The organism is Kribbella hippodromi, assembly GCF_039531045.1.
In the GTDB taxonomy this organism is placed as follows: domain Bacteria; phylum Actinomycetota; class Actinomycetes; order Propionibacteriales; family Kribbellaceae; genus Kribbella; species Kribbella hippodromi.
In genome coordinates this window covers 314,187-366,262 of the sequence record NZ_BAAAPH010000001.1, presented here as the reverse complement: position 1 = coordinate 366,262, position 52,076 = coordinate 314,187, and the positions used below count along the sequence as shown (strand labels likewise).

Below are 52,076 nucleotides of genomic sequence, written 5' to 3'. Positions count from 1 at the left end.
CAACACCATGCACCTCCCGCGCAGGCGCCGCACCCGCACCATGCACCTCCCTCCCCGGCGCCGCACCCGCACCATGCACCTCCCTCCCCGGCACCGCACCCGCACCATGCACCTCCCGCGCAGGCGCCGCGTCATGCGCCGGCACCGCGCCACCACCTACCTGCCTCGCCGGCATCGCGCCGGCTCCACCGACCTCCCTCGCCGGCGCCGGGTTCGCCCCGGCGTCGTGGTTCGGGTGGGGATCGCCGATTACCAGGGCGATGTTCTGGTGGCCGTGGTTGATCAGGTGAGCTACGCCTCGGCGGGCGCCCTCGCGGTAGGCCGGGCGGATTGAGCTGATGGTCGGTAGTACGCGGTTGATTGCGACTGCCGGCACCTCGGCGGCGCTCAGATCGGGGTCGGCGGTGGGCGCGACCAGCACCAGTCCGCTCACCTGCCGGGTCAGCAGCTCCGCGATCTTCGCCCGTTCGGTCTCCGGATCGCCGTCCGCGCTCGTCTGCAGCACCACGTACCCGCGCGCCGCGGCTTCCTTGTCGATCGCCTTCGCGAGTTCCGCGAACAACGGGTTCCCGCCATCGGGCGTGATCAGCCCGAACGTCCGCGTCGTACCCATCCGCAGCGCCCGGGCGGTCGCGTTCGGCCGGTATCCGAGGACGCGGATCGCGGTCAGCACCCGATCCCGCGTCTCCGGCGCGACCTTGCGCGGCCCTTCGTTCACCACATAACTGACCACGGCAGTACTCACCCCGGCGTACGCCGCCACGTCGTTGCGGGTGACCGGTTCCTTCGGCATGCAGTGATGGTACGACGGTTGACCGCCCTGGAAAGCGGTTGCTAGCGTCTTGATCTACACGAGTAGAAGGAGTCCGCCGTGACCAGACGCTACGCAGTCGCCGGAACCGGATCGCGGGCGCAGTCGTACGTTCGCGCGATCTCGGAGCGCCCCGAGGAAGCACAACTCGTCGCCCTGCTCGACCCGAACCCGGGCCGGCTCGCCTACCACCAGCGGTTCGTCGCGAGCCTCGGCCTGCCCGCGCAGCCCGAGTACGGCGCGGACGACCTGGAGCGGATGGTCAAAGAGCAGTCCGTCGACCGGGTGGTGGTGACCAGCCCGGACTACACCCACGCCGACGTGGTGTCGCGACTGCTGCGCGCGGGCGCCGACGTGATCGTCGAGAAGCCGCTGACGATCGACGCGGACGGTACGCGCCGGATCGTCGACGCGATGAACGAATCCGGCAAGTCCGTCGTCGTCACCTTCAACTACCGCTACTCCCCGCGGAACAGCGCACTCCGGCAGCTCATCCAGGACGGTGAGATCGGGCAAGTGACCAGCGTCGAGTTCCAGTGGGTGCTCGACACCCGGCACGGCGCGGACTACTTCCGCCGCTGGCACCGCGAGAAGCAGAACTCCGGCGGCCTGCTGATCCACAAGGCGTCCCATCATTTCGACCTGGTGAACTGGTGGATCGCGTCGTCACCACGGCGGGTGTTCGCGTCCGGCGGACTGGCCTTCTACGGCTCCGACAACGCCGCAGCACGCGGTCTCGGCGAGCGCCCGGCCCGCGGTACGGTCGATGGATCGGCCAACGACCCGTGGCTGCTCGACCTGCGTACCGACGACACCTACCGGCAGCTCTACTACGAGAGCGAGCAGTACGACGGGTACCTGCGCGACCAGGACGTGTTCGGTCCGGGGATCACGATCGAGGACAACATGTCGGTGATCGCCGAGTACGCGAATGGCGCGCGACTGAGCTACTCGCTGAACGCGCACTCGCCGTGGGAGGGCTACCGGGTGTCGGTCAACGGCACCCTCGGCCGCGCCGAACTCGAAGTGGTCGAACGGGCCGCGGTGGTCGACGACCAAATCGACCCGAGCTACCCGTCCGGCCGGGTGATTGCCGGTGACGTCCGGGCGAATGGCGAACGGCTGGTCCTGCAGAAGCACTGGGCGACCGCGGTCGAGGTCGAGATCCCGCGTGGCGAAGGTGGTCATGGTGGTGGGGACCGCTTGATCTACAACGATCTCTTCCAGGGCCCGGGCGACGACCCGCTGGCGCGCGCGGCCGACGTACACGACGGCGTCCGCGCGGTAGCGGTCGGCATCGCCGCCAACGAGTCCCTCACCACCGGCCAGCCCATCAACATCGCCGACCTCAACCTCGGCGGCTGGTCCGCCTAGCACCTACCCCAACGCCCCCCAAACCGGTTTGGGGCGACCCATCCACCCAAATCGGGCGGCCGAACTCCCCAGACCCCACGGACATCCGCCCCAAACCGGTTTGGGGCGGGTTGTGGGCGCGGGCGGCGCGAGGGGGTTGGGTTGTGGGCTACCAGCTCGCCGGCTGACCCGGGCGGTGGGTGCCGAAGGTCCATTCGTAGCCTTCGGGGTCCGCCACCCGGCAGCGGTAGTTGCCCCACTCGGACAGTTCCGGTTTCCACACCGGCTCGGCACCGGCCGCGGTCGCCCGCGCGTACGTCGCGTCCACCTCGTCCTCGGTTTCCAGCGCGACGTACATCCCGTGGCCGACGCTGTCGCCCTTGCGGGTAGGGCGGTCGTACTGCTGCTCGTCGGTGAAACACGTGAACGCCATCCCGCCGTACCGCATCTCGGCATGCAGGACGCCGCCCTTGTCGTCCGGAACCTCCATGGTCGTCTCGAAACCGAAAGCGCGCTCCAGCCAGCGCAGTGCGGCGGTGGCGTCGCGGTAGGCGAAATACGCGTGCAGGGAAGCTGTTGTGGTCATGGGTCCAGCATCACCGCAGTAGCGGACACAAGATGGCCGCTACTGAGCTCGGGCGGTGCGTTGGCGGCGGAACCAGACGAGTAGGGCGATGCAGGGCAGGACGAGACCGCCGATGCCGAGTACGAAGAAGTCCCACTCGGCGCCGATGCGGTCCACCAGCCAGGCGAAGTTCTGCCCGAAGAACCCGGTGACGAAGGTCAGCGGCAGGAACACGGTGGCGAGAATCGTCAGCTGTTCGATCGTCGCGTTCTGCCGCACGCTGACCTTGGTCTGCTCGACGCCGATCACCGCCATGTTCGCTTCGAGCACCGTGGCGAGCAGATCGCGCTGCGCGGCAACCTCCTCGTTCACCAGGACGAGATGGTCGTGGACATCGCGGAAGTACGGCAGCAAGGCGGTGTCACGGGCATCGCGTTCGAGCGTCGTCAGTACGGCGAGCAGCGGATGCACCGCGCGGTAGAAATCGGTCACCTCGCGGCGCAGGAAGTAGATCCGCTCGGTCGGCGCGACCGATCCGGCGAAGACCGTACGCTCCACCTCCTCGATGTCACGCTCCAGCTCGGCGACGACCGGGCCGTACCCGTCCACGACCTGATCGAGGATCGCCCAAAGCACCGAGCTCGTACCGCACTCCAGGAGTTCGGGGCGCTGCTCCAGCCGGATCCGGGCCCCGTGCAGATCGCTCGCGACCCCTTGACGGACGGTGATCACGAAGGATGGCCCGAGGAAGACGCTCACCTCGCCGAAATCCACTTCCTCGCGGGCGTCGTCGTACCGGGCGGTGCGCAGGATGACCAGGCGAACGTCCCCTTCGTACGGCTCGACCTTCGGCCGGAGGTGGAACGTCTGCGCATCCTCGACTGCCAGCTCGTGCAGCCCGAAACTCTCCCTGACCTGGGTCAGTTCTTCCGCGGTCGGCTCGTACATCCCCAGCCAGACGAAGCCGCCGGCCCGGCAGCTCGCGGCGGCGTCCGCGACCGACATCGCCTCGACGTGCTGGCGGCGACCGTCCCGGTAGTAAGCGCAGTCGATGATCATGGTGACCTCCTGCTCCGATCGTCGTCCTCGCGGGCGCCGGGGCAATAGTGGCGGCACGGAAAGCGGCGATGAACAGGCGGAGTTCCTGGCCGGGTTCCTGGCCGGGTTCCTGTCCAGGGCCTGAGAAATGCGGGTTGAGTTCCTGGTCCGGTCCGGATGCGTCGATGAGGATGAAGGCATGGAGCTCCCAGTCGTGCTGATGCCAGGACCGATGAACGCCGCCGTCGCCGCCGGGCTGGACGGTCACTGCGAGCTGATCCGGCTCTGGGAGGAGCCCGACCCCGATGGCGTACTCGCGCGGCGCCGCGACGAGATCGTCGCCATCGCGGCCGGCGGCACGGTGATCGACGGGGCGTACCTGGATCGGCTGCCCGCGGTCCGGCTGATCGCCAGCTTCGGCGTCGGGTACGACCGGATCGATGCGGCGGCAGCGGCTGAGCGTGGCGTGGTGGTGACCAATACGCCTGGCGTGCTGGACGACGAGGTCGCGGACACGGCGATGGGGCTGCTGCTGATGACGGTTCGCGAGCTGTCTCGCGCGGAGCGGTACCTGCGCGACGGCAAGTGGGCCGACGGGACGCCGTACCCGCTGACGCCCGCCACCCTGCACGGCCGGCGGATGGGCATCCTCGGGCTCGGCCGGATCGGGCAGGCGATCGCCGACCGGGTGAAACCGTTCGGTGTCTCGGTCGCGTATCACAACCGCAGCCAGAAGGACGTCGAGTACGAGTACTACCCGTCGCTGCTTGAGCTGGCCGCCGATGTAGACATTCTGATGATTGTCATCCCGGGCGGGGACAGTACGCGCCACCTGGTCAACGCCGAGGTCCTGAAAGCACTCGGGCCGGACGGCATCGTCATCAACGTCGCCCGCGGCACGGTCATCGACGAACAGGCGCTGGTCGACGCGCTCCGTACGAACACGATCCTCTCCGCCGGCCTGGACGTCTTCGAACACGAACCGAAGGTCCACCCCGACCTACTGACCCTCCCCAACGCGGTCCTGCTCCCCCACGTCGGCTCCGCCACCCAACCCACCCGAACCGCCATGGCCAACCTCGTAGCAGACAACCTCCGCCACTACCTGACCAAGGGCACCCCCCTCACCCCCGTCCCCGAATCCAGCCCGCTGCTTGCTTAGCGGGTCAGCGGGATCTCGTCGGTGAGGTTGTTCAGTTTTTCGGGGTTGCGGACGGCGTAGAAGCCGGTGATCTGGTTGTTGTCGACGTGGAGGACGGTGACGGTGTCGATTTCGCCGGCGAAGCGGAGGATCATGGCGGGCTGGCCGTTGATCTGGGTGGATTCGAGGGTGCCTTCGGCCATTCGGGGGATGGCGAGGGCCAGCAGGCGGGCCACCTTGTCGGCGCCGACGACCGGGCGGGGCAGCGCCTGGACGACGCCGCCGCCGTCGCCGAGGAAGACGACGTCCGGCGCGAGCATGTCGACCAGGCCTTGCAGGTCACCGGTGTTGACCGCGCGCTGGAACGCCTCCAGCGCACCGCGGGTCTGATCGGCCGACACCACCCCGCGCGGGCGCCGGGCCGCGACGTGCGAGCGGGCCCGGTGCGCGATCTGCCGTACCGCGTCCGGCTTCTTGTCGATCGCCGCCGCGATCTCGTCGTACTCGAGGCCGAAGACCTCCCGGAGGACGAAAACGGCGCGTTCGGTCGGCTTGAGCGTCTCCAGGACGAGCATCATCGCCATCGACACACTGTCGGCGAGCTCGACGTCCTCGGCCACGTCCGGCGTGGTCAGCAGCGGCTCGGGCAGCCACGGGCCGACGTACGACTCCTTCCGGCGCCCGAGCGTACGCAACCGCTGCAGCGCCTGCCGGCTGGCGATCCGGACCAGGTACGCGCGCTGGTCCTGCACCGTGTCCAGGTCGACGCCCACCCAGCGCAACCACGTCTCCTGCAGGACGTCCTCGGCGTCCGCGGCCGAGCCCAGCAGCTCGTACGCGACCGTGAACAACAGGTTGCGATGGGCAACGAACGCTTCGGTGGCTCGATCGGTACCGGTCATGGCTGGCTCCTCGTGCACGCGGGTGTCAGCACAAGACACCGCCCGCCCGGATTTTGTGACATCTCGTCCGGTATGGCGCTCGTCACGTCCGGTACCGGTCACAGCGGCCCGGCCGGCGGCATCTCGTGGTCATCCAGTAGATCCCAAGAATGAGGACGATGATGATTGAACCCCGGATCGACATCATGAAGAACGAGTTCGGCGCCAAGCTGGCGAAGCGGTTGTTCGCGGTGCACGGTCTGCTGCAGCAGGCCAGCCTGTCGCACCGTACGCAGAACCTGGTGATGCTCCGCGCCAGCCAGATCAACGGCTGCGGCAACTGCATCGACATCCACGCCAAGGAGGCGGCCGCGGAGGGCGACACGAGTACGCGGATCAACCTCGTCGCGGGGTGGCGGCACTCGACCGTCTTCACCGAGGAAGAGCAGGCGGCGCTGGCGCTGACCGAAGAGGCCACCCGGCTGGCGGACGCGTCCGAGGGCGTCAGCGACGAGACCTGGGCGCGCGCCGCGAAGTACTACGACGAGGACCAGCTGGTCGCCCTGGTCACGCTGATCGCGATGATCAACGCGACGAACCGGATGGCGGTCACGCTCAATCAGCTCGGCGGCTCGTACGAGCCCGGGCTGATCGAGGCGACGATCAACAAGTAAGTGCGCGTTGGGCAGCCGGCGCGTACGCCCGTACGCGCCGGCTGGTGGTTTGTTTCGCGGATCAGCCCGCGATGTTGACCATCCAGTTGATGCCGAACTTGTCGGTGAGCATGCCGAACTCGTCGCCCCACATCTGCTTCTCCAGCGGCACCGTGACCTTGCCGCCGTCGGAGAGCTTCTGGTAGTAATCGCGCAACTCCGAGCCGTCACCACTGAGGCTGATTGCGATGTTCTCACCCGGGTTGTACGGCATCCCCTGCGGCGTGTCGGCCGCCATCAGGGTGAAACCGCTCGGTGTCTCGAGCTGAGCATGCATCAGTTTGTCGTCGTCGTCCGGCCCGTGCCCCGTGCCGAACTCCTTGAAGGTGTTCGAAGACACCTCACCGCCGAAAACCCCCTGATAAAACTCCATCGCCGCACGCGCGTCACCATCGAACTGAATGTACGGATTGAGCCGGGATGCCATTGGTTGATCCTTCCCCCAACCGGCCGCGCCCGGTGGCACGGCACCCACTTCGCACCCTAGACCCGCCTACGGACAACCCGCGACCATCAATTGGATTGCAGCCGACCGCTAGGGTCGCGGGATGCAGCTACGACATATCACTGTTGATGCCGGGGACCCGTTCGCGTTGGCCGAGTTCTGGAGTGGGGTGACCGGGTGGCCGGTGGCTGACGGGGACGTGCCTGGGGATGACGAGGTGCTGGTGGTGGCGCCGGCGCCGGTTCCTGGGTTGCTCTTCATCAAGGTGCCCGAGGGAAAGAGCGTGAAGAACCGCGTACACCTCGACTGGGGCCCGACCGAACGCACCCGCGACGCCGAGGTCGACCGCATCCTGTCCCTCGGCGGCACCATCCACGAAGACCACCGCACCCCCGACGGCCGCGGCTGGGTCACCATGAAAGACCCCGAATCCAACGAATTCTGCGTAGAACGCAGCGAATCCGAACGCACCAACTGACGTTCAGGCGGTTGACTCGGCTTCAGCTGGTTAGTTCGCGAGTGCGGAGTGTAGCGGGTTTTGGCATGGGCCGGAATCTATCGCGGGTTTGTGTCTTCGGGGATGCTGGGGAGAGGCGAGTGCAACCTGCTGGGGGCGGTGTGCATCTAGAGGTTGGGACTCGGATGCAGCAGTTGGAGGGTCCCGTGGCGTCATGTCTTTTGGGTAGGCATTCAGGCGGACGGTGAGGGGGCGACATGTTGCACCAGGTGCGGGGCGCGGCTGAGCGGGATCGGCCGGCGGCTGCTCGCGGATCGTTCGGTGCGTCGCTGGCCGCGATCGTCGTCTCGTTGCTGGTGCTCGGCCTGGTCGGTGCCGGGTTCGTCGTCCTCGAACCACGGACCACCAACGCGGACACGACCGCCGACGGCAACGGTTCGTACAGCGTCGCCACCAAGGGCCCCGGCCGGTACGGTTCGGGCACGCTCGGCTCCTGGCAGAACCTGATCCGCCGGATCACCCCCGAAGACCAGATCCGGGACGTACTCACGTTCGACGGGATCTTCATGTTCGGCGACAGCATCGCCGTGCAGGACAGTTCGGCGCTGGAGCGGATGCTCGCGAACCGTACCGGCGACTCGATCGCCTTCCACGACTGGTCCGGGCAGCCGACGTCCGCCGCGGTCGACGCTCTCGAACAGTGGTCACGCGACTACGGCCTGCCGCGCCGCATCGTGATGGCAGTCGGTACGAACGACATCTTCGACCCGCCGGCGTTCGCGGCGCAGGTGGAGCGCGCGCTACGGATCGCCGGGCCGGACCGGACGGTGTACTGGGTGAACGTGTACGCGAGCCGCACCAAGCAACCGGCGGCCGTCCGGCAAGCGGATCTGGCGAACAGCGCCTGGATCAACCAGCAGCTCGACGAAGCCGCCGCCCGGCACCCGAACCTGAAGATCATCCGCTGGTCCGAGTTCCTCACCTCGCAGCAGGATCGCCCGGCCAGCTACCTGCGCGACGGCGTACACACCAGCGAACCGCTCGGCGGCAGCGCCCGCAACGAACTCATCACCCAAGCGATCGAAGCGCCGGGCCTCAGCAGCTGACCCGGCTTCACGGCACCCCCTTCCGGTACAGCTGGTGCTGCCCTTCCGGGCAATCCAGAAGTGAAGTGGGGGCTCCTTGCAACTTTCTCTCCACTTCGGACCGTCCTACAAGGCAGAGGGAAAGACCCAGGACCACCGGCATTAGATGCCGGAAGCAACCTTCGGACGCGCGGGCACACTCCAGCTGACCACGACTCGGGGGAGCGGTCCGCCTCGATTCAGGTCTAGGCCGGAACAGGCATGCCCAATTGCATGCGGTGAGGACACACGATGCCCGCGAGACATCTGCGTACGAACAGCACGCCCGCGCGACTCGCCGTCGCCCTGCTCGGCACCGCTGGCGTACTGGCCGCCGCACTGATCGTCCCGTGGAGCGGTTCGACCCCCGAGGCAGCGCCGGACCCGACCCTCGAGCACACCGCCGAACCACCGACCGCCCCGCCGGCACCGGCCGGCACGAACACTTACACCTGCCCCGCCTACAGCGGCATCGACCGCCCGAACCCGGTCGCGAACCTGCAGCAGGACACGTACGCCTGGGGCACCACACCACCCACCAAGATCGGCGACGGCACCGGCAACATCAACTGGCGGGTGAACCCGGACAATAACCCCAGCTGGTACATGTGGCTGCACTCGCTGCGTTGGCTCGGCCAAGGAATCAACGCCGGCGCGAAGGGCGATCGCGCCGCCCTGCAGCGGGTCAGCGCGATCGCGCGGGACTGGGTCGACGACAACCCGTACTCGTGGAAGTCCGACGTCGGCGCGTACGAGTCGACGATGCACCGCACCAACGTACTGATCTGCCTCCGCCAGGCCGTGCTGTCCGGGTTGCACGTCGGCCGGCTTCCACTCACGTACGCGTGGCTGGACAAGACCTTGCTGGATCACGCGCAGTTCCTGCAGACGAACTGGAGCGGTGACTGGAACCACGGCACCGACGAGAGCCTGGCGCTGTTCGGCATCGGCTGCACGCTGGGGCGCGCGGACCTGAAGCAGCTCGCGACGAGCCGGTTGACCAGCGCGATCAAGACCTCGATCGACACGCAAGGAACGACGAACGAGCAGTCGACCGCGTACGCGCAGTTCAACTATGCACTGTGGGGAAGGGCAATCGACGTACTCCGGAAGTGCGGCGCCGACCCGGGGACGACGATCATGGCGCGCCGCCGGGAGCTGGCGAAATGGCTCGCGCTGGCCACCAACTCGCTCGGAAATCTTCCCCAACTCGGCGACTCCGAGGTGGTTCGAACGGTCCCGGTGACCGGGACGGTGCTCGAGTACGCCGGCACGCTCGGCAAGCAAGGCATCCGGCCGACGCAGCGGATCGGGATCTTCGACGGCGGGTACGTGTTCGGGCGTACGGGATGGGGTGAGACGCGGGCGTTCACGCAGGAGTCGACGTACAGCATCCGGTTCGGGCCGGCGCAGAAGCTCCATGGGCACAACGACCACACCTCCGTCACGTACACCTCGCGCGGGCGGGACATCCTGATCGACGGTGGGCACGCCGGGTACAAGATGGACGCCTGGCGATCGTGGGCCAAAGGCCAGTTCGCGCACAATGTGATGGCGGTGCAGTCGGCGAAGGGGCATCCGGAAACCAAGCTGGTACGGTCCGCGATCAAGCCGACGTCGGAGTTCTACGAGCTGCGGGATTCGCCGGGTACGGGGATCGACCGTACGCGCGGCGTGCTGATGCTGAAAGATCCCGATGTGATGGTGGTGCTGGATCGGGGTACGTCGGAAGCGGATGAGAACTACTCGACGTTGTGGCACTTGCCGGCCGATCAGAAGGTGGTTGTCAACGGCAGTGATTCGGCGGTGGCGCGTGCAGCCGGCGATGCGGTGAAGACGACGTTGCTGCAGATCCCGTTCCAGCAGGAGACGACGCCGATCGAGGTGGTCAGTGGGCAACAGGATCCTGTGCAGGGATGGCATTACCAGACGATCGATCGGCGGCTGGCGTCTCCGGTGGTGAAGTTCAACCGGGCTGGGCGGAGCGCGAGCATCTTGTCGGCGATCGTGCCTTCGCGGAGCAATGCGGTTGTTTCGTACACGACGTCGCGGCAGGGTTCGCAGCTCGTCGTGAACCTGAAGGTGGACGGCCTGACCACGGTGATCGGCGTCGCCGAGGACGGGACCATGCGGCGGATCAAGTAGCCGGGCCCACCGGTTTCCAGTCAGCGGGCGGGTCTTCGCCGACCCGGCCGTCGACGGCTTCGCGGATCAGGTCGGCGTGGCCGGTGTGGCGGCCGTACTCCTCGATCAGGTCGCAGACGAGCCGGCGGAGACTCGGATGCCGCCCGTCCGGCCAGCTGATGTGCGCCGGTTGATCCAGGCCGCCGTCCGCGATCGCCGCGGCCAGGGTCGCCCGGGAACGCGCGACCGCGCCGTCCCAGAGCGCGTACAGCTCAGCCGGCGTGTTCTCGGCCGCCGACTCGAACTCCCAGTCGTTGTCGTCCCGCCACCCGTTCTCCGACCACGGCCCACTCATCGGCAGCCCGCGGAACTTGACGTCGAACATGTAGTCCTCGTTCGCCGCAAGGTGCTTCATCAACCCACCGAGCGTGATCGACGACGCCCCGATCCGTACGTTCAACCCGTCCGCGTCCAGCTCGTCCACCTTGAACCGGAACGTCGTCCGCAACCGGTCCAACGCCCCCACCAGCTGCTCAGCCTCACTCCCCGCCAACGGCGGCTCCCACCACGGGGACACCCACTCGCTTTCACTCATACCAACACGCTAACCCCGATTCCGGACGCTCCCCTTCCGGAATACTTGGCCCATGGCCGACCTCCAGCAGTACGCCGGCGTACTCGCGCACCACGCGAACCGGATCGCACTCATCCGCGAACGCTACGAGGAATGGAACACCCCGCCCTACTGGAGCCCACCCAGCGGCGCCGTAGAACCCGGCGAAACCCCATCCGCCGGCGCCCGCCGCGAACTACAGGAAGAGTCCGGCCTGTGCGCCTCGCAACTCGACCTGGCGTGGACCACGTCGGTCGAGGTCGACGGCATTCTGACCTACCGCGCCTGGAACTACGTGACCGAGGTCGACGACCCCACGTTCGCGATCAATGACCCGGACAACTCGGTTCTGGAAGCGCGCTGGTTCACGTACGCCGAGGCGATCGAGGTGCTGAAGGACATGCCGTACCCACCGATCGCCGTCCCCGTCATCCACTACCTGACCCACGGCACTGTGGTGAGCTGGCAGTTCACCCAGACCGACAACACCTGGACGTTCACAGCTCCAGAGCGCGTAGATGCATCCGGCGGGCCAGCCGGATGACCCAGATCACGAAGCCCACGGCTTCCTTCACGCCCTAGATGGTAGGCAACCAGCCCGTGCGTTCATAGATGTTGCGATCCCCAAGCCAACCGCGGAACTCGGCATACGATCGCACGCCCCCGTCAAGCACCGCCTGGTACAACCAGTACCCCGGCGCCCGCTCCCCCACCGCAGCCGCTTCCTCCTTGATCATGAGGACCACGTCCCGCTCCTCCACGCCCAACGCATCCCTCACGGCCGCAGTCAGCGCTCCGCCACCGGGCGCCCCCGGATCGAACACCCACGTGTCCACGGTCCACGTCACCGCATCCGTCAGCTCGTACTCGAGCTTCCAGTACTGCCCGCGCTCATGCCGATCCCGGGCATCCAGGTACGTAATCCGCCGCACTTTCGGCAACTCCGCCAACGCCGCCATCACCGCGAACCCATCCGCGACCCGCACCTCACCGCGTACCTCCAGGTCGATGTCCGGCGCGACCACCACGCCGATCCCCACCGACCCGACCACGGTCACGTCCCCGTACCGGCTCCACCGCGCGACCAGCCCAAGCTCATCCAGCAAGGAGCGCGCCACCAGCAACTGCTCCGCGGCCCGCTCGGAACGACCAGCAGCTCCCGCGGCGGGATCAGCAGGTCGTGCGGCGGGGTCAGCAGGTCGTGCGGCGGGATCGGTCGTCCGCTCGCTCTCGTCACGCTCGGGTGCAGATGACATTGCCGCCGTCTGGGCCTTCCTGGGAGAGGACTTGGAAGCCGGCTGATTCCAGTTCGGTGTGTAGGGCTTCGGGGCGTAGGTGTCTGCGGTGCGGGCGGTACCAGGTGCCGTCGCGTTCGACCGCCGCGTCGCCCGGTGCTCCTGCCTGGTAGCAGATTCCGGTTTCCGCGTCGTACCAGAAACCCACGTCGTACTCGCGGTCCGGCGCGTACATCGCGGTGGAGATCACGTAGTACCCCCTCAACCGTTCGCGTACGGCGGCGAACAGTGCCGCTCGGTCCGCATCCGTCACGATCGACTGCAGGCAGTACCCATCGAGTACGAGGTCGTACTGCTTGCGCACCGGCTCCCCCGCCAACGCGCACATGTCGCGTACCGCGAACTCGACCTCCACCCCGAGCTCCGCCGCGATCTCCCGCGCTACCTCGATCGCGTCCGGGATCAGGTCGACTGCCTCGACGCGATACCCGAGTCCCGCGAGGAAGCACGCCGCCGGCCCGGTGCCGCACCCGTACTCCAGCACCTCGACGTCCCGCGGGTCGCCCAACGCCAACCGCGGCAGCGCCCGCTCGAGAAACTCCCGGTTGGGGAACGCGTCGACGCCGCCGCCCCACTCGGCCTCGAACAGCGCGCTCCACTGCCTGATCCCGCGCTCACGGAGGCGCCGGTACGCGTCCTCGTGCTCGGCGTAGTAGTACCGCACCGCAACCTCCCGCACTTGTCGGCAACGCCCCCGACGCTAGCGACCCAACCGCGGCACCGCACCTCCATTACCTCCTTAGTTGCCGCGAGCAACCGCTCCAGCAGACCAGCGCCTTACGATAAATTGGCCGGCATGACCGCCGCGTGGCCTCCGCCCCCGATTCACACCGAGCGTCTCGTGCTCCGCGAACCCGAGCCCCGGGACCGTACGGCGATCATCGACCTGCTCGCTTCCCCCGAAGTCGGCACGTACATCGGCGGGCCGCAACCCCGCGCCGACCTCGAACGCACCATGCCCGACCCGCCGCGCCGGCGCCCCGGCCTGTTCGTGGTCGCGCTCGACGGCGCGATGATCGGCACAATCACCCTCGACCCGCGCGATCCCGAGCGCCCGGACCAGATCCGCCTCGACCTCGCCAGGTACGAGCTCGGCTACCTGTTCCTCCCGCAGACGTGGGGCCGCGGGTATGCGACCGAGGCGTGTACTGCCGCGCTGACCTGGTTCACCACCGCCCACCCCGGCGAACCGATCGCCCTCAGCACCCAAACCGCCAACACCCAATCGCTCCGCCTGGCCGAAAAACTCGGCTTCACCGAGGCAGAACGCTACGAAGCTTTCAACGCCGAACAATGGCTCGGCATTCACCCCGGGGCCTGATCCGTCCACGCTCACACCCGCCCGGCCTCATCACGCGCCCCGCCTCAGGACGCGCCCGGCTCAGGACTTCAGGTACGCGTCGACCTCCGGCAGTACCTCGGACAACGGTCGCTCCATGTTCAATTGCAAATAACCCTCCGCCGGCCGCCGTACCCGGTCGATCGCGCCGCGGTAGAACGCCTCGCCGTCCTCGAGCTCATCCCCGACATCCACCGGCGGATGCCCCACCCCACGCCGATGAGTCCGCAACCGCACCCGCTGTCTGAGCCGCTCATCAAGCACCGTCAGATCCGCCAACTGACACTCGATATACCTGTACGTAGCCCCGCACTCCCCCGCGATCGCCATCCCCTCATCAAGAATCCGCGGCCAAAAGCACGGACTGTCCATCACCACATCAAGCCCTTGCCGCAGCACATGCCGCGATTGCGCGTACATCACCTCGTACGCCGCCTTCGTACTCTCCCCAAGCCCAAACCCCGCATCAAGCACCGCACTCTTGATCACGTCATAGTCGACAACCACCGCCCCGTACACCCGCCCCACATACGCCGCCACCGTAGACTTCCCCGCCCCCGGCACCCCCGACATCTGCACCAAGAACACCCAAACCACCTCAATCCCGTACACGACCGGTCCCGCCAGTCTCGCCGATACACCGCACCGTGGCCCCCAGCTCCGGCCGGTGTCAGGTACTGATCTCCCCGGCCAGCCATCCCAACCAGAACTTGCGAAGGCCGGGTGCAAGCGGTCGTGCTTCTCGCTCGATCGGCGACCAGGAGAACACAGCGGATTCGCCATCCAGCGTGATGCAGAACGGCGCGCCGGTCCCGTCATCTCCAATGGAAAGGAGCCGCCGAGTCGCGTAGTCCAGTCCGTTCCCGGCCTCAAGGTTCCGCTGCACAACATCCTCAAGTCGCCACAGCACGAACCATTGGCCGCGCTTGTCGTAGATGCCGTCTGTCGCCCGGAACAGCCCACGCAGCTCACTCGGAAACGTGACGCCAAGCCGGACCTCGGCCGCCGCAATCTCATCCGGATCAACGGGCGGCTGCAACTCCAGCCATCCATGCCCGTCCCTCAGCAGGTCCCGCCAAGCCGCCGCGTCCATAAGCTATGCACCGTCCCGATTCGCGATGACAACTGCCTTTAGTGGCCTGTTGTGCCGTCTATTGATTCTCGGATGATGTCGGCGTGGCCGTTGTGACGGGCGGTTTCCTGGACCAGGTGAACGAGGATCGCCCGCAGGTTCGCCCGAGCTCCGGACGGCGTTGTGACCACGTCGTCGAGTGCACCGGCAGCGACGACCGCCCGTGCCTGCTCGCAGATACTCAGGTACAGCCCGACGATCACAGCCGCCGTTTCCTCGGGCGCGATGTGGAAGTCGGCGTCTGGGTCGTCCTCGTTCGAGAACACGTCTGGCCTCGGCAAACCGCCGTAGATCTCGAGGAACCAGCCGTGCTCCGTCGCGGCCAGGTGCTTGACCAAACCCAACAGGCTCAGCCCCGATGCCGTCATCGGACGGCGGAGGTTCTCGTCGTCCAGCCCCTCCAGCTTTTGCAGGAGGGTGGCGCGGTGGAAGTCGAGTTGCTGGGTCAGGGCGTCGCGCTCATCGGCCATGCGGTTCGGCGCGACCCGGTGCAGCGGCGAGCTGAATACCATGCGCCGACAGTACGCCCGGCGTACGCCAACACCAATCGCATCCGCAGAACCCGGCTAGCGGGTGGCGGTTAGGTCGGTTAGGGCTATTGAGCCTTTGGGGGTGGTGTTGAAGTGGAATTCTATTGAGCGGATGTTGTGCAGGTTGACGCCGGTGAAAGCGGTGAGGGGGATGGTTTGCTGGTGGAAGAAGAAGATTCGCAGGTCTCGGTTGCCGGGTAGGCGGTCGATGAGGGCCGGGTACTGGAGCGCTTTGCCGTACTGTCCCGCGCGGACCGAACTGGTCTTGCCGGCGCCGTCGGTGAGGACCACGGAAAAGTCCTGGGGTTTGCCGACCGGATTGAGTTTGTCGGTGAAATTGACGCCGGCGCGAAAGCGGAGTTGGCGGTAGGACGAAAGGTTGCGGGCGGCGCCCTCCAGGTGGTTAGTGAAGATTGCGCCGGGCTTGGCCCATTTGAGTGCGACGACGCCCAGGCCCGGTTTCGGGCCGGTGGTTTCCTGGTGCGGGGCGGTGACCTCCTCTATGTCCGACCGGGCCAGGCAGTTGCGCGGCTGCGGCGCGGCTCCCCCACACAGGCTCACCGACTGGAACCCGCGCTGGCTGACTGCCCCGCCGACGGCGTTCCGGGTCAGATCGGCGGCCACCGCAAGCCGGTTGAGGTCAAGTCGACGGTTCGCCGGGGCGTGGTAGCTGATCGGCACTTCCGCCGTTCCGAAGGACCGTGGCGGCTTGGCCGTACCTTGCCAGATCCCCGCGAAGCGGCGCTCGTTCTTGAGGTGGAGGCGGAAGAAGCTGCTGAAGTACGCCAGCGCGACCTTCCGCTGACCGTCCTCGGTCAGCCGGGTCGGCTTGCCCACGGCGCATTCGGAGGACTTGGGGTCGTAGCTGTACCACTCATCCCGCCCACCGAGTCCGCCGCTGGGCGACCAGGTGGTGTTGAAGAAGGAATGGTTGGCGCCCTGGATGATCACCTGGTACTTCGGGGCCACGTCGCCGGCCTGGGCGTACCGGGAGTCGTCGTAGTACTTGACCGCACCCGGGCCGACATCGCCGTCGCAGCTTCCGACGACCGCCGCAATCGGGATCGAGCTCACCGAGCGCCTCTTGAAACCGCTCGGTGCCAATGCCAGCACAGCCTTGATCCCGTACGGTTTGAGGTCGGCGCCCTTGTGCTCAGCCGCCCGGATGACGCCCTCTCCACCTTGAGAATGCCTCATCAACCCGACGCGGGAGAAATCGATCGCGCTCAGCACCTGTCGCCCAAACGGGCCGTTGCCGCGGGTCGTCCACTCCTTCCAGAGATCGAGGTGCTTGCGGATCAGCCGGGTCCGGGCGGTCATGCCCTCGTCGTCGGAGTCGCCGCTGCGGTAATTGACCCCGTTGGCGCTGATCGAGATGACGACGACACCATGAGCGGCCAGGTCCTTGCCGAGATAGTCATAGCCGCGGTAGCTCGGAAAGAACTTGCCAGGCGGGCAGGGCCAGACGAAACCGTCCACGTCGTACGTACACCCCGCGTGCTGCCCGTGAAGCATCACAACGACGGGCAGCCGCCGGCCCAGCGAGACCTTCGGCCGGTGCACGACACCGGTGAGCTCGACCTTGTGGGGTAGGCCGGGGAGGTTGATCAGTCCGAGATCGTACGTACCGGTCGTCACCAGCTCGGAAACCTCAACGCCCACCCCAGCAAACCCCGCTGACCCAGCAGCCGCGGGCCCCGAAGGTGCAGCGGGTGCGGGGTTGGCGCCGGTGGCCGCCGGTAGGAGAAGGGTCAGGGCGACGAGCCCGGCAACTACAGCGACCCGTGCCGTACCAGACCTCGCCGCCGTACCAGACCTCGCCTTGTTGCCCAACGCAAGCACTCTCAGTCTGCTCCTGCTCAGCGCCATCCGCTCCACTCCAAGGTCGACATACCAGCAGCGGCGCGGCTCAGCCAGAAGCTGGAGCCGCACCGCCGAATCAGTCACACCCTGAGAGACGCCTCAGCTTCCAAAACGCTGCACTGTCACCCCTTCTTCTTGCGGACATCGATTGCCAGGCTGATGCTGAAGGCAACCATGAGCAGTGCGCCGCCGACGAGAGTGAGCGCGGTGTCGCTGAAGGCGCCGCTGAGCATGGCGATCACCAGGATGACAAGCGAGGTGACGACGGCGACAGCGATCTTCCAGTCGTCGCCGATGATGAAGTCGTACCAGAACTGGCCGAAGGCCTTGAGATACTTCACTTCCGCACCTCCACAGGGACGACCGGGGCCGCGACGGCCGGCTTGCGCAGCGCGGCGACGAAGATCCGGCTGAGCAGCAGCCAGGCGGCGAGCAGGACGAGAATCATCAGGTCGTGACCGGGCCAGCCGAGACTTTCCCGGCCGTCCCGGAAGATGCCGATTCCCTCGACGGCCCAGTACGTGCCGAACGACGCGAGCAGCAGCCCGACGCCGTACTTGAGCAGGTTCTCGTTGATCATCGACAGCGGCCGGCGCAGTGCGACCGCGACGCCCAGCACGATGACCACCGCGGCCAGGGCGCCGAGGCTGGCGGCCGGGATGTTGTTCGCGTTCAGCCCGAAGGTGAGGACGATGAACACCACCTCCATGCCTTCGAGGAAGACGCCCTTGAAGGAGACCATGAAGGCGAAGAGGTCAAGACTGCCCTTGCTCTCGCCGGCTGCCTTGGCCGCCTCGACTTCTTCGCGGTAGATGGCGTCCTCGTCGTGCACCGCCTTGCGCCCGGACGACCGGAGGATCGCTTTCCGCAGCCATTGCAGGCCGAAGATCAGCAGCAGGCCGCCGATCGCCAGCTGCAGCGCGGATTCGGGCAGCCAGGTCGCCAGCGCGTACCCGGCCGCCAGGGTGACCACGGCCAGCGCACCGAGGGCCGCGAACGTACCGGCCAGCGCCGATCGCCAGCCCCGGGTGTATCCCATCGCCATCACGATGGTGGTGGCTTCGACCATCTCCACGAAACACGCGACGAACGTCGCGATGATCAGCCCCCAGGTTGCCGCGTCCATCTCTCACTTCCTCAGGTCAGATGAAACATATGCTGCTTGAAACAGTAGTTACGCGGTCACTGGGGTGTCAATCGGTTCTTGCCGTTGGATTCGGTCACCAATAGAGTGATGTAACAGATGCTTCAGTTTAACTGAGGTTACGCAAGCCTTCGTTAAGCAAGGCTCACCTCGGTCCCGAAGGAGGTACTCATGACTGCGGAACTCTCGGAACGGTCCCCGGAGATCCACCACTCCCATCGCGATGTCACCGGCGGCTGGCTGCGGCCGGCGACCTTCGGCGTGATGGACGGCCTGGTGTCGAACTTCGCGCTGGTTGCCGGGGTCGTCGGCGGCGGCGCGAGCGGCACGGTCGTACTGATGACCGGCCTGGCCGGACTGGTGGCCGGCGCCTGCTCGATGGCCTCCGGCGAGTTCACCTCGGTCTCGTCCCAGGCCGAGCTGATGCAGGCCGAGATCGCCGTCGAGAAACGCGAGCTCGAGATCCACCCGGCCGAGGAAGAGCGCGAGCTCGCGATGATGTACGAGGCGAAGGGCCTGCGCCCCGAGCTGGCCGCCGAAGTCGCCCGCGAACTGACCGCGAACCCGGAGGTCGCGCTCGACGTCCACGTCCGCGAGGAGCTCGGCGTCGACCCCAATGACCTGCCGTCGCCGTGGGTCGCCGCCGGGTCGTCGTTCGCCGCGTTCGCGGTCGGCGCGCTGATCCCGCTGATCCCGTTCATCTTCGGCGCCGGCAGCATCCTGCCCGCGCTGTTGCTGAGCGCGCTCGGCCTGGTGGTCACCGGCGGCATCGTCGGCAAGATCACCGCCCGCCCGTTCTGGTACGGCGGCGGGCGACAACTGCTTCTCGGCGGACTGTCCGCAGCGGTGACGTTCGCGATCGGCCTGGCAGTCGGAACCGGGCTGTCCTGACCGAGTTGGCCTGACCGAGTTGGCCTGGCAGCGTTGGATAGCCTGTCCTGATGGCGACCCGACGTACGAACCCGAAGAAGCGGGACAGCTGGCTGCTGCTCATCTACAAGGTGCCCAGCGAGTCGTCCCGGGCCCGGGTCGCCGTGTGGCGTGATCTCAAGCGGCTGGGCGGCTTCTACGTGCAGCAGGCGGTCTGCGTACTGCCGGACCGCGAGGAGCTGCGCGCCGGCATGGAGAAGGTGCGGGAGCGGGTCACCGAGCTCGGTGGTTCGAGCGTGTTCCTGACGCTGACGGACGTCGACGACGATGCGCGCGAGCAGTTCGTCGAGGGGTTCCGGAGCCAGTCGGCCAAGGAGTACGCCGAGATCGTCGAGGAGTGCGACACCAAGTTCGTCAAGGAGATCGAGTTCGAGCGGTTCCGGGAGAACTACACGTTCGAGGAAGCCGAGGAGATCCGGCAGGACCTGGAGAAACTCCGCCGCTGGCTGGCCAAGGTCGAGGGCCGCGACTGGATGGATGCCGACGGCAAGGAGCTCGCCCGCACCAAGGTCGCCGACTGCGAACGCCTACTGGAAGAATTCGAAGCCGACGTCTACGACCGAACCCAGGGCGAAGCCTGAGCCCCGTCACGAGCGCGTCAGTCGCACCCAGTGACTTCGACAGCCAGCCATCCGGCCGTCGGGCTCACGCAAACGGATGCGCCACCAGTTCCCGTACTTTCACCTGGATGTCTGTCAGCTGCTGGCTCGGGCTGTTGACCAGCCGGCTAGGGCCACGACGACAGCCACGAGCCACAGGCCAACGGCAATAATTGGTGCGCCTGTGAACGCCACTTGGTCTGTCTGGCCTGTCAACGGGTCCGTTCCATTCGGGTCAGTCAGCATGATGACGATCGTGACAACTACCCCGCCAAAGACCTCGATCAGGCTGATGCCGCTGTAGAGCCTATGGACCGCGTGACCATCAGCTAAGACCATGAGCCATGGCGGTGCGAGCACAACCAGCAACGCCAGCGACACAGCGAAGCCCATCAGGCGAAGATGCTGCCGTCTGGTCTCATCACCGCCACCAGACGACGGCGGTACGACTTCGGTGGCACCCTGATTGCCTGCCTCGCTCATGCACTTGTCCCTTGCCCTGAAACGGATACTCCAGGCAGTTTCTCAGAACTGCGGCCTGCTAAACGCAATGTCGGGGCGTTCACACCGCCAGGCCAGGGCCTACCTACCTCACCACCGAAGAGGGAGCGCCATGCCCAAGCTCGAAAACCTGCAATCAGCAGGCGAAGCTGCTCGTCTCGGCAGGCAGGCTAGCGATCCCACTGCCAGTCCTGGAGCCGGGAATGGACCGGGATCATATTGACGACCATGTCCGTTTGGCCCTCCGCCTCAAGCTGTGCCATACAAGCCTCCGCCGCCTCCTGCGAGAAGAACGCACCGGCCTGGCCATGCCACTTCTCATCCTCATCGAACCACTCGACGGCATAGATCCACTCAGGCTGGCGGTACCCACTGGGAAGTTTCATCACCCAAGACCGCCAAGTACGAAAGTGCCATCGCCCAACCCGCAGCCGGATGCGGCGAGGACTGTCGAACTCAAACTCGAACACGCGCCGAGCCTAGATGATCAGGAAACAAGCGTCGCGACCTTTAGCGGACACCCTCACGAGACGTGGATCTGCCGACTTGGAAGGATGATTACCTAGGAACCGGTCGAGCCATCCGCCAGCTCGCGCAGAGCGTCCAGGTGACCAAGATGGCGTGCGGTTTCCTCGATCATGTGGCCAACAATCCAGCGCAGCGACACCACCTCCATCCCCTCCGGCGCCCACGCCTCCAACTCGTCAAGCTCGTGAGCCGCAACGATCTCGCGGGACCGCACGCACTGCTCCTCATACTCGTCCAGCAGCCTCACGAGCGGAACGTCCGGGACACGCCACTGCACGTGAGGATCTTGCGCCTCCGAGGGGCTGCGGTCAGGAGCACCAAGAAAACTGACCTCGAACCAGCCGTACTCGACCCAGCGCAGGTGCGACACCAACCCTGCGATGGTCATCATCGGAGAGGAGGGAAGCGGCGCTCGTTGCGCGTCGAGCTCGGACACACCATCGCACTTCATTCGGACCGTCGCCCGCTGCCAATCCAGCCAACCATTGAGCATCGTCCGCTCGTCCGCGTCACCACCAGGCCGCCTCCGAGAAGTCACCCCAAGATCGTCCACCACCCCAACGAATCCCCGCCAGCTACACCCTCAACGAGGCAAACACTCTGGTACGAGCCGACCCGATGGGATGCGCGTCGGGCCGCAGCACCGGTCTGCGCTCCGGCACGACGCGTCACATCCCTGCAAATATGGGTTCGGAGGCGCTCAGTCGGTGTAGCGAGCAGTCACGACGAAGGTGGTACCAGCAAGAGGTTCTCCCAGCGGGGTCGCCGCCCAGGCTGCGAGCTGGACGTTGTCTCCGCCGCTGAGGTTCAGCAGATTGACCAGTTCGTCGAGGGCGGGTGTCGTCGACCGGCGACACTCGAGGATTGATTCGCCAGAGTCTGCTCCGTATTCCTCGTCGGAGTCGTCGGGCACCCATCGGTGGATGCCGACACTCCACGTATCCTGGGGCGAGTCTTCATCCGGAATCGGCGCTGATATGTCGAGGAAGAAGTTGTCACGTTCGTCGCCCCAAGGGTCATCCTCGACAAGGAACTCGCCGAGCTCCAGCCGCGCTCCCGTATTGGTGGACTTGACGTACGCGTCGTAGAGCAACTGCAGGTCGGCGACTGCCCGGCGAAGATCCGCGGCGCCCCCTTCGTCTTCCTGCTCGTCCAGACGATGACGAGTGGCATCGCTCAGCGCCTCCTCCGAGGTGACGAACGGCGCGTCGTCGTCCCATACCCGGCGAGTCTCATCCGCAGGCGGTCTCACGCCATCGGAGAACTCGGCCAACCCATGCCGTAGGTCGCGCGCCTCGACTTCCAGCTCAGCAGCGATCGCAGTTCGTACCGGTGGTGGGGCGTCCGCTGTCGCCTCGTCCAGGTCCTTGAGGGCGTTGGCGAGACGCAGCATGACGTGCTGGTACCAGAGGCTGTGCGCGCCGACTCGCAGCGCGAGCCGGGCCTCCGGATCCACAAGCGCGTCGATGTGGTCGGTGGGATAGCGGCGATAGCGGTCGTCTCGCTCGTCTCGGACGCTGACCGGAACCGTCGTGTACGCCGACACACGATTCAGCGCATCGACGATCGGGCCGGCAATGGCCTGGTTCTCAACGCTGGTGACCGTTGCGGACAGAACACCGCTCGGTCCTTGGTAGGTGGCGAGGATCTGGACCTTGCCACGGCTCGGGTGCTGGGAATAGATCGTCACAGGTTTCCTTCTGCCTCGGGGCATGACGCTCCGAGGACGGGAACGAGGTACGGGGACAGAGACGGTGGCGCAGGCACAGTCCCGCGCTCCGTGTCTCGAAGAGATCTGGTGGATGCTCAGGCACATTCCCGAGCCCCTTGCCACCGATCACGATACACACCCGGGTCAAGGGCAACTGGCAGCGTCACTATCGATCCCAAGCTGGCGCATGCGTCGAGAGAATCACGTGGCTTTGCCCCGTACTCCGGAAGCTCCCCTTGGCGGTCTTCGGCGAGTCCTGTGTCACCACTGCTGGGTGAGCGGGAGCGGACGTGCGTGAACTCCCGCGTACTGCTACTCGACTGCAGCACGGAGGCACGTCGGTCATCTCCACGTGGACACAGCGGTGCTGGTGCTTGGAGATGATTTCCGCGTACGGTCTGCGCGTGAGAGTCAAAGTGTTGGCCCTGCTGGGTGGAGCGCTTGCTGCGTGCGTGATGGGCGGCGTGGCAATCGCAGCGGATGGCCCACCCCTCCTTGCTTGCGCGGCGGCCGCAACTTTCGTTGCGCTTGGCTCTGTGCTGCCACCTCGCGGACTGGGTCGATTCATCGTCCGGCGGCAGCGGAAGCCCTTGGACGTAACGGGAGTAGCGTTCCTGTTCGCATTCCTGGGCGTCTGGCTGGTCTGGGCAAGCACGATGGCACTCGACGCCGGCACTTCTTGGCTGCGATTCACCGGCTGGGTAGTACTGGCTTGGTTCAGCGCCACGGGCGCAGGTTTCGTCGCCGCTCTCCGGCACGCCGAGGCTCTGCGGGCGAGCCACACCGACGACAGGCCAACTCAGAGCAGTTGACCGTTACATGTGAAGCGACAGTCGTCCGTCAGGTGATCTGCGACGGTGCGGAAGTGCGCATCGCGGCAGATGCGTGCGTCTACCGGCTGTGCGCGTGGCGCGGTAGCCAGGTCAGCAGTTCCGCGCCCAGGGTCCGTACTAGCTCTGCGCCCCAGACGGTCAGCGACTGTTGCCACGGATGTGCGAAGGTGCCCCACCGCAGGTCCGACGTGGTGTGCACGTAGTAGTCACCGTTCGGGAACACCGGCACAGGCCACCCTATGTCCGCGAGGGCGTGTTTGGCTGGCGAGTAGCGGTATGCGGTGTGCTGCCAGTCCAATGCAGTCAACTCTTCTTCGTCGGCGAGCCAAACAGAACCCCGGAGGGCGGCCGCGGTGATCGCCGCTTCCGCAGCATCGAGCCCGGGCCGCGCTGCGCGCCGCTCGCGGCGCGGCTTGATACTTAAGAGGTCAATCCGGCAGACAGCTTCGGTGAGCGACCGTCAGCCATGTGCTGATGCCTGGTGTCGGTCGCTACTTGGGCGTAGGTCTTCGGGGCTGCCCCGCGTCAACGAGGGCTCCCGAGCCGGGCAGTCCAATCGGGGGAAGGCGGCAGCAGTGCCATCTCATCCTCCAGGGCCGCTACTGGGTCCTCGGGATGTTCAGCCAACCACTGGAGAATTGGCTCAGTGAGATAGCGGCAGACCCAGTACAGAGCGTTACTTGCATCCTTATAGGGAATCACGGGTCCGGCCCCGTGGACGACGTCGGACCGATCGTCATACCACCCGACAACGCGGTGCCACTCAGAGCATCGCCACGGGAGACGGGCGCCTTTGGTTTGCAGTTGCTTCAGCTCTTCTCGCTGCCGTTTCGCATCGGGATTGAGCTCAAGGTACGGGCACGTTTCGCGAGATCGCCCGCACAATGAGCCCTGATGACGGCCGCAGCCAAAGAACGCGATCGCCCTGGCCAAGCGGAACGTCTGTCCTCCAGGTCGCCGAGGCAGGAGCCAAGCTTCCAGCGCACCGACGAGTTCAACCATCTTGAAGGTGCCGCGCTGCTCGACGACGGCCTGCGAGAGCAGTTGCACACCGACCAAGGCACGGCGCTGCGATTCGCTTGGATTTGAAGCGCCGATCGCGCTTGCCGCCCACTGGAAGGCGGGCGAGCTTGCCCATGCGTCTGAGTCATCGAAGGTCCACCCGAGCGCGTTGCCGCGGCGAGAGAGACCCTGGCCAAGGCGCTCGCCCTCGATACAGACATATCGCATGACACCGCTGCCGACATCGCCCGCAAGACCGAATTGCGTCAGCGGCGAAGTGAAGTACCGGACGTGCTGGAACACGCGGAGCAGGTCGACCGCCTGGGCGACAAGGTCGATGGCAGAGTCGAGGTCATTGGCCTCAACCATTCCGAACGCTGTGGGTGTCTGCTCGGTCGCGAAGCTGTCGAACCATTCGACTGTCGCGGCCGGTCGGCCGTGGAGCACGTACTCCAAGGCCTCGGCAGCTGGACGAACGGTGACAGCACCAACCTCCCAGTCGGTGAGTATCGTCAGACCTTCGATCGGTATGAAGAAGCTGGACATTACGCAGCCACCAATCACAGCAAGACCCACGCATCATGGGTCGTCGGATCACGGATCACGCGATGAGCAGAAACAATCCCGGCTAAGTAAACACCGAGCCGCGCTTGCCGGGCGCCGGATTTACCGGGTTGCCCACCCGGTTCCACCGCACGCTGAGCACGGTTCGTGTTCGGGGACGGTTACTACCTTGCCGTTCTTGATGCGGGTTTTCTGGACGACCTTCCACGACGTGCCGTTGCAGGCGGGGCAGGGCTGTCGCGATGGCCGGGTGGGTTTCGGCATCGCTGGTCCGTTCGGGTGGGCCTGGTCGTGACCGCGCCCCTGGCTCGGGAGGAGTTGAGGAGGGTGACCGAGGCAGGGGCGCGGAGTGGAAGGCAGGGCTGACGCGGACACAGGGATCGGCACGCCAACCCCACCGCTCAGGTAGTGCCGGTGGGGATGACCCGCCCGGCCGTGAGGAACTGGAGGTGGTCTTTGACCTCGATCGGGTGACCGATGCCAGCGAAGTGGTGGAGACTCGGCACCGGAACGGTCGTGATGTCCTTCGCGGTCAGTCGCCTCCATCGCGTTGAACGCGCTGCGGCCGGAGGTGCGGTCTTCGACATGGATCGAGTCGAGGTCGTAGCCCCATTCGTCCGCGAAGCGCGCCATGCTCTCGCGCAGTCTGGCGACTTCGGACTCGGTGATGAGCAGGTTCGCATTCACTTACGCGACGGCCGGCGCCTTGCCGCTCACTGCTCAGCTCCAGCGGGCTCGCTCGTCATTCGCAGCCGCGTGCACTCGCGTTGGATCGCCGCTTCGAAACGGGCCGGACGAGGACGACGAGACTAACGAGGACGAGGGGCCGGACGCGTCCGCGCTGGTGCCCAGTTAGCAAGCGCGCTAGCAAACTCGCACCATGAGCCGCACCACGAGGCGGCCGGGACATACAGAACCCCAGGTCATGTACGCCGTGACCTGGGGTTTCTCCGTCTACCGGAGTGGAGCCGCCTGTCGGAATCGAACCGACGACGTTCGAACGTCCTTGATTGGTTGTTGCTGATAGTTGCTGGCTTCCCTTGCACGCAAGGGGATTTGGCCATTGAGTGCCGTTGGTTGGCGACGGCGAATACCGATCATTTTGTGGTCGTAAGGTGGTCGCGATTCGGGCGTGGACCTCCACCCGGTCGGTCTACCTCAGCCCATCAGAACTGAGCGGCCCTCGCCGGTGATGGAAGCACCAGACGAGGGCCTGGACCGGACAACGGAGGCCCGACCTTGAACGCAGTATCTACCGACACCACTTCGCCCGCTCTACGGGTGATGGTGAACACCCTGTACGCCGACAGCCCGGACGGCCCGTCCGTATCGTTCGACCGAATGAATGAAAGCCCTGACGAGTGGCTCAGGGACCACGGTGTCTACTCGATGCTCGACGCAGAACCGGTCGTGATCATGCTCGACGTGAGCGCGTCGAGGTTCACTCACAACGAGTACAACGACTCGGTCGCGCTGCACGGCGACAACGATCATCCGTTGCTGACGATCGAGCGGGCGATCGCGGCGCTGGAGATGGCGCACGCCGCCCTGGTGGCCGCGGGTACGGACGACTTCGTACGAGTGGAAGCACCCGGGATCACAAGCCACGAGGGAGACGTCCATGACCCTCGCGACTGAAGTGATCCGCGTCAGCATGACCGTCGCCGAGCTCTTCATCATCGCCGGTGCCACCTTCGTGGCCGGCTTCTTCGTGGGCTGGTGGGTCGGCCGTGGCTGACTGGATGCTGCACGCCGTAGACCAGGTGCCTCAACCGCTGTTCTTCGGTTTCGCCGTTCAGTTCGTGCTTCTGGTCCTCTGCGGCCTGGCATGCGCGTTCGTTTGGCTCGCGTCGAACACCAACTAGCTGAACCTCACCCATACAGATAAGCCGCACGCCGGGCGAATGAAGGACGGCGTGCGAGTGGAGGCAGAAGCGGTGCCACACCGCCAGTGAGAGCAACCGAGTCCTGGACCAAACGCGCCCATGCCGCGCCGGGCCCTCGGTGAGGGTAACTGGCCGTGCCGCCTATTGCCGGTCTTCGATCGCTGGTTCGGCGTCGCAGTACCGCGGCGGCATGGGAAACGGCGGGACGTTCGTGGTTGCGGTCGACCTGACAAGCGGCCAGGCCCGGACCAGCGGCCGCGTGCGACACATATGCCTCCACCGGGCGGCCCGTAACGGCCGCCTCCTATTCCACGATTACCACCCGTAGGGGGGACCATCATGCGAATCTTCGCTTCCATCATCGCCGCCGTCCTGCTGCTGGCAGGCTGCGGCAACAACCAGGAGGCCGGCGTGCCAGCGCCGACCACGACTGTTACGGCCACGGTCACAGCCACCCCTGCGGCACCTGACCTGGATGCGTGCCGCGACGCCATGCGAGGCGACTACGAGACAGGCTGGGAGAAGCCAGCGGGAAGCAACGACCCGTATCCGCCATCGGCTCGTACGGCGGTGTGCGACGGTATCGATCGGCCGACGCTGAAACGCCTGATGGACGAGGCGGTCGAGGACATCATGAACGGGACCACAGGCCCGTGACTGGTGACCGCTGTTCGTCCGCGGACGGTCAAGCAATGCGACCCGTGGTTACCGTCTAGGAGTCTCGCGAGCAGCAGTCACCGATCAGGTCACGCAGTTGCTGCTGTTCGGCCTCGGTGATAGGGCGGACCTTGCGGAGGCGTTCGCCTTCGACTCGGCCAAGTTCACGGATACGTTCGCGTTCGGTCATGCGTTGTCCTTGTTGATACGAGGGCCTTGCCCCGGAGCTTCGGCCCCGGGGCCTTGTCATGTCCGGGGCGGGATTTCGAGCCGGTAGGACAGCACGTATCGAGCCGACGACACGACGATGTCGGCTGTCTCGACCGGCTGGTCCTCGACGTAGTACGTGCGTTCGATGACCAGCACCGGGACACCCTGGGGCACCTGGAGTGTCTCGGCCTCGTACGGTCTGGCTGCCCTGCCGTTCACGTCCTCTTTGACGTGGGTGATGTGGAGCCCGATCTGGTCGAACCTCGGTACCACGCCGGTCACGGTGCCGGACTCGGGTTGCTCGATCGATGTGCCTCCGGTGATCGCCAACGGTTCGAACGAGGTGCTGAGCATGACCGGTTCGTCGTCGGCGAGGAAGCGGTACGACGTACGCATCACCGGATCTCCGGGAGCGATCCCGAGCCGATCCGCGATCACCTTGGATGCGGCGGTCTTGCGGGACTGGTAGTCCCACTCCGGACGCTGGCCGCCGGCGGACGTCACGGCAGCGAACGGTGAGCCTTCCGGCCTCTCGTTGTACAGATGACCGAGCACGCGTTTGGTCGGCGGCACCAGAGCGCGAACGAACGAGCCACGGCCCTGCTGCTTGACGATCAGTCCTTCGGCGCGCAGCACATCGAGCGCCTGGCGTACGACGATCCGGGAGACGCCGTAGTCGTCCATCAGCGCTGGCTCGGACGGCAACTTGTCGTCTGCCTGCAACGCGCCTTCGAGGATCTGTGAGCGGAGATCGTCGGCGATCTGGAGATACGCCGGTCGACCACTGAACACGCTCACCGCTCCTCCTCACGCCTGACTACTCGATATGACGAGTCTTTCAGACGTGGGCGTGCGAAACCGCCTCACGGGCCGCGTGTCTGATCCGTGAGAACTTGTCTACAGATCATACTCATTATGAACTGTATGCGCTACGTTAGTCGCCATCACCGCGAGTGAGGGGATGGCGAACATGAGCGACGAGGCGGGGCGCACGGTGGAATTGGACGCGAAAGGCTGGCCGCTCTTGCGTTCGGCCCAAGACATCGCGTGCTACGGCAAGAACCCGCGCAACGACTCCCCCTGCGTGCTTGGGGAGCACAGAGGGAAGCACCGGAACGCCGCCGGCGTCGAGTGGCTCGACGACGGCGACCTCGCGCACCCCGACTGGCTCAACCCCGAGCCGTGATCTGCGCCATTGAGCCCGGCCCGGCGGCTGGCCGCGATTCCCTGCCCAGCCGCCGGGCCGTACCACGCCGAGTCGATATGACCCCGGTAGTGAAGGTCGAGCGCAAGCGGCGAGGTGCGGCCAAACCACTCGACGAGGTAACAGCCGAGGATCTGAACCCAGGAGACCGGGTGCACCACTTCGAGTACGGCGACGGGTCCGTCGATTCGATCGGCATGTGGCTATGCATGATTTGGGATGACCAGGACCTCCCATACGACTACCACAGCATCGGACTCGTCAGGTACCTCAGCCGCATCTGAGCCCGGACATGCGAAAGCACCCGGCTCCCCCTTCCAACAGGGGTGCCGGGCGATTCTCTGTTCGTCGGCCTTCAATCGGCGGTCGCAATGTAGGCGAGAGGCAGGTTTCCTACAGTTCGGTGCTCTTCGCCTTGTTCTCAAACTGGTACACCGAACCACCCACCACCGCGCTGCCGCCAATGCAGAAGCACAACGCCACGATCCACTCGTTCGCGGAGACGCCGTCGGACGAGACACCAGCCAAGTAGCCGGCACCAGGGGCGATGAATCCGAGTACCGCCGCCACGACCGCCTTGGTGGACTTCAGGCCGTCACCGGTGGCCATCAGGACTTCGCCGCCTCATCGTCAAGCGTCTTCTCAATCCGGTCCAACTGGGCGCGGATAGCCGTGCCGGTACCGGTGGGAGCGGTCCAGAACCGGGCGTTGTACTCCTCAAGCTCGGCCTGGACCATGGCGCGGATCTGGTCTGGGGTGTACGGCATGTCGTCCTCCACTGGCTTCGTGGCGCTGGCGAACCACGGCACCAGCACGTTGTTGAACTGCTTCACTCGGTCGGGGCCGGGGCATACCTTGCCTCGGGCGTTCGTCCACGGGCCTGGAGCGCCCCACATGACGTGCCAGCCGACGCCGGGCTGATCCCAGGCGGGGCAGAGACGTAGCGGGATGCCGTGCGTCCTGTGTGCCCACAGCAGGAACTTCTTGATCTCCGAAAGCTGGGCGTCGGTCCACTCCCCCGCGGCGAACCCCTGGGTCTCGACCGAGATGAACCCGTACGTCTTGCCATCGCGCACGAAGCTGTTGCCGTGGTAGTTGGCGTCTGCCTCGCGCTGGGTGTCGCGGTACTGCTCGACCCCGCCGTCCTTGCGGATGAAGAGGTGGGACTCGATGCCGCCTGACTTGCCGTCGAAGTAGTCGTACAACGATCCCGAGTTGCCGGCGTCGACATGGAGCACGACGCCGATCGGGATGATCGCCGGGTCGTTGCTGCCTGGCGGAATAGGCCGTTGGCGTGCGCCTGGATAGAGTGCCATACGTCACCTCGCCGTGTACGCGACGATCGCGACGACGACGGTGACCGCAGCAACGATGACCGACGCCCAGGCGGCTGTGTTCTTCGGCTTAGCCTCCTGGATGGCCGCCATGATCCGCGCCTCCATGCGCGGTATGTCCTGCACGATCGCCTGCAACGTAGCTGTTTGCTGCTCCAAGGTCCTCAGCCGTTCGTCGTGCTTGAGGCGGCCCACCAGGTCCGCGTGAACCTCGCTCAAGGTCGGTTCTGCCATCACTGCCTCCCCAGATTCCCCGTGGTTAGAAGTACTCGCGGACGATGACGAGACCCGGTCCGCCGTTGCCACCGGCCGCCGCAGCGCCGGTCGAAGTGGACAGCGCCCCGCTGCCGCCGCCGCCGTAGATGCCGCCGGCGCCACCGGGGAGCGAGTTGCCTACCGTCGCGGCCGTCCGCCCTGCAGCACCGCCGCCCATGACGCTTGCGCCACCGCTGCCGGAGATGCCCAGGTTTGCGTCGCCCCAGGACGGAGTACCGGCGCTCCCCGCGCTGCCGATACCGCCTGACCCACCGCTGCCGCCAGCTCCAGGGCTGGAACCGAATGGGGTCACGCTGGAGGCTGCGAACGCCCCGCCCAGTCCGCCGACAGCCTGTAGGAGGTTGGTCGAGCTGGAGAACGACACGTTGCCGCCGTTGCCGCCGTTCGCTCCAGATGCACCCGCGCCGACAGCGCCCACCGTCACGGTCTCGGTCGCGCCAAGCGAGGAGGCGTCGTACTTGCGCTGCCGGAACTCACCGCCTCCCCCGCCCGCTCCCTTCGAGTTCTGACCGCTGGCCGCAGCACCGGAGCCACCTCCTGCGCCACCTGGCGCCTGCGCGAAGACGTGTACCCACTTCGGCGCGGGGTTGACGTTCTTCGTCCACGTGCCCGAGGACGTGAAGGTCGTCTCCTTCATGGAGGTGTCCATACGGCTGATGACGCCCTCGACCGCAGTCGCGAGATCCTGCAGGCCTTGCGCGCCGCTCGGGGCGTCTCCGAGAGTCTGGTACGGGAAACCGAAGGTTGGTGTGGTGCCGGCCATGGGTCAGCCCTCCTAGACGTTGCTCTTGAATACGGCGATGCCGTGCATGAACAGGGCGTTCGCACCGTTTGCGGCGATCGAAAGGGTGTTGCACACGACCAGCGCCTCCAGCGTCAGCGTCTCGCCACCGGACAGGCCGGTGAACAGGTTCCGGGAGGCGGCAGCGAACGACCCGATCTGACCGGGTTGTACTGCGTTCCACGCGCCGCCGCCGTGGCCCCCGTTGACGCCGACCTCCATCGCGACGGATACAACGGAGGCTTGGTTGTTCACGACGCAGCCATTGCCGGCGACGATCACGATCGCCTCATCCGCCCAGTCGGGTACAACGATCTCGCTGGACGATGCCTTGAGGGTCTCGGTCGTGGAGACGCTGTAGTTGAACAACTGCGCCCCGCCGGACCCGAACGCCACGGACGCCGACGCGAAGTTCGGATCGCTGGGCAGCGTGACTCTCCCGATGATGAACCACGTGCTGCCCTGTCCGAGTAGGCCGACGATGTGGCCTGTCTTCAGCGCGACTGCCTCACCGGTGTTGAGGATCGGCACATTGGTGAGGGTGCCGCCGGCCAAGTCGATCGTGTTCGCGCCCGAGTTGGCGTCCCAAGTCAGGATGGTGCCCTGACGGAACCTGACACCCGGCTGTCCGGCATCGAACAGGGTGGCTATGTTGTCGGTGATCACGATGCGCTCCCGATCAGGTCGGTCTGCTGCTGCCGGGTCTTCAGCGTGACTGGCTGCGTGGGGACGAGCGGGATCGTCACTTCGTCAATGACGTGGGTCTCGGTGTACAGCGACCGGTCCCGCGAACTGCGCGGGTAGCCGACCTTGATCACGTCGTACGGCTCAAGGGCCGGGTTGGCGATGCTCGTCAGGTCGACCTGGTACGGAAGGCCGAGAGATCTGCGGAGAATCGCGGTCGCCGCCGACAGCGCCTGTGGTTTCGTGGTGATGAACGGCGACGAGTAAAACCGCGGCACCGGACCGAACGGGCCGTTGTAGTAGGTGGGGCTGTCCGCGTCCAGGTTGTACGCGGTGGCCGTGGCGGGCGCGGTGGTATCTCCAGCCTCGCCTGTGGCTACAACGGCGTTGTAGACCCCCTCACGGGTCAGCGAGCGTGACATCTGGACGAGCACGCCCTGGGTGCCCGCGGCGATCATCCAGTTCGGTGCCCCGGTCACCGACGGGGGCGTGGCGATCCGAAACACCCCGTCGTAGCGCCACCACCCCACCTTGCCGAGTGAGGTAATCAGGTCGTTCAGCGTCCCCGCCCGGTCGTCTTCGGTGATGATCGTCCGGTCGAGCGTGTCGTCCCGGACCAGGGTGTCGTCCCACGAGATCGTTGCGGACGGGTACACCTCGGTGATCAGCATCTGTGCCAACTGCCCGTTGGTGAGAGTGGACGCGAACTGACGCGGCGAGAGGAACCGTGCGTCGACGATCCCCGCCATGCGGTCCGTGGCAGCGATCGTCACTTCGGCGCTCGGTACCTGATCCTGCTCGGGGGTGTTGATGCGGAAATAGCCGAGCCCCACCCATTCCTTCTGACCGTTGCCGTAGGCAATGCCGCGTTCGACAAAGATCTCATTTCCGTAGGGGGCCAGGAGATCCGTCGATGACTGTGGCCACGCCTGCGAGGTGGTGAGGGACAGCGTTGAGCGGATCGTCGATGTTGACGACGCGGTCACATCGCCGTCCTCGATCGGGATCTCGGTCCCAGTCGGGTTCGTGCCGGTCTGGAACGTCGTACACACCCGGGCCCGGAACACAGCCAGGTGCGAGCCCTGCAGGGTGGTGAGGAACTTCGCGGAGACGGGCCTCATGCGACGATCACGTCCGATGGTGAACCGGTACGCGCCAGGAGCGCCGACCAGGTGGCGTTTGCGGCGGTGAGCGTGGTCCACGTGGCGTAGTCGGCGAGTACCGAGGTCCACGTGTACGCCGAGCCGACCACGTCGGGGCCGGGAGCGGCGACCTCCGTCAACGGCACGGTCCATACTCGCCGGGGGGATAGCCGCAGGGTCGGCGTTCTGGACACGTCCCCGACCGAGAAGTAGCCGCCCGGGACGTTGGTCACGGTGGACGGGAGTTGCAGGAACACGACCTCACCGGATGCAAACAGGTAGTCCAGGTTCGATTCCCCGGCGGCATCTTGGGTCAGTAGCTGCAGGTCGTAGAAGATGCTTGAGGCAATGTCGCCGACCATCACGGGTTTGCTGCGACCGACGATCGGGAACAGCCCGGCGCGGGATTTGCGGGTCACGTCGCCGTGGTCCACCACCGTGACCGGGGTATTCAGGAACGGCGCAGCCGGCACCTTGAGCCACGCCGAGGTGATGTCTTGCGTGACAGTGGCGGTATAGATCGACACGGCGGCGCCGTTCGCCGCGAGCCCCTGCACCAGGTAGGTGGTCGCGACCCCAGGTTGCCATTCGTAGTCGTCAGCTGCTGCGTTCTGGGATGCGACAGGGACTGAGTTGCCGCCGCGAACCACGGCAGTGTAGGAGATTCCACCGTTGGTGCTGCGCAGGAACTGTGCTGTGACCGCGGTCGCGCCGAGCGCGGTGGCGGATAGCCGAATGCGCGACAGCACCGGGTCGTAGGTTGCCGTGATCGCCATCAGCGCGCCCCTGCCTGCACGGTCCGCTTCAACTGGCGGTTGCTAGTCCGAATCGTCTTGTCGATGCGGCCCTGCAACTGCTGGCCGTCGATCGTCACGTACACGTAGGTGTCGCCGCCTTGCAGAGCGGCAGCGGTCTGCCGGGCGTTCGTGACGTGCCCGCCACTGCTGCCCATTGTCAGGAGCTCCGGTCCCTGCTCGCCAACCAGATAGGTGCGGCCTGGAGACACCGGACCACCCGATGCCCTGCCCGGAGCCCTGATCCCAGCGGGGATGCCGCCGATGTTCGACTGCACCATGTTCACGTACACGGTCCGGTTCTTCAGGGCGGCGACGCTCGCGGCCAGCTTGTCTACCTTTGCCTTAGCGGCGGCGGCGCCGGACACCGACAGGTCGACGTTCTTCTTCGGCGGGATGCCGATGAGCTGAGCCGCGAGCGCGTGGGCTGCCTTCCTGGATAGGCCCATCTGGGTAGCGACTCTGACAAACGCCTGCCGTGAGGTCTCCGCCGACGTGTTCGCCGCTACCCATCCCTTGCCGCCGTCGATCAACGCCTTGGTCTGCGCGTTGGCCGAGCTTGCGATGTTGTCCAGCGCGGTCTTGTTCGCACGGCCCTTCTCAGTGTTGATGTCGAGGTTCTTGCCGTTCTGCTTCACTGCCGCAGTGGCATCGTCGAGCGCCTGCTGGTAGTTGATCTGCGCGCCTGACAACCCCAAGGCAAGGTTCTGCAGCCGGAACATCGACTGCACCACGGCATCCGTGGCGGCCTTCTGCCGGTTGAGCTTCGTCGTCAGGACCTCTGCCGGGGTCGCGGCCTTCTGCGCCGCCTCGGCAGCGCCGGCTACGTTCGTTGCGAGCACGTCCTGCTGATTGCCGGTGTCCTTGCTGATGATCCCCAGCTTCTGCAGCAGCTTCGCCGCTCCCTCCAGCGGCGCGAGAAGAACCTGCAGCGCAATCTTGATTGCACCCAAGGTCGAGTTCACCGCCACCATGACGACGTCGACGCCGCTGAATCCACCGGTGATCTTTTCGATGGCCCCGTTCGCGTCGTTCAGCACGCGGATGATGTCGAGCCCGATCTTGACCGTGTCGCCCAGGCCCTTCACCAGGTCGGCGAGCCCTGACGGGGACCTCTGCACCGACGCCGCGAGGTCCTGCAGACCCTTGGAGACGCTGCCCAGAGCCGACTGCATCGCGGGACCGAGCGACTGCAGGACAGCCTTGAACGCCTGCGACAGCGGCGCGACTGCGGGAGCCAGCTTCCCGAACGCCTGCCCCAACTGGTCGCCGAACTGCGTCAGCGCCGGGGCGATGGTCTTGAACGCCTTGTCCAGCTCGGGCTTGAAGGTGCCGAACGTTCGCTTGGCAACTGCCGCCATCGAGATCAGAGTCGACTCGAATGGCTTGGACAGCACCTGCATCTGCGCGCCCATGTCGCCAAGCGTCTTCGACCAGACAGCCTTGACCACCTCGGACTTCGCAGCGAATGCGATGCCCAGACCGGCCAACCCTGCGCCGAACCCCGCAACGATTCCGCCGGCCACGATCGCCCCGGCAGCAGGTGCGACAGTGGCCACGACGCCAGCAGCGGCAGCCAGGATCGCGGGCCCGATGATCGGAGTCTTGAGCGCGCCGCCGAGTCCGCTGTTGAAGGCTTCCCCGCTGAGTTGGCCGCCCTCGCCGAGAAGCTTCGAACCGTCGCCCTTGAACCACTTCAGCAACGATGAGCCGAAGCCCTTACCGGAGTCCTCGCCCGACCTGCGGAACTTCTTGTCGACAGACTTCGTGAACCGGTCGACCTCACGCTCTCCGACCTTCGTCGCAGCAACGAGTCCCGCGGCGTCAGCGTCGAGCTTCAGTTTGATCGTGCGTGAGGTGTCAGCCATTGCCCCACCGCCGGATCACCTTGTCGACCGCACGCCCCCACTGGTCGACCATCTGCGGCAGATCCTTCTCAACGGTCGAGAAGAACCAGTAGTCCTCATCGCCGGCGCCCCGGTGGGGACGAAACTGCTTCAAGGCGGTCGCGCCGAAGTTGGCGCCGTACATGATCTTGTTGAGCGGCTTGCGGTTCCGGCCGACCTTGCGGGCACCGCCGACAACGATCGAGGGGAGACGGTCCCGCCGCGCACGGATGCCGGGGGCAACCAGTGCGGATTGTGCCGACGAGGAAGCAGCGGCACTGCGGATCTTGACGGCCTCGACCTCGCTGATCCGGGTCGAGGCATCCCGCAGTTCCTTGCTCGCGTCCTTCGGCAACTGACGGAACGCAGCCAGGGTTTCGCGAGCGCCTGCGATGCTCACGCGGATTGTAAGACCCATCCGGCCGGTGCCTCCCCTCCAGTCTCGCCGTTGCCTTCTGACAGCAGTTCAAGGGCGGTGACTATCGCCCGTTCGCCTTCGTTCGCCCACTCCGTGGGGCTGATGCCTGTTCGGATGGCGAGCTCGATGAGTCGGCGGTGGAGGCTGCCGACTGGGTAGGGTCCGGCTCCGGGTCGTCCTCGGTTTCACCGTCGACCTCGCAGGACGCCTCGAAATCCTGGTACGACCCGGGGAAGAGGCCCTGTCGTTGCGATGCCAAGTGGGCGACCTTGTACAGGTCGATCAAGTTCGGCGCGTTGACCAGGTCGACGAAGGACTTGTTGCCCTGCGTGGTCTTCTCCCACATCAGTACGTCGCGGGACGTGGCAGTGACTGTGTACGGCTCGCCGCCGTCCGGGGTGACCTTCAGCGTGATCATTCAGTTCCCCTCCTCAAGGCCGATCAGAAACTGACTACGGCACGAGTGATCGAGGTGGTCGCGCTGTAGTCGACGTAGACCCGGCCAACGTCGGTGCCCGACGATGACGGCCGTGCGAACGTGGCCACCGGGAACGGGCCGATCAGCTTCGTGGCACCCGCGCCGACAGCGACGACCAGCGGCCCAACGGTCAGGCCGTCCACGGTCACCGGGCTGTTGACGGTGACGTTGATCGAGGAGCCAGAGCCGTTGGCGACCTGAAGGAACACCGAGCCGGCGTCGATCACGTCGTTGTTCGCGGACACCGCGGTGAGGGCCGGGGTAAGCCCGGCGCGGGTGATCTTCTGGGTGGTGACGCTGTCTCGTGCCATTACGGAAGGTCCGTCCAGACGGGAGCACCGGTGCACGGCAACTCGATGTCGAAAGTGGTGAAGTTGCCCTGGTCGCCACCAAAGGGCGTCGCCTTGCAGATGACGGTGACGGTGGCCGAAGCACCCGGGCCACCCTTGCGAGGCGTCAGCGTCAGGGTCTGCGACGTACCAGCGTTGTCGGTCAGGAACCGGGCCAAGCCCTGACCGGACTTGTAGTCCTGAATGCCGGAGAGGGACAGCGTCCACACAGCTGTGTCGACGTCGACGGACACACCGTCCGGGACCATCGTCCTCAGCGTCTGCGAGGGCTGGTCCGGGGTCAATACAGCCTTGGTGCACTGGTTCGCGTAATCGGTCGCCGCGAAGCTGACCAGCGCGTCCCTCAGCACGTAGGCACCAGCGGGGGCACTCATCATTCACTCCTTGCAATGAGTTGGAAGCCGAAGAACTCACCGGCGTCCGTCGTGATGGCGTAGGGGGTGATGCTGTCGACGAACAGCACCTCGTGAAGTGCGGCGGGAACCTTGACCGCGAAGTCGTCGAGCTGGTCGAGAGCGGCGTACTCATCGCCGCTGAGCAGCACGAACACGCGCCATGTGGTCTGGAACGCCTGCCCAGGTCCACGGTCGACCTGCTGTACCAGCGCGTACCCGACGCCTTCGCCGAGGACATCCGGGCGCTTCGCGTAGCCGGTGAGCCCGTCGACGGTCGTGAGCGCATCCGCGATGGTCTGGCGGGTAGTGATCATGCAACGACCTCGATCCGGTACGGGCGTTCTATCCGCCGTACCTCGGGATCGTTGCTCGGCAGGATCGTGGTGCCTGTCTCCGCGTCGCCCTGCAGCACCGCGAGCGGAATCCCCTTCAACGCAAGGGATCGAGCTACACGGCGGAACAGGGCTGTGCGGAGTGGAACAGGGAAGGCGTCGGCGGGTGGGTTCGTCGGGTCAGCAGGGATCGTGCAGACCTTGCGCTGCAGTTCGATCTCAGCCGCCAGGACGTCGCCGAGCTCGTCGTCATTGATCCGGTCGGTGGTCAGCTTCAACCGTGTCCGGACCTCTGCGAGCGTCGGAACCGCCACGTCGACACCTCCCCTCTCGTCTGCTTGGGATCAGGCCGCGGTGATCTGCACCCGCTTGACCGACTTGCCGGCCTGGCGCGAGATGAACGCGGTGTAGCCCCAGACGCCGAGGACGATCGACTCTGGGCCGTTGACCTCTTCGAACCGGAAGCGCAGGACGTTCGACTCGAACAGCAGCTGGTCACTCGCCTTGTACGCGAGGAACGACTCGGGGTAGGTCGAGCCGTTGCCGATGCCGTCGGAGGCGAACACGCCAAGCTCGTCGATCTGGCCCATCGCGTTGACGGTGCCGACACCGATCGCGTTCATCGGACCCGCGGTCGACGCCGGGATGAGCGGCCGGTTGTCGGTTCCCTTGAGCTTCTTGAACTTGCCCCAACGGTTGACCGTCATCGCCAGCACATCGGCCGGCGCCTTGCGGGAGTTCAGGACCGCGATCGCCGCGTCGATCACCGCGTCGTAGGCGGCGGTGGCGGTGAAGTTCGTGGCGTCCGACGCCAGCGTCACCACAGCCGCACCTGCGGCGGTGACGAGGCCCGTACCGATCTTCGCCTCGACTTTCGAGTTGTAGACCTCCATGAGGTCGCCGTAGATCAGCAGGTCGATCGCCGGGGTCGACATGTCCACCATCTGCCGGGACACGGTCTGCTTACCCGCGGTCGGCTTCGGGGTGACGGTATCGACGTCGCTGTCCCACGCGTCCGCCCCACCGACAGGGGTGTTCTCCGACGCCTGCTCTGCCACCACGGCGTCCGTGCCGACGGTCTGCTTTGGCAGCGTCAGCGGGCGCGGATCGTCACCGAGCGGGATGCTGCGCACCGGCAGCACACGGCCCTGACGTGCGAGCAGCTCGAACTCCTCGGTCAGCCAGTGCGGCGCGACCACACCGGGACCGTTGCTGCCGGTCGACAGCGCCCGGTTGTGCTGCTCCAGGCGTACCGCCGCGGCCTCGTCACCGTTGGTCTTGGCGCGGTACATGTCACTGAAGAACGAGTGCTGGCCGCCGTCCGTCGTGGACCGGTAGTGGCCGGGGTCACGATCCTTCGCGGTGGTGTTCGATGTGCCCAGCGAACGAGTCTCGGTCTTCGTGTCATCGGCGACCGTCGCGGCGAGCTCGGCGACCTTCGCGTTGCGGGTCTCGATCTCGGTCAGCGACTCGATCTCGGCGAACAGCTTCTTCGCCTCATCGCCCTGGGACCGGACAAGCGTCAGCTCGTCTTCGGTCAGGTCACGCCCGTCGCCCTCGGCGGCGCGGGTTTGAATGCCTTCGATGGAGGTGCGGAGCGCCTCGTACTGCTCGCGCTTCCGCTTCAGGTACGGGTTCACGGGGGTGGGCCTTCCGGCTCGGAGGAGTAGTCACTCGCTCGCCGGGGTGTCCGCTCACTCGCCCGGGGTGCCCACCTGTTGCGTGGGGGTGCCGTACGTGCTCAACGGGGGTGCCGTCGTACTGCCTTGCACTGTCGATGATATCTCAAGTTGTAAATGAGAGTTACGAAATCGGAAGGGGCGGCAGCGTGGCGAGGATCTGCCGCGCCTCGGCGATCCGCGCCTCCACCTCCGCAAGGTCGTCGTTGACGGCCCGCACACCGGACACCGTGGCCAGTGCGCCGTACGCGCCTTCCAGGACGACGCCGATCTCCGACAGGTCCGCCTTCACTCGCTCGGTGATCCCTCCAGGCAGGTTGCGGTTCTTCCGCTCCCGGAACCCGATCGACAGGTCCGTCAGCGCGCCGTCCTTCACGAGCGCCAGCGTCTCGTCGCCGAGCGGCGTCTCCGACACGCGAAGTTCCGCGTACAGACCGGCCGCGTCGTCGCGCAGCAGCGTCGCCCGTCCGATCAGGCTGCCGCCCATCGGCAGGTGCCCGCGGGCGAGCTTCACCCGGTTCGCCGCTCGGAGTTGGTGGTTGAACGCGCCGCGGGCGAACTGCTCGGTCAGCCGTGCGTCGATCCGCACCGCCTGGCTGTAGGGGACGGCGATGCCGCGGATGGTGCGGCCGTCGCCGTCGGAACGGATCTCCAGGTCGGGGGTGAACGCCCGGAACAGAACGTCGTCGGTCATGGTTCAGTCCTTCGGGTCAGCAAGCCCGCGCAGCGAGGCGTAGTGCGCGTCGCAAAGCCCGCGAGTGGTCGGGGTCCGGGGGCAGTCCGGCGCATTGCACTCAGCCTTCGCAGGCTGGACGTCACTGGCCGGCTGGGTCGACTTGCGGCTCATTTGCGTTCTCCTCAGAGGGATCAGCTTCGGCGGGATCGATGGCGTCGCCGCCTTCGAGCGGCGGCCGTCCGTCTTCGGCACGGGCCTCGTTCCGGGTCCATACCTTCGAGTTGACGCGGATCTGAGCGACCTGCGCCCTCGTCAACGCGTCGGCACGCAGGACGTCGTCGAGGTTCGCCTCGACGCACACGCCGGGCGGGAATGCCTGCGAAAGGCACTGCTCGAAGCGGCCGACGTGCCCGCGAAGCCCCCACTTCGCGAACTTCACGTCCTCGGCGTTGTCGTTTCGGTAGGTGCGGTTCGACGTCTCGACGCCGAGCGCGGACGGCTGCACACCGAACAGCAAGGCGGTCTCCAGCAGCGACATCTTCCGTGCCTCGACTAGCTGCAGTTCGGTCGGATTCCACGCCAGCGACTCGAACGAGGTGGTCGCATTCAGCACCGCGACTGTCCGGTCACGTTGCGCGGCCAGCCACGTGGCCTTCATCCGGTCGGCCTCATCCTTGGTGAGGTCCGGGTTGTCGGATTTCAAGGTCCCCGTCGGCACACCGTGCGCCCCGACCGAACGCGCCTGCCGCTGCAACTCGATCGCAAGGTCCAGGGTTCCGCCGTCAGCGCCAGTCAGCCCCGACAGGTGTGCCTCAAGGACACCGAAGCCGCGCACATCCGACGGCTTGCACGGTCCCTTGACGTGGACCACGTCGTAGACCCCGTAGCCCTGACCGCCGATCTGATACTCGATCGCCCCGACCGGCAGTGCACTCATCGCCTCATAGCCGACGCGCCGCACCCCGACCTCCTCAGCGGGGATCGGTAGCACCGCCGTCGGATAGCCATCGATGTCCCGGTCCGCGACCAGGCCGATCGCGTTGCCGTGCCAAATCAGGTCCAGCGCCCAACTGGAGAACGTCGTCATCCGAACCTCCGGTGGCGCCGGCTGCTCAAGCAACCAAGGCCGCGGCGTGATCTTCTCGGCAGCCCGCCCCTCCCGCTCGACGTACGCATCCCACGGCACCGAACCCACCAGGTCCGAGATCATCAACGCGGCTCGCCACGCACCCGGCAGCGACATGCCGCCCCGGTACAGCGACATCGGCATGTTGACCGGAGTCCCGTCGATGATCACCTGGAATCCTGCACCAGCAGCCCGGTCGTGCTGTGGGGTCTGTCGGCTCAGAAGCCGTCCGAGGCCCATCAGAGCCGCCCACCTTCAGCGAGGACCCCGACAGCCACGATGACCAGCCCGGCCAACCCCACGGCCCACCAAAGCCCTGCCAGCACACCGACAGCGGCGACCACCAGCGCGGCACCTAACATCTGGCCCGCGACGGGCAGCAATCTCTTCATCCCTGCTCCCATCAGAAGACCTGCGACCTGGGTAGTGGCGGCTCGATCGCCGCCGGATGATCAGCCGCCCAAACAGCGAGAGCTGCCGCCGTCACAGCGGTCACGGGCTCCCCGCTGGAGGTGAATGCCAGCGACTGTCCTAACCGTCGCCAAGCCAGATGACCAAACGCTTCGACCAGGTCGGCCTGTCCGTAGTGCAGGACGGTCGGTTGGGGCATGGCCCTGATCTCGTCGTGGAACCTGACGCAGGCCGCTGCGTAGTCAGGGGCGGTGACCCGGTCCACTTCGAACCCGGAGCGCTCGATCTCATCGGCCACATCACGAGCAGGACCGGCGTTGTTGACCGTGACCCGCTTCAGTCCTTGCCGTTCCAGGATTCCGATAACCGCGCCAGCGACCCACCGCGTACCGAGGCCGTGCTCGATGATCTCGACGAGTGACCGACCGTCTGGGCCACGCCATCCGGCGGTGATCGTCGCGCATCGCCGATCCGGGTCCACATCGAAGGCGATGCCCGGCGCTACGTCTGCCGGAATACGATCCACAGTTGACGAGGCGGTCACCGCAGACTCAGGGATCACCCGGTCCGCCTCGGTCTCGGTCGACCGGTTCCCGAAGCCACGTAGGAACTCCGAGCGGTCCATCTTCGACTGCGACTCGGCAATCGATGCGTCCCTGACCGTGAACCCATGCGGGCACGGCTTGCCACCTGCGGGACCATGACACTCCGGGTCCTGACATCGGGCAGGGTGATGCTTGAGTACAGCGGCCAACAGCGCCATGTCGTCGAGCTCGTCGAGGGCAACGCCGTCGAGCTCGTCCGGCAGCGACCATTCGAAGTACGCGATACCGGTTACGTCGCCGCGTTCGACCGCAGCCCGTCCACGCTCCCGGGCCTCGTTCAGACCGTAGGACGCTGCAGTGCCGGCGGTGCTGGTCTTGATCGTCTGCCCGTCCTTGGTGGTGAACCCGGGCTGGATCGCGCCCATGAGGACTGCGTACTCGTCGGCGGTAAACGCCCAGATCTCGTCCAGCAGCACCAGGTCCGGCGTCTCGCCGTGGAGATCCTCACCGGACGGCGCGAACGGTTCGAAGCTCGACCCAGTGGCGGGGAACTCAAGCGACTCGAACCCGTTGCTGACCTTCTGCTTCGTCTTGCCCTTCAACAGCCGGCTGTGCTGCATCGCCGAGCACGCGTCCATCCAGCGGCGGCGCGAGTGCTTGCGGGTCTGTGCCGCCAAGAACACCCGGCGCACGTCACCGGCCAGGCAACGATGCACAGTGATCGGCCGCAGAACCGTCGTTTTCCCGGCCTGGCGAGGGATCGTGATCACGATCTCCGAGTACGCCCACGATCCATCCGGGCGGACCTCCAACGCCACATCCACAACGTGACGCTGCCACGGCATCAGCGGCGTACCCAGCTGCTCCGCGATCTCGGCGACCGCGGGACCGTACGTCGGCCGCTCAGGGCTACGCGATGTCGCCCAACGTGGGGCCGGACCGTGTGAGTCGGGCCAGTTCAGCGTCTGCGTCCCAACCGTCGCTGTCGTCATTCACCGCCTCCGCCCCGAACAGTTCCGCCAGAACCTGCCGCAACTCCGTCGACGCGGTCGTCAGCCGGATCGTGTGGCCCTCGTCAGCCTCGCGGTCGAACGCCTCAGCCACCGCACGCGCCTGCGCCACCAGCACGCCCTGACGCGGCGATAACTCGACACCGGCCAGAGCAGCCTCGACAGCATCAACCGCCGACAAGCGATCCACGATCAAAGTGTAAACGAGAGTTACGTTCTAGCGAAGCATCTTGAAGTCAAGAGAGAGAGCGGGGGACGGACATGCGGATTACCTGGGCCTCAGTCGGATCGGGAAAACGGCTGAGCATGCCGCCCTCTGATCACCACGAGCGGGAGTGCGTGCTCGTCGTCGGTGCTGCTGCATCACCGCGTCCGTAGTTCCCCTGGCACTGGTACCCATGGGTGCTGATGGTGCGCTGTGTCCCATGTGCAGCTCGTAGGTTGCGCACGTCGTACTCCAGGTCAGGTCGTTGGGCGACGGGGATGACGTGGTCTGCTGTGTCGGCTCCCCCGTGACCACACAACCAGCAGACCCCCAGGTCACGACGGATGACGTACTCAGCGAGGCGCTGAGCACGCCTGCCGCCGCGACGCTGGGGGTTGGGCATGGCTACTTACCCATGCCCTGGATCTGCCGCGCTGCCTGGTTGGCTGTGCGCCGCACGTTCCGGCGGTAGATCAGGGCAGCGATCAGGTAGCCGAGCGCGATGCCGTCGAGGGTGCCTGCGATGTAGCAGCCGAGCAATCCGTTCATCAGTCCTCCTCGATGATGCGGTAACGAGTGATGCGGCCTCGCTTGTTAAGCCTGTCGACCAGGCGCTCGGCTGCACGTCGGGAACCCATATTCCAGGTGGACGTGTGGCCGTTTCGGTACAGCAGGGTCAGGGTGCAGGCGCTCATGCTGTGGCCTCCTTGGCAGCGATACGGGTCTTCACCCAGACGGCGTACTGCAGGACGCGGGCGGTGTGCTTTGCGCACAGCTTGACCTCGGCGATGGGGTCGAGGACTTCGGCGGTGCAGCGTTCGCCGGTATCGCTGCACATGTGGCACTGGTTGCGGCCGGTCGGTCGGGTGCTCATACGAACCTCCAGACTTCGCAGTCGCTGGCGTGCCGGTACGTCACGTAGATGTCGTCATCCTCGATGCCGCGCCACACTTCGGCGCTGAACTTGGTGCAGCACATCGGGTCGAAGCTGCGGTACGGCAGGCTGGCGAGGACCGTGAACTGGTACTGGTCGTCGGGGTGTGGCTGCTTCTGCGAGGGCGTCTTCGGGGGGCTGCCGGTCTTCTTCTTCACCGGTACGTCCTCGATCGGGAGCTCTTGGTCAGTCGTCGTCATAGTCGCCTTCTCCCACGATCTTCATCAGCCGGTACGCCTTGCCCACCGGGGACAGGTTCTTCAGGGACGTGGTGAGCCAGGCAGCGGGGTCCTTGATGGCGACGTCTTCCCTGACCTCGGACACAGCAGCTTCGACGAACTCAGTGGTGTCCGCGAACCAGTTGTGGTTGGCCAGATAGCCGTTCGCTTCGAAGTCGTACTCAAGTTCAGCGACCAGAGAGTCCACGTCGAAATTGTCACGCTGGCGGCCACGCAGGCCCGACATTGTCGGCTCATTGATCGGCGCAGAGCGTTGATCCTTCTTCGAAGAAGAAGCATTGGTCTTGTTGAGATGGTCTTGTTCGTCGGTGCCTGGTGACCCACCCTGGGGCACCTCCTGACCCACCCCCGGGTCATCTCCTGTCTGATTTGCGGATGCTTTGGGCCGCTTCTTCCGCTCCCACACCGACAGGTAGTAGACGTTGGAGGTCGGGTCACCCTCGGGGCTGGTGCGGTTCTCCCACGACACCAACCCCTTTGCCCGCAGGTTCTTCAGCGCGGTCTTCACCGAGCTCTCTGAGCATCCGGCGGACCTCGCCAGGCTCTTGTGACTGGGCCAGCACTTGCCCTCGGGGTTCGCGTTCCACGACAGAGCTACGTACACCGCCAGCTCGATCGCGGTCAGCTTCCCTTCGAGGTGCCGCGGCACCATTCCGAAGCCGGTGGGTTCACTCACGCCGCGTCCTTCCCGGAAGGGTTCGGAGAAGGGTTATCGGAACCCTTCCAGACACGAACCAACGACCCATGCCGAGACGGCGTGGTACTTGGTCGAACCTCTCCGGTGGGCTCGATGATTCCCGCCTTCCGCGCCGACAGGAACGCGGCCCCGATCCGGTTCGGATGGTCGGGTGCACCAATGACCTTCACCAGGTCGTCCGCGGTGAAGGTCAGGCCGGTGCGAGCCAGCACCTCCAGCTCCGCACGGGCGTATGCCCGCCAGCCGTCCTCGGTGTTCTGCTCTGCCTGCTCGACGCCGTCGTACGCACCCGGTGGGATCGGTGCCATGAAGTCGAGCGCCAACTGGCGCGGATCAACGCCATCCACGAGGACCCCCAGGGATGTTCGAGTGCCAGGCGTCCGCACCGGTGGCGCGCTCGTAACGAGCTAGCCATACATCGAACGACTCCCAGCGCCGCCGGTCGGCACGTGCGACACTGGCGGTAGCGTTGTGCGAGAGACCGGCGCTCAGTTGGTTCTCGCGGCCGGTGGTGGGTGGCAGCCCGCCGCCGGCCTTCTTCTTGTTCGCTGTCTCGGTCACGCGGACACCTCGTCCGCCGCCTTGTACTGCTCCTCGATCCAGGCGAGCACATCGCTCTCCAGGTAGCCGACCCTCTTCGGCCCGATCTTGAAGCTCTTCGGTCCGCGGTCTCCTCGGGAACGCCAAAACCGCAGGGTCGCGGTAGGCGTGCGCGTCATCGCTGACACTTCCGCGATCGTGAGGATCTTCTGACCCTCGGCCCAACTGTGGGTGATCGTCATGCCCTACTCCCTAAGTGATGACGGTTAGCTAAACCGTGCCACTGAAGCGTATCAGGACTGCAACGAAGGTGTAGCCAGCATCGTGCGCGTATGGCATTGATTTCTGTCCACAATGGCTTGTACCGTTGGCACGTGACTAACAGTGCTGACGACAGCCGGGGCGATACGGCGTTCTTTCAGGCCGCCGCCCATGAGGAGCTCGCCGAGGGTCGGGAAGCCCTACGCGAAGGCTTCGAACAGCACGAGAAGATCCTCGGCGCGAAGATCCGACAGTTGAGAGAAGAGCGCCGGTGGTCGCAATCCGATCTCGCAGATCAGCTCAGTCGACTTGGCTTCGACCTACACCAGACAACTATCGCCAAGATGGAAGCTGGTCGGCGCCCTCTGCGTGTGAGTGAGGCCGTCGCTGTTGCGCACGTCTGCGGCCTACCTGCTGGCGCGCTCTTCTGGCTGCCGGTTCAAGGGGAGCCGTCCACCCTCGAATTCCTACGGGAGAAGATCCAGGATCTCGAGCAACAGGTCGAGCAGACGCGGCAACTGATGAGCGAGTCCCTGGCCACGTATGCAGGGGTATACGCCGAGCAGTCGACCTCATTGCACATGGCGGTCGCAGCCATGAGTACCGCAGAGGCCGAGATCGTGGAGCGAGAGGCTCGCCAGGCGGCAGTCGCACGCCAGGCCGAACGCGACGCGGCGGCGAAAGCGCGACGCGAAAAGGCTGTGAGGTTGGCGCAGCAAGATCCGGACGCTGTGCTTGAAGCCCTGAATGAGCGAAGGGACCGTCTCTGATGGGCAGACCAGCACTGCCGGTCGGCACGTTCGGGCAGGTTGATTTCACCGCCATGGGGCCGAAGAAGGTCCGTGCGCGAGCGCGGTTCCGCGACTTCGACGGCCGCACCCGGCCGGTCACGAGGTACGGCGCGTCGAGGGCAGCGGCTGAGCGGCGGCTGAAGGAGGCACTGCGGGACCGGATCGGCCCGACAGGTGGGGACATCACCGCGGACACCAAGATTCGGGACCTCGCGGTGGTCTGGCTCGACGAGGTCAAGGCGTCCGACCTGGCCGACGGTTCGAAGCAACTGTACGAGAACGACCTGAGCGACAAGGTAATTCCGGCAATGGGCGCGCTCACCTGTCGCGAGTCCGACGTACCGGCCTGCGACCGCTTCCTGAAGGCCGTCCGCACCAACTCAGGCGTATCGAAGGCACGCACCTGCCGCACGGTGCTGTCGTTGCTGATGCAACTGGCCGTCCGGCACGGCGCGATCAAGACGAACCCGGTTCGTGAGGTCGCGAAGATCCCGAGCGACAAGAGATCCAAGGCCAAGGCGCTCACCGTCGACGAGCAGGGGATCATCCTCGACAAGATCACCGTCGACCAGGAAGCCGACATCGAGCACGACGACCTTGCCGACCTCGCCGAGGTGCTGGACGGCACCGGCATGCGAATCGGTGAGGTGCTCGGCATCCGAATCACCTCGTGCGACCTGGCCGCCGGCGTGCTTGAGGTGAACGCGACAGTGATCAGGTTGAAGAAGCTCGGCACGGTGTTCCAGGAGCGTCCGAAGACGGAGGCCGGGTGGCGCGTCATCGCGTTGCCGCCGAACGTCGTCGCGGTTCTAACGCGGCGCCAGACCACGGCGCTCGCATGGCCGGGCAACGAACTCGGCCTGCTGTTCCCGTCGAAAGCCGGCGCACCCCGGAACCCGAGCAACACGAACCGCGACCTCAAGGCGGCACTACTGCGGATCGATGCAGGGTTCACCTGGGTCACGAGCCACACGTTCCGGAAGACTGTCGCGACCCGCATGGACGAGGCCGGACTGTCTGCCCGGGCGATCGCCGAACACCTCGGTCACAGCAACCCGTCGATGACCCAAGACGTCTACATGGGCCGCGGTGTAGCAACAGCCGAGGCGGCCACGATCCTCGGGAGGGCCGCATGAGTTTTGTGGTCGTAAAGTGGTCGTGGACCCGGCCAGATGACCAGGTCCACGCTTGGAGCCGCCTGTCGGAATCGAACCGACGACCTTCTCATTACGAGTGAGACGCTCTGCCGACTGAGCTAAGGCGGCGGGTGCCGGGGAAGAGTGTAGCGGGAGAGTGGGGGTGGATCCGAATCGGATACCCGGAGGCGGGTGGGTGGGTGGGGTCCGGGGAAGGGGTTGTGGTGTGGGTCACCTGGCTTGAGTGGTGGCTGGCGGGGTGCGGAAGGTCTGGGTGCGATCGGTCGGGTGAGGTAGCGGGGCAAGGCGGGGCGGGGTGGGATGGGTTGGGGGTGCGGCGGGCCTGGTCCGGGTGGGCGGGCGGCCTGCGGTGGGGTTGGTTGTTGGTGCGTGGAACGTGGTGGTGGGGGCGGGCGTCGGAGAAACTGCGCCTGCGAGAACGCGGAGGCCAGATCCGGGCTGGGATCGGGGCGGTGGGCTGGCTGTCTGGTTTGGCTGGTTGGGCTGGTTTGGCTTGGTGGGCAGGTCTGGCTTGGTGGGCTGGTTTGGTTGGGCGGTTGGGCGGTTGGGTGGTTGGGAATTGTTCGGGAATGGGTTGTTTGGGAAATTCGTTGACTTGGGTTGGGGGATGGGTCAGAATAATTTCCGCAAGCAAAACAGGACTTGAGGAGACATCGTGTACGGGATGCAGAAGCTGGCGAGGGCTTGGCGGGGTGACCGCGAAGCTTTGTCGGTGTGTCTGCGATCCGTTGGCGATGAAGCGTTCTATCACCAGCTCGGTACCGAGCCAAGAATTGAGCTGAGTGGGCGTACGGTAGGCGGTCCGCCTGGGTGATCTCCTTGTGGAGAGTCCTCAGGGGCCGTCTGAGCCGGGTGTCCGGTGCAGGCGGTCTTTTCTTTTGCCCGGAAACGGGTTTCGTCGGTGCGCAATGGTTGCGGACCGGATTCCAATCCCGCGTCGCGAGGGTTCGATTCCTTCCACCGATGCTTTTTCCGGTATTCGCGGATATCGGCACGAACAATGACAACTGGACATTCATCGCATTTCCCCGCGGCACGTCGCCGTGGGGAGGACCAGCTGTCGGCCAGTGGCCAGGCCGCCTCATTTGGGTTGAGGAGATCGGGGGTTCGAGTCCCTCCAGCTGGACCAGGCGCCCGCAGCATGCTCGCTACCGGCCGAGCGGGCGCCACAAGCGTGCTCTGCGTCGGAAATCCGCAGTACATCCGGCGCAGGGCACCGTACGCCCGTAGCTCAACCGGACAGAGTGCCTGCCTACGAAGCAGGAGGTTGCAGGTTCGAATCCTGCCGGGTGTGCTGTGTCCGAAGCAGAAGCGGGCGATGCACCGGGACGTGGCCCCGGAGAAAGCGGGTTCGAGCCCCGCCGGACACCCTGCGTACGAAGTGCTCACGCACTGTAGATGAACGCTCCGGCGTAGCGCAGACCGGAGTACGCGGCTCTGGCCCAACTGGGAGAGGCGCCTGGCTTAGGACCAGGAGGTTCAGGGTTCGAATCCCTGGGGCCGCACGTACGAACCTCAGCAGCACGAACGAACAGCCCGAAATGAACCGACACCGAGATCGCCGACCTGCCAACCGCCGGTCGGGCACACTGGAAGGGAGGAGGAACCACATGAGCGGTGTGATCGTCCTGAACGCCTCGTACGAGCAGCTGCACGTCGTGTCGATCCCGCACGCCATCCGGATGCTCGTCCGGGAGGTCGCCGTCGTCGAGGAAGCGCATGACGGCGCGCACATCGGTCCGTTCCCCCTGCCCCGGGTGCTGCGGCTGGTCCGGTACGTCGTGATGAAGTGGCGGTACGCGTCCGGGCGGCTGCAGTACACGCGCGCAGGCGTACTGAAGCGGGACAAGTACACCTGCGCGTACTGCGGTCAGCTGGGTGCTACCACGATGGATCACGTGGTTCCACGGTCACGCGGTGGACGCGGCGAATGGCTGAACGCCGTCGCCGCCCACGCGGGGTGCAACGAGAAGAAGGGCTCGCGTACGCCGGAGGAAGCCGGGATGCCGCTGTTGTGGCAGCCGTGGGTTCCGTCCCGTGCCGAGATAGCGCTCTGACGCGACACCCACCGGTGCCGCCGACGAGCGCGATGCCAGGTGGGCGACGGTGACCCAACCTCGGTTCTGACCCGAGGCCCCGCAGGTTCGAGCCCTGCCCTGGCAGCTGTGCGCCCGTCGCGGCGTGCGTCCTGGTGAGATAAGCCGAGTGTCAGGCCTAGCGGCAGCCGTCTCGAAAACGGCAGGTCCCTTGACCGGGACGTCTGGGTTCGAATCCCAGTCTCACCGCATGTACACAGACGAGGAGAGTGGGGAGATGGAGCTTCCGGTTGAGTTGAGTGGGGCCAAGAGCTCCACGCTGATGTGGGCGCCCGAGCATGAAGTCAGTGCGCAGGCGCTGCAGCAGTTGCGGAACATCGCCGCGCTGCCGTGGGTGCATGGCGTACGGGTGATGCCGGACGTACACCTGGGTAAGGGTGCGACTGTCGGGTCGGTGATCGCGATGTACCAGGCGGTGTCGCCGGCCGCGGTCGGGGTCGACATCGGGTGTGGGATGGAAGGCGTACTCACCTCGCTGACCGCTGCCGATCTGCCCGACGACCTGTCGGCGATCCGGTCGCGGATCGAGGCGGCTGTGCCGGTGGGGTTCCGGGCGCACGAGGACCCGGTCGGCGTACGTCGGCTCGGGCTGGACCCGCGGGCGTGGGATCGGTTGTGGGGTGGGTTCACGAGTCTGCATGACGGCGTGCAGGACCGGGAACGCAAGGCCAAGCAGCAGATGGGATCGCTGGGTGGCGGCAACCACTTCATCGAGGTGTGCCTCGACGACGAGGACCGCGTGTGGCTGATGCTGCACTCGGGCAGCCGGAACATCGGCAAGGAACTGGCCGAGCGGCACATGCGGATCGCGCGCGGGCTGCCGCACAACGCGGACCTGCCGGACCGTGACCTGGCGGTGTTCCTGTCCGGTACGCCGGAGATGGACGCGTACCGGCGGGATCTCACCTGGGCGCAGGAGTACGCGGCCCGGAACCGCGCGGTGATGCTCGCGCTGGTGATGCAGGCAGTGCGGGAGTCGTTCGAGGTCGAGGTACGGTTCGAGCAGCCGATCTCCTGCCACCACAACTACGTGGCCGAGGAGCAGTTCGATGGGCTTGACCTGCTGGTCACCCGCAAGGGCGCGATCCGGGCGGGCCTCGGTGATCTCGGACTGATCCCGGGGTCGATGGGCACTGGGTCGTACGTTGTCCGCGGGCTCGGCTCGGAGCGGTCCTTCTACTCGGCCTCGCACGGGGCAGGCCGGCGGATGAGCCGCAACGAGGCGAAGCGGCGGTACACCGTCGAGGACCTGGTTGCGCAGACGGCCGGTGTCGAGTCCCGCAAGGACGCCGGGGTGATTGACGAGATCCCCGCGGCGTACAAGGACATCGACTCGGTCATCGCCGCCCAGTCCGACCTGGTCGAGGTCGTCGCCCACCTGAAGCAGATCATCTGCGTCAAGGGCTGAGCCGGTAGGTGGGTACGTCGTGTGCCTGCCTGCCTGCCGTGCGCCCCCTTCCTTTCCACTAAGCGTACAAGTTCGCGGGGTGGAGGTGGGGAGGTTATCCACAGGCCGCCCGCCGTCTGCAGGGGAGATGGCGGGCGGCAGATGGTGCGAGTCAGGTGATCGGCGCCGGGTGGTGCATGTCAGGTGGTGCATGTCAGGTGGTGCATGTCAGGTGGTGCATGTCAGGTGGTGCATGTCA

At 66.0% G+C, this 52,076-nt stretch carries 71 protein-coding genes and 6 tRNA genes (1 of these 77 only partly in view); 25 read left to right on the top strand and 52 right to left on the bottom strand.

The features are described 5' to 3' along the window. Window positions 1-793: the 5' portion of a LacI family DNA-binding transcriptional regulator gene (locus ABD260_RS01845; protein ID WP_344231514.1), read on the bottom strand. The gene continues 545 nt to the left of window position 1, outside the view; the window shows 793 of its 1,338 coding nt (coding positions 1-793); it begins with the start codon at window positions 791-793; its stop codon lies off the left edge, out of view. Window positions 794-871: 78 nt separating this feature from the next. On the opposite strand from ABD260_RS01845, the gene ABD260_RS01840 reads away from it, so the two are divergent. Beyond that, window positions 872-2,185, top strand: a complete 1,314-nt coding sequence (locus tag ABD260_RS01840; protein ID WP_344231513.1) for a Gfo/Idh/MocA family protein — start codon at window positions 872-874, stop codon at window positions 2,183-2,185. Between the two features lie 148 nt (window positions 2,186-2,333). On the opposite strand, the gene ABD260_RS01835 is transcribed toward ABD260_RS01840, so the two are convergent. Beyond that, window positions 2,334-2,750 (bottom strand): VOC family protein, encoded by a 417-nt coding sequence (locus tag ABD260_RS01835; RefSeq protein ID WP_344231512.1) that lies wholly within the window; start codon window positions 2,748-2,750, stop codon window positions 2,334-2,336. A gap of 39 nt (window positions 2,751-2,789) precedes the next feature. Continuing rightward, window positions 2,790-3,788, bottom strand: coding sequence for a magnesium and cobalt transport protein CorA (locus ABD260_RS01830; RefSeq protein ID WP_344231511.1), 999 nt, complete (start codon window positions 3,786-3,788; stop codon window positions 2,790-2,792). 178 nt (window positions 3,789-3,966) lie between these two features. Between ABD260_RS01830 and ABD260_RS01825 the strand changes: the two genes are divergently transcribed. Further along, window positions 3,967-4,929, top strand: a complete 963-nt coding sequence (locus tag ABD260_RS01825) for a 2-hydroxyacid dehydrogenase (protein ID WP_344231510.1) — start codon at window positions 3,967-3,969, stop codon at window positions 4,927-4,929. Here the strand turns inward: ABD260_RS01825 and ABD260_RS01820 are convergent. Continuing rightward, window positions 4,926-5,810, bottom strand: coding sequence for an RNA polymerase sigma-70 factor (locus tag ABD260_RS01820; RefSeq protein ID WP_344231509.1), 885 nt, complete (start codon window positions 5,808-5,810; stop codon window positions 4,926-4,928). The genes ABD260_RS01825 and ABD260_RS01820 overlap by 4 nt on opposite strands. Before the next feature lie 158 nt (window positions 5,811-5,968). Here ABD260_RS01820 and ABD260_RS01815 point away from each other — a divergent pair, with 158 nt between their 5' ends. Beyond that, window positions 5,969-6,463 carry a carboxymuconolactone decarboxylase family protein gene (locus tag ABD260_RS01815; protein WP_344231508.1) on the top strand — a complete coding sequence of 165 codons (495 nt, stop codon included), beginning with the start codon at window positions 5,969-5,971 and terminating at the stop codon, window positions 6,461-6,463. A 61-nt stretch (window positions 6,464-6,524) separates the two neighbouring features. Here ABD260_RS01815 and ABD260_RS01810 read toward each other — a convergent pair whose 3' ends face one another. Continuing rightward, window positions 6,525-6,977: a VOC family protein gene (locus ABD260_RS01810; RefSeq protein WP_344231507.1), complete on the bottom strand. Its 453-nt coding sequence runs from the start codon at window positions 6,975-6,977 to the stop codon at window positions 6,525-6,527. 73 nt (window positions 6,978-7,050) lie between these two features. Here ABD260_RS01810 and ABD260_RS01805 point away from each other — a divergent pair, with 73 nt between their 5' ends. From ABD260_RS01805 to ABD260_RS01795, 3 genes are all read left to right on the top strand, one after another. Then, window positions 7,051-7,425, top strand: a complete 375-nt coding sequence (locus ABD260_RS01805) for a VOC family protein (protein ID WP_344231506.1) — start codon at window positions 7,051-7,053, stop codon at window positions 7,423-7,425. Between the two features lie 236 nt (window positions 7,426-7,661). After that, on the top strand, window positions 7,662-8,510 hold the full coding sequence (locus ABD260_RS01800; protein WP_344231505.1) for a GDSL-type esterase/lipase family protein: 849 nt from the start codon (window positions 7,662-7,664) through the stop codon (window positions 8,508-8,510). Window positions 8,511-8,780: 270 nt separating this feature from the next. Beyond that, window positions 8,781-10,673 carry a heparinase II/III domain-containing protein gene (locus tag ABD260_RS01795; RefSeq protein ID WP_344231504.1) on the top strand — a complete coding sequence of 631 codons (1,893 nt, stop codon included), beginning with the start codon at window positions 8,781-8,783 and terminating at the stop codon, window positions 10,671-10,673. On the opposite strand, the gene ABD260_RS01790 is transcribed toward ABD260_RS01795, so the two are convergent. Next, window positions 10,666-11,247, bottom strand: coding sequence for a mycothiol transferase (locus ABD260_RS01790; protein ID WP_344231503.1), 582 nt, complete (start codon window positions 11,245-11,247; stop codon window positions 10,666-10,668). The genes ABD260_RS01795 and ABD260_RS01790 overlap by 8 nt on opposite strands. 52 nt (window positions 11,248-11,299) lie before the next feature. On the opposite strand from ABD260_RS01790, the gene ABD260_RS01785 reads away from it, so the two are divergent. Continuing rightward, complete coding sequence (locus ABD260_RS01785) at window positions 11,300-11,809, top strand: NUDIX hydrolase (protein ID WP_344231502.1); 510 nt, start codon at window positions 11,300-11,302, stop codon at window positions 11,807-11,809. 34 nt (window positions 11,810-11,843) lie between these two features. Here ABD260_RS01785 and ABD260_RS01780 read toward each other — a convergent pair whose 3' ends face one another. Together ABD260_RS01780 and ABD260_RS01775 are read right to left on the bottom strand one after the other, a co-directional pair. Beyond that, the gene (locus ABD260_RS01780) at window positions 11,844-12,521 is read right to left on the bottom strand and encodes a hypothetical protein (protein ID WP_344231501.1); all 678 of its coding nucleotides are present in this window, start codon (window positions 12,519-12,521) and stop codon (window positions 11,844-11,846) included. Beyond that, a complete protein-coding gene (locus ABD260_RS01775; RefSeq protein ID WP_344231500.1) occupies window positions 12,499-13,224 on the bottom strand; it encodes a class I SAM-dependent methyltransferase in 726 nt (241 codons plus the stop codon). The genes ABD260_RS01780 and ABD260_RS01775 overlap by 23 nt, the downstream gene beginning before the upstream one ends. Window positions 13,225-13,356: 132 nt before the next feature. Between ABD260_RS01775 and ABD260_RS01770 the strand changes: the two genes are divergently transcribed. Continuing rightward, the gene (locus ABD260_RS01770) at window positions 13,357-13,881 is read left to right on the top strand and encodes a GNAT family N-acetyltransferase (RefSeq protein ID WP_344231499.1); all 525 of its coding nucleotides are present in this window, start codon (window positions 13,357-13,359) and stop codon (window positions 13,879-13,881) included. Between the two features lie 60 nt (window positions 13,882-13,941). On the opposite strand, the gene ABD260_RS01765 is transcribed toward ABD260_RS01770, so the two are convergent. The 6 genes from ABD260_RS01765 to ABD260_RS01740 all read right to left on the bottom strand — a co-directional run bounded on the left by ABD260_RS01765 (window position 13,942) and on the right by ABD260_RS01740 (window position 18,550). Beyond that, entirely contained in the window at window positions 13,942-14,472 is a 531-nt protein-coding gene (locus tag ABD260_RS01765) for a P-loop nucleotide/nucleoside kinase family protein (protein WP_344231692.1), read from the bottom strand. 97 nt (window positions 14,473-14,569) lie between these two features. Further along, window positions 14,570-14,992: an SMI1/KNR4 family protein gene (locus ABD260_RS01760; protein ID WP_344231498.1), complete on the bottom strand. Its 423-nt coding sequence runs from the start codon at window positions 14,990-14,992 to the stop codon at window positions 14,570-14,572. Between the two features lie 38 nt (window positions 14,993-15,030). Further along, on the bottom strand, window positions 15,031-15,543 hold the full coding sequence (locus ABD260_RS01755; RefSeq protein WP_344231497.1) for a DinB family protein: 513 nt from the start codon (window positions 15,541-15,543) through the stop codon (window positions 15,031-15,033). Between the two features lie 54 nt (window positions 15,544-15,597). Beyond that, a complete protein-coding gene (locus ABD260_RS01750; RefSeq protein ID WP_344231496.1) occupies window positions 15,598-17,223 on the bottom strand; it encodes a poly(ethylene terephthalate) hydrolase family protein in 1,626 nt (541 codons plus the stop codon). Window positions 17,224-17,546: 323 nt separating this feature from the next. Beyond that, complete coding sequence (locus ABD260_RS01745) at window positions 17,547-17,765, bottom strand: hypothetical protein (RefSeq protein ID WP_344231495.1); 219 nt, start codon at window positions 17,763-17,765, stop codon at window positions 17,547-17,549. After that, window positions 17,762-18,550, bottom strand: coding sequence for a COG4280 domain-containing protein (locus ABD260_RS01740; RefSeq protein WP_344231494.1), 789 nt, complete (start codon window positions 18,548-18,550; stop codon window positions 17,762-17,764). Before ABD260_RS01740 ends, ABD260_RS01745 begins: the two co-directional genes overlap by 4 nt. 189 nt (window positions 18,551-18,739) lie before the next feature. Between ABD260_RS01740 and ABD260_RS01735 the strand changes: the two genes are divergently transcribed. Then, window positions 18,740-19,459: a VIT1/CCC1 transporter family protein gene (locus ABD260_RS01735; RefSeq protein WP_344231493.1), complete on the top strand. Its 720-nt coding sequence runs from the start codon at window positions 18,740-18,742 to the stop codon at window positions 19,457-19,459. A 50-nt stretch (window positions 19,460-19,509) separates the two neighbouring features. Then, entirely contained in the window at window positions 19,510-20,079 is a 570-nt protein-coding gene (locus ABD260_RS01730) for a Chromate resistance protein ChrB (protein ID WP_344231492.1), read from the top strand. A gap of 114 nt (window positions 20,080-20,193) precedes the next feature. Here ABD260_RS01730 and ABD260_RS01725 read toward each other — a convergent pair whose 3' ends face one another. From ABD260_RS01725 to ABD260_RS01710, 4 genes are all read right to left on the bottom strand, one after another. Next, complete coding sequence (locus ABD260_RS01725) at window positions 20,194-20,580, bottom strand: hypothetical protein (RefSeq protein WP_344231491.1); 387 nt, start codon at window positions 20,578-20,580, stop codon at window positions 20,194-20,196. Window positions 20,581-20,768: 188 nt separating this feature from the next. Continuing rightward, window positions 20,769-21,068, bottom strand: a complete 300-nt coding sequence (locus ABD260_RS01720; RefSeq protein WP_344231490.1) for a hypothetical protein — start codon at window positions 21,066-21,068, stop codon at window positions 20,769-20,771. A gap of 92 nt (window positions 21,069-21,160) precedes the next feature. Then, on the bottom strand, window positions 21,161-21,619 hold the full coding sequence (locus ABD260_RS01715) for a DinB family protein (RefSeq protein WP_344231691.1): 459 nt from the start codon (window positions 21,617-21,619) through the stop codon (window positions 21,161-21,163). Window positions 21,620-21,826: 207 nt separating this feature from the next. Further along, the gene (locus ABD260_RS01710; protein WP_344231489.1) at window positions 21,827-22,816 is read right to left on the bottom strand and encodes a hypothetical protein; all 990 of its coding nucleotides are present in this window, start codon (window positions 22,814-22,816) and stop codon (window positions 21,827-21,829) included. A 425-nt stretch (window positions 22,817-23,241) separates the two neighbouring features. On the opposite strand from ABD260_RS01710, the gene ABD260_RS01705 reads away from it, so the two are divergent. Then, entirely contained in the window at window positions 23,242-23,649 is a 408-nt protein-coding gene (locus tag ABD260_RS01705; RefSeq protein ID WP_344231488.1) for a hypothetical protein, read from the top strand. A gap of 79 nt (window positions 23,650-23,728) precedes the next feature. On the opposite strand, the gene ABD260_RS01700 is transcribed toward ABD260_RS01705, so the two are convergent. Next, entirely contained in the window at window positions 23,729-24,088 is a 360-nt protein-coding gene (locus tag ABD260_RS01700) for a DUF2716 domain-containing protein (RefSeq protein WP_486327061.1), read from the bottom strand. A gap of 107 nt (window positions 24,089-24,195) precedes the next feature. Further along, window positions 24,196-25,218: a hypothetical protein gene (locus ABD260_RS01695; RefSeq protein ID WP_344231487.1), complete on the bottom strand. Its 1,023-nt coding sequence runs from the start codon at window positions 25,216-25,218 to the stop codon at window positions 24,196-24,198. 1,359 nt (window positions 25,219-26,577) lie between these two features. On the opposite strand from ABD260_RS01695, the gene ABD260_RS01690 reads away from it, so the two are divergent. The 3 genes from ABD260_RS01690 to ABD260_RS01680 all read left to right on the top strand — a co-directional run bounded on the left by ABD260_RS01690 (window position 26,578) and on the right by ABD260_RS01680 (window position 27,779). Then, on the top strand, window positions 26,578-26,874 hold the full coding sequence (locus ABD260_RS01690) for a hypothetical protein (RefSeq protein WP_344231486.1): 297 nt from the start codon (window positions 26,578-26,580) through the stop codon (window positions 26,872-26,874). Between the two features lie 92 nt (window positions 26,875-26,966). After that, a complete protein-coding gene (locus ABD260_RS01685; protein ID WP_344231485.1) occupies window positions 26,967-27,101 on the top strand; it encodes a hypothetical protein in 135 nt (44 codons plus the stop codon). Between the two features lie 360 nt (window positions 27,102-27,461). Next, window positions 27,462-27,779: a hypothetical protein gene (locus ABD260_RS01680; protein WP_344231484.1), complete on the top strand. Its 318-nt coding sequence runs from the start codon at window positions 27,462-27,464 to the stop codon at window positions 27,777-27,779. Window positions 27,780-27,834: 55 nt separating this feature from the next. On the opposite strand, the gene ABD260_RS01675 is transcribed toward ABD260_RS01680, so the two are convergent. Both ABD260_RS01675 and ABD260_RS01670 read right to left on the bottom strand, forming a co-directional pair. Next, entirely contained in the window at window positions 27,835-27,969 is a 135-nt protein-coding gene (locus tag ABD260_RS01675; RefSeq protein ID WP_344231483.1) for a hypothetical protein, read from the bottom strand. Window positions 27,970-28,025: 56 nt separating this feature from the next. After that, a complete protein-coding gene (locus tag ABD260_RS01670) occupies window positions 28,026-28,787 on the bottom strand; it encodes a GntR family transcriptional regulator (RefSeq protein WP_344231482.1) in 762 nt (253 codons plus the stop codon). A 172-nt stretch (window positions 28,788-28,959) separates the two neighbouring features. Here ABD260_RS01670 and ABD260_RS01665 point away from each other — a divergent pair, with 172 nt between their 5' ends. Then, entirely contained in the window at window positions 28,960-29,175 is a 216-nt protein-coding gene (locus tag ABD260_RS01665) for a hypothetical protein (RefSeq protein ID WP_344231481.1), read from the top strand. A 77-nt stretch (window positions 29,176-29,252) separates the two neighbouring features. After that, window positions 29,253-29,477: a hypothetical protein gene (locus ABD260_RS01660; protein WP_344231480.1), complete on the top strand. Its 225-nt coding sequence runs from the start codon at window positions 29,253-29,255 to the stop codon at window positions 29,475-29,477. Window positions 29,478-29,586: 109 nt separating this feature from the next. Here ABD260_RS01660 and ABD260_RS01655 read toward each other — a convergent pair whose 3' ends face one another. The 29 genes from ABD260_RS01655 to ABD260_RS01515 form a co-directional block, all read right to left on the bottom strand. Next, entirely contained in the window at window positions 29,587-29,802 is a 216-nt protein-coding gene (locus ABD260_RS01655; RefSeq protein ID WP_344231479.1) for a hypothetical protein, read from the bottom strand. Beyond that, a complete protein-coding gene (locus tag ABD260_RS01650) occupies window positions 29,802-30,509 on the bottom strand; it encodes an N-acetylmuramoyl-L-alanine amidase (RefSeq protein WP_344231477.1) in 708 nt (235 codons plus the stop codon). The genes ABD260_RS01655 and ABD260_RS01650 overlap by 1 nt, the downstream gene beginning before the upstream one ends. A 3-nt stretch (window positions 30,510-30,512) precedes the next feature. Then, window positions 30,513-30,761 carry a hypothetical protein gene (locus tag ABD260_RS01645; protein ID WP_344231476.1) on the bottom strand — a complete coding sequence of 83 codons (249 nt, stop codon included), beginning with the start codon at window positions 30,759-30,761 and terminating at the stop codon, window positions 30,513-30,515. A gap of 25 nt (window positions 30,762-30,786) precedes the next feature. Beyond that, window positions 30,787-31,566: a glycine-rich domain-containing protein gene (locus ABD260_RS01640; RefSeq protein ID WP_344231475.1), complete on the bottom strand. Its 780-nt coding sequence runs from the start codon at window positions 31,564-31,566 to the stop codon at window positions 30,787-30,789. A gap of 12 nt (window positions 31,567-31,578) precedes the next feature. After that, complete coding sequence (locus ABD260_RS01635; protein WP_344231474.1) at window positions 31,579-32,250, bottom strand: hypothetical protein; 672 nt, start codon at window positions 32,248-32,250, stop codon at window positions 31,579-31,581. Then, window positions 32,247-33,389 carry a DUF5047 domain-containing protein gene (locus ABD260_RS01630; RefSeq protein WP_344231473.1) on the bottom strand — a complete coding sequence of 381 codons (1,143 nt, stop codon included), beginning with the start codon at window positions 33,387-33,389 and terminating at the stop codon, window positions 32,247-32,249. The genes ABD260_RS01635 and ABD260_RS01630 overlap by 4 nt, the downstream gene beginning before the upstream one ends. After that, complete coding sequence (locus tag ABD260_RS01625) at window positions 33,386-34,186, bottom strand: hypothetical protein (RefSeq protein ID WP_344231472.1); 801 nt, start codon at window positions 34,184-34,186, stop codon at window positions 33,386-33,388. The genes ABD260_RS01630 and ABD260_RS01625 overlap by 4 nt, the downstream gene beginning before the upstream one ends. Further along, complete coding sequence (locus ABD260_RS01620) at window positions 34,186-36,072, bottom strand: hypothetical protein (RefSeq protein WP_344231471.1); 1,887 nt, start codon at window positions 36,070-36,072, stop codon at window positions 34,186-34,188. The genes ABD260_RS01625 and ABD260_RS01620 overlap by 1 nt, the downstream gene beginning before the upstream one ends. Further along, window positions 36,065-36,490: a hypothetical protein gene (locus ABD260_RS01615; protein WP_344231470.1), complete on the bottom strand. Its 426-nt coding sequence runs from the start codon at window positions 36,488-36,490 to the stop codon at window positions 36,065-36,067. Before ABD260_RS01615 ends, ABD260_RS01620 begins: the two co-directional genes overlap by 8 nt. Before the next feature lie 79 nt (window positions 36,491-36,569). Next, a complete protein-coding gene (locus ABD260_RS01610; protein ID WP_344231469.1) occupies window positions 36,570-36,926 on the bottom strand; it encodes a hypothetical protein in 357 nt (118 codons plus the stop codon). Between the two features lie 23 nt (window positions 36,927-36,949). Next, window positions 36,950-37,297, bottom strand: coding sequence for a hypothetical protein (locus ABD260_RS01605; protein WP_344231468.1), 348 nt, complete (start codon window positions 37,295-37,297; stop codon window positions 36,950-36,952). Continuing rightward, window positions 37,297-37,710 (bottom strand): hypothetical protein, encoded by a 414-nt coding sequence (locus ABD260_RS01600; protein ID WP_344231467.1) that lies wholly within the window; start codon window positions 37,708-37,710, stop codon window positions 37,297-37,299. Before ABD260_RS01600 ends, ABD260_RS01605 begins: the two co-directional genes overlap by 1 nt. Next, entirely contained in the window at window positions 37,710-38,045 is a 336-nt protein-coding gene (locus ABD260_RS01595) for a hypothetical protein (protein ID WP_344231466.1), read from the bottom strand. The genes ABD260_RS01600 and ABD260_RS01595 overlap by 1 nt, the downstream gene beginning before the upstream one ends. Next, a complete protein-coding gene (locus ABD260_RS01590) occupies window positions 38,042-38,377 on the bottom strand; it encodes a hypothetical protein (protein WP_344231465.1) in 336 nt (111 codons plus the stop codon). Before ABD260_RS01590 ends, ABD260_RS01595 begins: the two co-directional genes overlap by 4 nt. Window positions 38,378-38,407: 30 nt before the next feature. Continuing rightward, window positions 38,408-39,703, bottom strand: a complete 1,296-nt coding sequence (locus ABD260_RS01585; RefSeq protein ID WP_344231464.1) for a phage major capsid family protein — start codon at window positions 39,701-39,703, stop codon at window positions 38,408-38,410. A 163-nt stretch (window positions 39,704-39,866) separates the two neighbouring features. Further along, window positions 39,867-40,436, bottom strand: a complete 570-nt coding sequence (locus tag ABD260_RS01580) for an HK97 family phage prohead protease (protein ID WP_344231463.1) — start codon at window positions 40,434-40,436, stop codon at window positions 39,867-39,869. Between the two features lie 3 nt (window positions 40,437-40,439). After that, on the bottom strand, window positions 40,440-40,589 hold the full coding sequence (locus ABD260_RS01575) for a hypothetical protein (protein WP_344231462.1): 150 nt from the start codon (window positions 40,587-40,589) through the stop codon (window positions 40,440-40,442). Next, window positions 40,558-41,715, bottom strand: coding sequence for a phage portal protein (locus tag ABD260_RS01570; protein ID WP_344231461.1), 1,158 nt, complete (start codon window positions 41,713-41,715; stop codon window positions 40,558-40,560). The genes ABD260_RS01575 and ABD260_RS01570 overlap by 32 nt, the downstream gene beginning before the upstream one ends. Window positions 41,716-41,783: 68 nt before the next feature. Beyond that, window positions 41,784-41,936 (bottom strand): hypothetical protein, encoded by a 153-nt coding sequence (locus ABD260_RS01565; protein ID WP_344231460.1) that lies wholly within the window; start codon window positions 41,934-41,936, stop codon window positions 41,784-41,786. Window positions 41,937-41,947: 11 nt separating this feature from the next. Then, window positions 41,948-43,492, bottom strand: a complete 1,545-nt coding sequence (locus ABD260_RS01560; protein WP_344231459.1) for a terminase large subunit domain-containing protein — start codon at window positions 43,490-43,492, stop codon at window positions 41,948-41,950. Next, window positions 43,410-43,700, bottom strand: a complete 291-nt coding sequence (locus tag ABD260_RS01555) for a hypothetical protein (RefSeq protein WP_344231458.1) — start codon at window positions 43,698-43,700, stop codon at window positions 43,410-43,412. The genes ABD260_RS01560 and ABD260_RS01555 overlap by 83 nt, the downstream gene beginning before the upstream one ends. Before the next feature lie 420 nt (window positions 43,701-44,120). Then, window positions 44,121-44,264, bottom strand: coding sequence for a hypothetical protein (locus tag ABD260_RS01550; RefSeq protein WP_344231457.1), 144 nt, complete (start codon window positions 44,262-44,264; stop codon window positions 44,121-44,123). Then, a complete protein-coding gene (locus tag ABD260_RS01545; RefSeq protein WP_344231456.1) occupies window positions 44,264-44,410 on the bottom strand; it encodes a hypothetical protein in 147 nt (48 codons plus the stop codon). The genes ABD260_RS01550 and ABD260_RS01545 overlap by 1 nt, the downstream gene beginning before the upstream one ends. After that, window positions 44,407-44,589 carry a hypothetical protein gene (locus ABD260_RS01540; RefSeq protein ID WP_344231455.1) on the bottom strand — a complete coding sequence of 61 codons (183 nt, stop codon included), beginning with the start codon at window positions 44,587-44,589 and terminating at the stop codon, window positions 44,407-44,409. Before ABD260_RS01540 ends, ABD260_RS01545 begins: the two co-directional genes overlap by 4 nt. Next, window positions 44,586-44,849 (bottom strand): hypothetical protein, encoded by a 264-nt coding sequence (locus ABD260_RS01535; RefSeq protein ID WP_344231454.1) that lies wholly within the window; start codon window positions 44,847-44,849, stop codon window positions 44,586-44,588. Before ABD260_RS01535 ends, ABD260_RS01540 begins: the two co-directional genes overlap by 4 nt. Then, the gene (locus ABD260_RS01530; protein WP_344231453.1) at window positions 44,836-45,564 is read right to left on the bottom strand and encodes a helix-turn-helix domain-containing protein; all 729 of its coding nucleotides are present in this window, start codon (window positions 45,562-45,564) and stop codon (window positions 44,836-44,838) included. Before ABD260_RS01530 ends, ABD260_RS01535 begins: the two co-directional genes overlap by 14 nt. Then, window positions 45,561-45,932 carry a hypothetical protein gene (locus tag ABD260_RS01525; protein ID WP_344231452.1) on the bottom strand — a complete coding sequence of 124 codons (372 nt, stop codon included), beginning with the start codon at window positions 45,930-45,932 and terminating at the stop codon, window positions 45,561-45,563. The genes ABD260_RS01530 and ABD260_RS01525 overlap by 4 nt, the downstream gene beginning before the upstream one ends. Beyond that, window positions 45,919-46,146, bottom strand: coding sequence for a hypothetical protein (locus ABD260_RS01520; protein WP_344231451.1), 228 nt, complete (start codon window positions 46,144-46,146; stop codon window positions 45,919-45,921). Before ABD260_RS01520 ends, ABD260_RS01525 begins: the two co-directional genes overlap by 14 nt. Continuing rightward, window positions 46,143-46,367, bottom strand: a complete 225-nt coding sequence (locus tag ABD260_RS01515; RefSeq protein ID WP_344231450.1) for a helix-turn-helix transcriptional regulator — start codon at window positions 46,365-46,367, stop codon at window positions 46,143-46,145. The genes ABD260_RS01520 and ABD260_RS01515 overlap by 4 nt, the downstream gene beginning before the upstream one ends. A gap of 132 nt (window positions 46,368-46,499) precedes the next feature. Here ABD260_RS01515 and ABD260_RS01510 point away from each other — a divergent pair, with 132 nt between their 5' ends. Beyond that, window positions 46,500-47,156, top strand: a complete 657-nt coding sequence (locus ABD260_RS01510; protein WP_344231449.1) for a helix-turn-helix transcriptional regulator — start codon at window positions 46,500-46,502, stop codon at window positions 47,154-47,156. Next, the gene (locus tag ABD260_RS01505; RefSeq protein ID WP_344231448.1) at window positions 47,156-48,313 is read left to right on the top strand and encodes a site-specific integrase; all 1,158 of its coding nucleotides are present in this window, start codon (window positions 47,156-47,158) and stop codon (window positions 48,311-48,313) included. Before ABD260_RS01510 ends, ABD260_RS01505 begins: the two co-directional genes overlap by 1 nt. A 53-nt stretch (window positions 48,314-48,366) precedes the next feature. Here ABD260_RS01505 and ABD260_RS01500 read toward each other — a convergent pair. Then, window positions 48,367-48,442, bottom strand: a tRNA-Thr gene (locus ABD260_RS01500). Window positions 48,443-49,387: 945 nt separating this feature from the next. Here ABD260_RS01500 and ABD260_RS01495 point away from each other — a divergent pair. From ABD260_RS01495 to ABD260_RS01465, 7 genes are all read left to right on the top strand, one after another. After that, window positions 49,388-49,463, top strand: a tRNA-Pro gene (locus tag ABD260_RS01495). A 91-nt stretch (window positions 49,464-49,554) separates the two neighbouring features. Then, window positions 49,555-49,628, top strand: a tRNA-Arg gene (locus tag ABD260_RS01490). Window positions 49,629-49,765: 137 nt separating this feature from the next. Then, a tRNA-Leu gene (locus ABD260_RS01485) sits at window positions 49,766-49,839 on the top strand. A 105-nt stretch (window positions 49,840-49,944) separates the two neighbouring features. Further along, the gene (locus tag ABD260_RS01480) at window positions 49,945-50,391 is read left to right on the top strand and encodes an HNH endonuclease (RefSeq protein WP_344231447.1); all 447 of its coding nucleotides are present in this window, start codon (window positions 49,945-49,947) and stop codon (window positions 50,389-50,391) included. Between the two features lie 33 nt (window positions 50,392-50,424). Continuing rightward, window positions 50,425-50,497: transfer RNA gene (locus ABD260_RS01475), tRNA-Gln, on the top strand. A 27-nt stretch (window positions 50,498-50,524) separates the two neighbouring features. Beyond that, window positions 50,525-50,619 (top strand) — tRNA-Ser (locus tag ABD260_RS01470). Between the two features lies 1 nt (window position 50,620). Beyond that, window positions 50,621-51,838: an RtcB family protein gene (locus ABD260_RS01465; RefSeq protein ID WP_425553258.1), complete on the top strand. Its 1,218-nt coding sequence runs from the start codon at window positions 50,621-50,623 to the stop codon at window positions 51,836-51,838. The last annotated feature ends 238 nt before the right edge of the window (window positions 51,839-52,076 follow it).

Excerpts from the sequence above, each read along its gene's own strand:
- ABD260_RS01735 (WP_344231493.1), top strand. The coding sequence starts at position 18,740 with ATGACTGCGGAACTCTCGGAACGGTCCCCGGAGATCCACCACTCCCAT.
- ABD260_RS01780 (WP_344231501.1), bottom strand. The coding sequence starts at position 12,521 with ATGTCATCTGCACCCGAGCGTGACGAGAGCGAGCGGACGACCGATCCC.
- ABD260_RS01625 (WP_344231472.1), bottom strand. The coding sequence starts at position 34,186 with ATGGCGATCACGGCAACCTACGACCCGGTGCTGTCGCGCATTCGGCTA.
- ABD260_RS01830 (WP_344231511.1), bottom strand. The coding sequence starts at position 3,788 with ATGATCATCGACTGCGCTTACTACCGGGACGGTCGCCGCCAGCACGTC.
- ABD260_RS01835 (WP_344231512.1), bottom strand. The coding sequence starts at position 2,750 with ATGACCACAACAGCTTCCCTGCACGCGTATTTCGCCTACCGCGACGCC.
- ABD260_RS01760 (WP_344231498.1), bottom strand. The coding sequence starts at position 14,992 with ATGGACGCGGCGGCTTGGCGGGACCTGCTGAGGGACGGGCATGGATGG.
- ABD260_RS01755 (WP_344231497.1), bottom strand. The coding sequence starts at position 15,543 with ATGGTATTCAGCTCGCCGCTGCACCGGGTCGCGCCGAACCGCATGGCC.
- ABD260_RS01795 (WP_344231504.1), top strand. The coding sequence starts at position 8,781 with ATGCCCGCGAGACATCTGCGTACGAACAGCACGCCCGCGCGACTCGCC.
- ABD260_RS01620 (WP_344231471.1), bottom strand. The coding sequence starts at position 36,072 with ATGGCTGACACCTCACGCACGATCAAACTGAAGCTCGACGCTGACGCC.
- ABD260_RS01565 (WP_344231460.1), bottom strand. The coding sequence starts at position 41,936 with ATGAAGAGATTGCTGCCCGTCGCGGGCCAGATGTTAGGTGCCGCGCTG.
- ABD260_RS01550 (WP_344231457.1), bottom strand. The coding sequence starts at position 44,264 with ATGAACGGATTGCTCGGCTGCTACATCGCAGGCACCCTCGACGGCATC.
- ABD260_RS01690 (WP_344231486.1), top strand. The coding sequence starts at position 26,578 with ATGAATGAAAGCCCTGACGAGTGGCTCAGGGACCACGGTGTCTACTCG.
- ABD260_RS01535 (WP_344231454.1), bottom strand. The coding sequence starts at position 44,849 with ATGACGACGACTGACCAAGAGCTCCCGATCGAGGACGTACCGGTGAAG.
- ABD260_RS01800 (WP_344231505.1), top strand. The coding sequence starts at position 7,662 with ATGTTGCACCAGGTGCGGGGCGCGGCTGAGCGGGATCGGCCGGCGGCT.
- ABD260_RS01770 (WP_344231499.1), top strand. The coding sequence starts at position 13,357 with ATGACCGCCGCGTGGCCTCCGCCCCCGATTCACACCGAGCGTCTCGTG.
- ABD260_RS01680 (WP_344231484.1), top strand. The coding sequence starts at position 27,462 with ATGCGAATCTTCGCTTCCATCATCGCCGCCGTCCTGCTGCTGGCAGGC.
- ABD260_RS01655 (WP_344231479.1), bottom strand. The coding sequence starts at position 29,802 with ATGGCCACCGGTGACGGCCTGAAGTCCACCAAGGCGGTCGTGGCGGCG.
- ABD260_RS01480 (WP_344231447.1), top strand. The coding sequence starts at position 49,945 with ATGAGCGGTGTGATCGTCCTGAACGCCTCGTACGAGCAGCTGCACGTC.
- ABD260_RS01540 (WP_344231455.1), bottom strand. The coding sequence starts at position 44,589 with ATGAGCACCCGACCGACCGGCCGCAACCAGTGCCACATGTGCAGCGAT.
- ABD260_RS01815 (WP_344231508.1), top strand. The coding sequence starts at position 5,969 with ATGATGATTGAACCCCGGATCGACATCATGAAGAACGAGTTCGGCGCC.
- ABD260_RS01545 (WP_344231456.1), bottom strand. The coding sequence starts at position 44,410 with ATGAGCGCCTGCACCCTGACCCTGCTGTACCGAAACGGCCACACGTCC.
- ABD260_RS01595 (WP_344231466.1), bottom strand. The coding sequence starts at position 38,045 with ATGATCACTACCCGCCAGACCATCGCGGATGCGCTCACGACCGTCGAC.
- ABD260_RS01820 (WP_344231509.1), bottom strand. The coding sequence starts at position 5,810 with ATGACCGGTACCGATCGAGCCACCGAAGCGTTCGTTGCCCATCGCAAC.
- ABD260_RS01645 (WP_344231476.1), bottom strand. The coding sequence starts at position 30,761 with ATGGCAGAACCGACCTTGAGCGAGGTTCACGCGGACCTGGTGGGCCGC.
- ABD260_RS01805 (WP_344231506.1), top strand. The coding sequence starts at position 7,051 with ATGCAGCTACGACATATCACTGTTGATGCCGGGGACCCGTTCGCGTTG.
- ABD260_RS01580 (WP_344231463.1), bottom strand. The coding sequence starts at position 40,436 with ATGACCGACGACGTTCTGTTCCGGGCGTTCACCCCCGACCTGGAGATC.
- ABD260_RS01515 (WP_344231450.1), bottom strand. The coding sequence starts at position 46,367 with ATGACGATCACCCACAGTTGGGCCGAGGGTCAGAAGATCCTCACGATC.
- ABD260_RS01660 (WP_344231480.1), top strand. The coding sequence starts at position 29,253 with ATGACCCCGGTAGTGAAGGTCGAGCGCAAGCGGCGAGGTGCGGCCAAA.
- ABD260_RS01725 (WP_344231491.1), bottom strand. The coding sequence starts at position 20,580 with ATGAGCGAGGCAGGCAATCAGGGTGCCACCGAAGTCGTACCGCCGTCG.
- ABD260_RS01665 (WP_344231481.1), top strand. The coding sequence starts at position 28,960 with ATGAGCGACGAGGCGGGGCGCACGGTGGAATTGGACGCGAAAGGCTGG.
- ABD260_RS01575 (WP_344231462.1), bottom strand. The coding sequence starts at position 40,589 with ATGAGCCGCAAGTCGACCCAGCCGGCCAGTGACGTCCAGCCTGCGAAG.
- ABD260_RS01605 (WP_344231468.1), bottom strand. The coding sequence starts at position 37,297 with ATGGCACGAGACAGCGTCACCACCCAGAAGATCACCCGCGCCGGGCTT.
- ABD260_RS01675 (WP_344231483.1), bottom strand. The coding sequence starts at position 27,969 with ATGACCGAACGCGAACGTATCCGTGAACTTGGCCGAGTCGAAGGCGAA.
- ABD260_RS01765 (WP_344231692.1), bottom strand. The coding sequence starts at position 14,472 with ATGTCGGGGGTGCCGGGGGCGGGGAAGTCTACGGTGGCGGCGTATGTG.
- ABD260_RS01790 (WP_344231503.1), bottom strand. The coding sequence starts at position 11,247 with ATGAGTGAAAGCGAGTGGGTGTCCCCGTGGTGGGAGCCGCCGTTGGCG.
- ABD260_RS01825 (WP_344231510.1), top strand. The coding sequence starts at position 3,967 with ATGGAGCTCCCAGTCGTGCTGATGCCAGGACCGATGAACGCCGCCGTC.
- ABD260_RS01560 (WP_344231459.1), bottom strand. The coding sequence starts at position 43,492 with ATGACGACAGCGACGGTTGGGACGCAGACGCTGAACTGGCCCGACTCA.
- ABD260_RS01650 (WP_344231477.1), bottom strand. The coding sequence starts at position 30,509 with ATGGCACTCTATCCAGGCGCACGCCAACGGCCTATTCCGCCAGGCAGC.
- ABD260_RS01695 (WP_344231487.1), bottom strand. The coding sequence starts at position 25,218 with ATGTCCAGCTTCTTCATACCGATCGAAGGTCTGACGATACTCACCGAC.
- ABD260_RS01640 (WP_344231475.1), bottom strand. The coding sequence starts at position 31,566 with ATGGCCGGCACCACACCAACCTTCGGTTTCCCGTACCAGACTCTCGGA.
- ABD260_RS01740 (WP_344231494.1), bottom strand. The coding sequence starts at position 18,550 with ATGGACGCGGCAACCTGGGGGCTGATCATCGCGACGTTCGTCGCGTGT.
- ABD260_RS01630 (WP_344231473.1), bottom strand. The coding sequence starts at position 33,389 with ATGAGGCCCGTCTCCGCGAAGTTCCTCACCACCCTGCAGGGCTCGCAC.
- ABD260_RS01505 (WP_344231448.1), top strand. The coding sequence starts at position 47,156 with ATGGGCAGACCAGCACTGCCGGTCGGCACGTTCGGGCAGGTTGATTTC.
- ABD260_RS01715 (WP_344231691.1), bottom strand. The coding sequence starts at position 21,619 with ATGCTCAATGGTTGGCTGGATTGGCAGCGGGCGACGGTCCGAATGAAG.
- ABD260_RS01600 (WP_344231467.1), bottom strand. The coding sequence starts at position 37,710 with ATGAGTGCCCCCGCTGGTGCCTACGTGCTGAGGGACGCGCTGGTCAGC.
- ABD260_RS01610 (WP_344231469.1), bottom strand. The coding sequence starts at position 36,926 with ATGATCACGCTGAAGGTCACCCCGGACGGCGGCGAGCCGTACACAGTC.
- ABD260_RS01730 (WP_344231492.1), top strand. The coding sequence starts at position 19,510 with ATGGCGACCCGACGTACGAACCCGAAGAAGCGGGACAGCTGGCTGCTG.
- ABD260_RS01785 (WP_344231502.1), top strand. The coding sequence starts at position 11,300 with ATGGCCGACCTCCAGCAGTACGCCGGCGTACTCGCGCACCACGCGAAC.
- ABD260_RS01465 (WP_425553258.1), top strand. The coding sequence starts at position 50,621 with ATGTACACAGACGAGGAGAGTGGGGAGATGGAGCTTCCGGTTGAGTTG.